Source organism: Mangrovibacter phragmitis, assembly GCF_001655675.1.
Classification (GTDB): Bacteria; Pseudomonadota; Gammaproteobacteria; order Enterobacterales; family Enterobacteriaceae; genus Mangrovibacter; species Mangrovibacter phragmitis.
The window spans coordinates 54,323-111,993 of the sequence record NZ_LYRP01000050.1 but is presented as its reverse complement, the minus strand read 5'-3'; the positions used below and the strand labels follow the sequence as shown (position 1 = coordinate 111,993).

Here is a 57,671-nt window from a genome sequence, read left to right as displayed (position 1 = left end):
CGTTGCTGCTTCAGGCTCGCTGGCGGAAACATCAGCCTGCTGCCCGGTAACCGGTGTTTCGACAGCGTTCACTGTTTCTGCTTCAGCCACCACAGGCGCGGCATCTTCTTTAACAGGTTCAACTTCTTCAACAGGTTCTGCTGCTTCAATTGGATGGGCTGGTTCAACAGCAGCCGCTGCTCCGGTTTCTTCACTATTCACCATTGAGTTATCAATAGCCTGAGTTGTTGCTTCCTGTTCGCCAGCCACCGGTGCTTCAGGCTTGATGTCGGCAGGTGCAACTGGCACTGTGTCCACTTGTGCACTGTCTGCAGCAACAGGCAGAGAAGCGTTATCGGTTACGTCTGGTGACGCTTCAACCAGTACTGGCGCTTCCTGGACAACGTCATCTGCCGGGCGGGTTACCGGGTAGCGGATCCACACTTTGCCGGATGCCATTTCAGGCGAGGCACAGGCAACGGCTAAAGGCATAGGCGACTGCGACGGGTAACGCTCATCGCGGTAACGGCGGCGGCGCTGCCCACTAACACGCAGGTGGCGTGGAGAACGGCGTGAACGACGCGGCATATTGTTCTCGCGTACATCACTATTCTCTTCACCAGATTCAGGTTGCTCAACCTGAACCTCAGGTAACTGGCCGGTAGTTTCCTGAGGTGCCGGTACGCGCTCAGCGGCCGGTGCGTTTTCAACCGCAGCAACAGGCAGGCTGTTGTGGTTTTCAGCATCGGCTACACTTTCGATACGCACTTTCTCAGTAAGCTGGCGCTGTTTACGGCGTGGCATTACCTGAACACGAGTCTCTTTCTCTGCAGTTGCTGTTGAATCAACGGTATTTTCCGTTTCTTCATGTTGCAGGTTTTTCACTTCCTGCTGGGCCTGACGTTTCTCTTCAGTGCGGCGACGGTTACGGTCACGGCGAGACTGAATTTGCTCTTCACGGGTAGCCGGTTTGTTACTGCCTTCAGGTGCGGTGCCGCGAGGCTCACGGACTTCAGCATTTTGATTCTGACGGCGGCCGCGGCGGTTTTCATCGCGAGGTTGAACTGTGTTGTCAGATTCGTTACGCGGATTACGTTCGTTGCGCTCAGCGCGTTCATTACGCTCATTGCGGTCACGGCGTGGGTTACGACGGTTATTGCGACGGTCCTGCTGACGTTGACCGCGGTCAGTTTTCTTCTCAGCTTCTGGCTCAGCAACAGGCGCTTCTTTTGCGGTGTTTTCACTGGTACCGAAAAGGGATTTCAGTGCGCCAGCAATTCTGCCAAACAAGCCTGGGCCTGCAGGTGCGGCAGCCGGTGCCGTTTTTTCTGCAGAAGTTGCACGATGAGGTACTTCTGGCGGTGCAGGCGGTACATCCGGCATGGCAAAGGTGGCCAGTGCGGGTTGCTCAGGGCGTTTACGTTCCGCTTGCTCTTCCTCTGACGGCATCGCCATCGCCTCTTCGTGCAATTTTGGCAGCAGATAGCTCAGTGTCGGTGTTTCTTCACCTTTGCGTACCCGCACAACAGAGTAGTGCGGTGTTTCCATATTATCGTTCGGTACGATAACGCAACGGATATCCGGCTGGCGTTGTTCAATAGCACTAACTGCTGAGCGTTTCTCGTTCAGCAGGTAAGACGCGATGGGCACAGGAACAATGGCGTGAACTTCTTTGGTATTCTCTTTCAGCGCTTCTTCTTCAATCAGGCGCAGGATAGAGAGCGATAACGATTCGTTATCGCGAATAGTACCGGTGCCGCTACAGCGTGGGCACACATGGTGGCTGGACTCACCCAGTGAAGGGCTGAGGCGCTGGCGAGACATTTCCAGTAGACCAAAGCGAGAAATATGGCTTATCTGGATGCGTGCGCGGTCCTGGCGTACAGCTTCCCGCAGGCGGTTTTCCACAGCCCGCTGGTGGCGTACTGGCGTCATGTCAATGAAGTCGATAACAATCAAACCACCCAGGTCACGCAGGCGCAATTGACGGGCAATTTCATCCGCAGCTTCCAGGTTGGTATTCAGTGCCGTTTCTTCGATATCGCCACCACGCGTTGCGCGCGCGGAGTTGATATCGATTGCAGTAAGCGCTTCCGTGGAATCAATAACAATTGACCCACCAGAAGGCAGACGCACTTCACGCTGGAAGGCAGATTCAATTTGCGACTCGATCTGGTAATGGCTGAATAACGGAATTTCCCCCGTATACAATTTTATTTTACTGGAGAAATCCGGGCGACCCAGTGCAGCGATGTGCTGGCGAGCCAACTCAACAATTTTCGGGTTATCAATCAGAATTTCACCGATGTCCTGGCGCAGATAGTCACGGAATGCGCGGACAATGACATTACTTTCCTGGTGAATAAGAAAAGGTGCCGGGCGGCTTTCAGCGGCTTTTTTGATAGCTTCCCAGTGACGCAGGCGGAAACTCAAATCCCACTGCAGAGATTCAGCAGATTTACCAACCCCCGCAGTGCGCACAATCAGCCCCATGCCGTCGGGCAATTCCAGGGAAGACAGTGCTTCTTTCAGCTCAGTTCTGTCCTCGCCTTCAATACGCCGTGAGATACCACCTGCACGGGGATTGTTAGGCATCAGAACCAGGTAACTGCCAGCCAGGCTGATAAAGGTGGTTAGTGCGGCACCTTTGTTACCACGCTCTTCCTTATCGATTTGAACGATGACTTCCTGCCCCTCACGCAAAACATCTTTAATGTTTGGGCGACCATGAGAGGAATAGTTGGACGGGAAATATTCGCGGGCAATCTCTTTTAAAGGAAGGAAACCGTGTCTTTCAGCGCCATAATCAACAAATGCAGCTTCCAGACTGGGTTCAATGCGGGTGATTTTACCTTTGTAAATATTGGCTTTTTTTTGTTCATGCCCGGGGCTTTCAATATCCAGGTCATACAGACGCTGGCCATCTACCAGGGCAACGCGCAACTCTTCCTGCTGAGTTGCGTTAATTAACATTCTTTTCATCGTAACTTACTCGTTATTCTTACATTGACGACAGAACTGCGGGCAAGGTAATCGCTGACCGGATGTGAACCGATGGCCTCGTGACTATTCGCTAAGTCGTCAACCTCACGGTTGTCGCTTGCTGAGAGGCGCAGCGTGTCGGTAGCCTGTATTTCAAACGGAAAAACAGCGCTGTTTATAGGGGAACTGCCTGGGAATGTTTTCGCCAGAGAAGCTTCCATTTACCGGCCAGACTGCAACCCGCAGCCCGCTAACTGCCTGAAAGTACAAAACGTCTTACGCCATTGCTGCGTTGATGAACATTCAGGCAAAATTGGTAATTCCGCAAAATTCCTTGTTCTTACAGGTCTCAACGCGGAAAACCGCAACATTATTCCACTGCTGGGCCAGTTATAGCAAGATGACATTTGCCATTTATCACCTGGTTACTCACAGTTTTTTAACGTCACATTTCTGATTGTTGCAAATAGCAGCAAAAAAACACCCAAAGGCATTTTTAAACCGCCTGCGCAATAATATAAGCACAGAAAAATAAGTGGCGCTATGAGTCCGGGGTAATTAGAATCGCGCACCATGAAAACCGAGACACCAACCGTAAAAATAGTTGCTATTTCCGACGAGGAATCCGGGCAACGAATTGATAACTTTTTGCGCACACAACTGAAAGGTGTGCCCAAAAGTATGATTTATCGCATCCTGCGTAAAGGCGAGGTACGGGTAAACAAAAAACGTATCAAACCAGAGTATAAGCTGGTTGAAGGCGATGAAGTGCGCATTCCTCCGGTGCGCGTGGCTGAGCGGGAAGAAGATGCTGTATCGCCTCATCTGCAAAAAGTGGCTGCACTGACTGACGCCATTTTGTATGAAGACGACCATATCCTTATTCTCAATAAACCCTCGGGTACAGCGGTACATGGCGGCAGTGGGCTCAGTTTTGGTGTGATTGAAGGGTTGCGGGCATTGCGTCCCGAAGCGCGTTTTCTTGAGCTGGTACATCGTCTTGACAGGGATACGTCTGGCGTATTACTGGTAGCGAAAAAGCGCTCTGCACTGCGTTCGCTCCATGAGCAACTGCGGGATAAAGGAATGCAAAAAGACTACCTCGCCCTGGTGCGTGGTCAGTGGCAATCTCACGTTAAAGTCGTCCAGGCGCCACTTTTAAAGAATATTCTGAAAAGTGGTGAGCGCATGGTAAAGGTCAGTAGTGAAGGTAAACCGTCGGAGACTCGCTTCAAAGTGGAAGAGCGGTTTGGTTTCGCCACACTGGTTCGTTGCAGCCCGGTAACCGGGCGAACTCACCAGATTCGTGTGCATACGCTTCATGCCGGCCACCCTATTGCGTTTGATGACCGCTATGGAGACCGGGAGTTCGACAACCAGCTAAACGGCAGTGGGTTGGGGCGCCTGTTTCTTCATGCCGCTGCTCTGCGATTCACTCACCCGGCAACGGGCGAGACCATTCGCATTGAAGCCCCACTGGATGGTGAACTCAGGCAGTGCCTTAGCTATTTGCGCAAAACCAGCCGTGGCTGATTCTTATTTTACGCCGGGGGATGCTTTACCCGGCTGTAATCCTCTATATAGCCAGTCAAACGCAACTGCCTGTTGTTGTTCACAGGTCATTGGGCAACGGTATTGCATTTTGAACTGTGATCAAGCAAAAACACGATGGCCGTATTGGGGCAGTTGCGGCCAGCGGAGCACGGATACGGCATTATTCGGCTAAAGGGTCTGCGCCAGCCGCGCGCAGCATTTCACATAAACGAATCAATGGCAGGCCAATGAGTGTATTGGGATCTCTGCTGTCAATACGCTCAAACAACGTTATTCCAAGTCCCTCACACTTAAAACTGCCAGCACAATGTAACGGTTGTTCTATAGTGACGTAACGGCGGATTTCAGGCTCTGAAAGGGAGCGAAACCAGACATCAACATGTTCAACATCAACCTGAATATGATTGGTTAGCGTATTAAGCAGGGCAATTCCGGTAGAAAAACGCACTTTTTTGCCTTGTGCAGCTAATAATTGTTTTACAGCGTTTTCAACTGTATGGGGTTTCCCGGTGATAATATTATTCAGTAAGCAAACCTGGTCACAACCAATAATTAAATGACCTGGATAAGCCCGTGCCAAAGAACGCGCTTTTTGCTCTGCGAGGCGCTTAACCAGTTGATCGGATGTTTCCCCCGCGAATGGTGTTTCATCTGTGTCCGGGCTTGCACAGGTAAATGGCAGAGTAAGCCGGTTAAGCAAGTCGCGGCGATACACGGAAGTGGAAGCCAGTATAATTGGAAGCATATTTTTTCTGTCATCTATAGCGAATTTGTTCGCCACATTTTAAACTGTGCAGCCGCAATGTGTGCGAATAAATGGCAAAAGGTGAGTCATAATGCCTTTTTCTTTGACTCTAAGACGTTACAAAGTTAATATGCGCGCCCTATGCAAAAGGTAAAATTACCCCTGACACTGGATCCGGTACGTACCGCTCAAAAACGCCTCGACTACAAGGGTATTTATACCCCTGAACAGGCGGCGCGCGTTGCTGAATCCGTCGTCAGTGTGGACAGTGATGTAGAATGCGAAATGTCGTTCGCAATTGATAACCAGCGTCTTGCCGTTATTACGGGTGAGGCGAAGGTGTCGGTTACTCTGACTTGTCAGCGCTGCGGCAACACATTTCCGCATCAGGTTCACACAACGTATTGTTTTAGCCCGGTCGTTTCTGACGAGCAGGCTGAAGCACTCCCGGAAGCGTATGAACCGATTGAGGTTAACGAGTTCGGTGAAATTGACCTGCTGGCTATGGTTGAAGATGAAATCATCATCGCTTTACCAGTAGTTCCGGTGCATGATTCTGAACACTGTGAAGTGTCCGAGGCGGACATGGTCTTTGGTGAACTGCCTGCAGAGGCGGAGAAGCCAAACCCATTTGCCGTATTAGCAAGTTTAAAGCGTAAGTAATTGAGGAGTAAGGTCCATGGCCGTACAACAGAATAAACCAACCCGTTCCAAACGTGGCATGCGTCGTTCCCATGACGCGCTGACCACTGCCAGCCTGTCTGTAGATAAAGTTTCTGGTGAAACGCACCTGCGTCACCACGTTACTGCTGACGGTTTCTACCGTGGCCGCAAGGTAATCGCTAAGTAATCTGGCGATACTTTGACACGTCTAACCCTTGCGTTAGATGCCATGGGGGGCGATTTTGGCCCTGCTGTGACAGTGCCTGCAGCTTTGCAGGCACTGGAATCTAATTCGCAACTGAACCTTCTTTTAGTCGGCAATCCCGACGCCATTACTCCATTACTTGCCAAAGCTGATTTTGACCAACGGTCACGTTTGCAGATTATCCCTGCTCAGTCAGTTATTGCCAGTGATGCCCGGCCATCGCATGCTGTGCGCAACAGCCGTGGCTCTTCCATGCGCGTTACGCTGGAACTGGTAAAAGAAGGGCGGGCTCAGGCCTGTGTCAGTGCCGGTAATACTGGCGCATTAATGGGTCTGTCGAAATTATTATTAAAGCCGCTGGATGGCATTGAGCGCCCGGCACTGGTAACGATGTTGCCACACCAGCAACGCGGGAAAACAGTGGTGCTGGACCTGGGGGCTAATGTGGACTGTGACAGTGCTATGCTGGTGCAGTTCGCTATTATGGGTTCTGTCCTTGCAGAAGAACTGTTAGGGCTGTCCCAGCCTCGTGTTGCGCTGCTGAATATTGGTGAGGAAGAAACCAAAGGTCCAGAGTCTATTCGCAATGCAGCGGCCGTTTTGGCTACACTGCCTGCTATTCATTACATCGGGTATCTGGAAGCAAATGAATTACTGACCGGAAAAACGGATGTGCTGGTCTGTGACGGTTTTGTTGGTAATGTGACACTAAAAACCATGGAAGGTGTGGTAAGAATGTTTCTTTCGCTGCTGAAATCGCAGTCGGAAGGGAAAAAAAGGGCGTGGTGGCTGATTTTATTAAAGCATTGGTTACAAAAAAGCCTGCAAAGGCGATTCAGTCACCTCAACCCCGACCAGTATAATGGCGCCTGTCTGTTAGGATTGCGCGGCACTGTAATTAAAAGCCATGGTGCGGCCAATCAGCGAGCGTTTGAAGTCGCGATTGAACAGGCAGTGCAGGCGGTGCGGCGGCAAATTCCTGAGCGAATTGCTTCTCGCCTGAAATCTGTATTACCCAAGAGTGACTGAGCGTACATGTATACAAAGATTATTGGTACGGGCAGCTATTTGCCTGAACTCGTGCGTACTAACGCCGACCTGGAAAAAATGGTAGAAACCACTGATGAGTGGATTGTTACTCGTACTGGGATCCGCGAGCGCCGCATTGCTGCGCCGGAAGAAACCGTTGCGACCATGGGTTATCAGGCTGCGTGTAATGCGCTGGATATGGCCGGTGTTGATAAAACACAGATTGGCTTAATTATTGTTGCCACAACATCTTCGACGCACGCGTTTCCAAGTGCTGCATGCCAAATTCAGGCGCAACTTGGTATCAAAGGTTGCCCCGCATTTGATGTGGGTGCAGCCTGCGCGGGTTTTACTTATGCGCTAAGTATCGCTGATCAATATGTGAAAAATGGCACGGTTGATTACGCGCTGGTAATTGGTTCTGATGTGCTGGCCCGCACGCTGGATCCTGAAGATCGTGGCACAATTATTTTATTTGGTGACGGCGCCGGTGCGGTGGTGCTGTCCAAATCTGAAGAGCCCGGTATCATTTCCACGCATCTGCACGCTGATGGCTCTTATGGAGATTTGTTAACGCTGCCAAACCAGGATCGCGTGAACCCGGAAAACCCTTCCTGGCTGACAATGGCAGGGAATGAAGTCTTTAAGGTGGCGGTTACCGAGCTTGCGCATATTGTTGATGAGACACTGGAAGCCAATAACCTCAATCGCGAAGATCTCGACTGGCTGGTGCCCCATCAGGCGAACCTGCGTATTATTAGTGCGACTGCCAAAAAATTGCGTATGCCAATGGAAAGTGTGGTGGTGACGCTGGACCGGCATGGTAATACCTCTGCGGCATCGGTTCCGTCAGCACTGGATGAAGCGGTACGAGATGGGCGTATTAAGCCGGGTCAATTAGTTCTGCTGGAAGCCTTTGGTGGTGGGTTCACCTGGGGTTCTGCACTGGTTCGCTTTTGATTAGCAGGGACAAAAAAATGACACAATTTGCTTTTGTTTTCCCCGGACAGGGTTCTCAGTCAGTGGGTATGCTGGCTGAACTTGCTGCACAGTATCCGGTGATTGAAGAAACATTTCGTGAAGCCTCTGATGTGCTGGGTTATGACTTGTGGGCGTTAGCGCAACAAGGTCCGGCAGAAGAACTGAATAAAACCTGGCAGACACAGCCAGCATTGCTGACTGCTTCTGTTGCTTTGTGGCGTGTCTGGCAGCAGGCAGGCGGCAAAGCACCTGCACTAATGGCCGGGCACAGCCTGGGCGAATATTCTGCTCTGGTTTGTGCCGGTGTTATCGCATTTGCTGATGCGGTTCGTCTGGTTGAATTGCGCGGTAAATTCATGCAGGAAGCCGTGCCGGAAGGTACGGGTGCGATGGCAGCCATTATTGGTTTGGACGATGCGGCTATTGCGAAAGCATGTGAAGAATCAGCCCAGGGTCAGGTGGTTTCCCCGGTTAACTTCAACTCGCCAGGTCAGGTGGTCATCGCTGGCAATAAAGAAGCAGTGGAAAGAGCAGGAGCAGCCTGTAAAGCAGCGGGTGCCAAGCGTGCACTGCCATTGCCGGTCAGCGTTCCCTCTCATTGTGCTTTAATGAAACCAGCGGCTGAAAAACTGGCAGTTGAACTGCAAAATATCGTATTTAATGCACCAGCCATTCCCGTTGTTAACAACGTTGATGTAAAATGCGAAACCTCTCCGGACGCTATCCGGGACGCATTAGTTCGTCAGTTGTACAGCCCGGTACTGTGGACTCAGACTGTAGAGTTCATGTCTGCTCAGGGTGTAAGTCACTTATTTGAAGCAGGTCCAGGTAAAGTTCTGACCGGGTTGACGAAACGTATTGTTGACACCCTGACTGCATCGGTCATCAATGAACCGGCTGCGCTGTCAGCGGCGCTTGAGCAATAATGAGGAACATTATGAGTTTTGAAGGTAAAGTCGCTCTGGTTACTGGTGCAAGCCGTGGTATTGGGCGTGCAATTGCAGAAACACTGGTTGCACAGGGTGCGAAAGTGATTGGTACGGCAACCAGCGAAAGTGGTGCCCAGGCAATCAGCGATTATTTAGGTGAACACGGGAAAGGTCTAGTATTGAATGTGACCGACCCGGCATCTATTGAGTCTGTTTTGGAAAACATCCGTTCTGCGTTTGGTGAAGTCGATATTTTGGTTAATAATGCCGGAATTACCCGAGATAATTTGCTTATGCGCATGAAAGATGATGAGTGGAACGATATTATCGAAACCAACTTATCATCAGTTTTCCGTCTGTCTAAAGCAGTAATGCGCGCTATGATGAAAAAGCGTCATGGTCGTATTATTACTATCGGTTCTGTGGTTGGTACCATGGGAAATGCTGGTCAGGCTAACTATGCTGCGGCAAAAGCCGGTCTGATTGGCTTTAGTAAATCACTGGCACGCGAAGTGGCGTCACGCGGCATTACAGTAAACGTAGTTGCTCCGGGCTTTATTGAAACGGACATGACGCGTGCGCTGTCTGATGATCAGCGTGCAGGTATTCTGGCGCAGGTTCCTGCGGGTCGCCTCGGTGACGCGAAGGAAATCGCCAATGCGGTTGTATTTTTGGCCTCTGACGACGCAGGTTACATCACTGGTGAAACTTTGCACGTCAATGGTGGAATGTACATGGTGTAACCACGCTATACTTTTTTGCCAGGAACGTCGTTGAATACAGATTGTCCACTTGTCTGAGTTATAATCAGGGAATGTGCGAAAATTCTGCGTTTATTGAGTCTGAGTGCTGAGAAGTAGAAAATTATTTGCGTTATTAGCGGTAATGCCCGCAAAATAGCGTAAAATCGTGGTAAGACCTGCCGGGATTTAGTTGCATCTTTTTCAACATTTTATACACTACGAAAACCATCGCGAAAGCGAGTTTTGATAGGAAATTTAAGAGTATGAGCACTATCGAAGAACGCGTTAAGAAAATTATCGGCGAACAGCTGGGCGTTAAGCAGGAAGAAGTTGTTAACAGCGCTTCCTTCGTTGAAGACCTGGGCGCCGATTCTCTTGACACCGTTGAGCTGGTAATGGCTCTGGAAGAAGAGTTTGATACTGAGATTCCGGACGAAGAAGCTGAGAAAATCACCACCGTTCAGGCTGCCATTGATTATATCAACGGACACCAGGCGTAAGTGACATCTCCAGGCGGTCATTCGACCGCCTGAGTTTTATCTTTTAGTCCCACGCGTATCAATAATTTCCCTCCCTGGAGGACAAACGTGTCTAAGCGTCGTGTAGTTGTGACCGGACTGGGCATGTTGTCTCCTGTCGGCAACACTGTAGAGACTTCGTGGAAAGCTCTGCTTGCCGGTCAGAGTGGCATCAGCCTGATCGACCATTTCGATACTAGCGCCTTTGCAACTAAATTTGCTGGCTTAGTAAAGGATTTTAACTGTGATGACTTCATCTCGCGTAAAGAACAACGCAAGATGGATGCTTTCATTCAATATGGAATTGTTGCTGGTATTCAGGCCTTTCAGGACGCCGGCATTGAAGTTACCGAAGCAAACGCCCATCGTATTGGTGCTGCTATTGGCTCTGGTATTGGTGGCTTAGGCCTGATTGAAGAAAACCATGGTTCACTGGTGAAAGGTGGTCCACGGAAAATTAGCCCGTTTTTTGTACCGTCCACCATTGTAAATATGGTCGCCGGGCACTTGTCTATTTTGTTTGGTTTACGTGGTCCAAGCATTTCAATCGCTACAGCCTGTACTTCTGGTGTTCATAATATTGGTCATGCTGCGCGTATTATCGCGTATGGCGATGCTGATGTTATGCTTGCTGGCGGGGCGGAAAAAGCCAGTACTCCTCTCGGTGTCGGTGGCTTTGGTGCTGCACGCGCTTTATCTACGCGTAATGATAACCCTCAGGGAGCAAGCCGTCCGTGGGATAAAGACCGTGATGGTTTTGTCCTGGGTGACGGTGCCGGTATTCTGGTACTCGAAGAGTATGAGCATGCTAAAAAACGTGGCGCTAAAATTTATGCTGAACTGACAGGTTTCGGCATGAGCAGCGATGCATACCATATGACCTCGCCACCAGAAGACGGCGCAGGCGCTGCGCTGGCTATGGTTAATGCACTGCGCGATGCGGGCATTACAGCTGAGCAGGTGGGGTATGTAAATGCCCACGGTACATCCACTTCTGCTGGCGATAAAGCAGAAGCCCAGGCTGTGAAAACAGTCTTTGGTGAAGCAGCACAACGTGTTCTGGTCAGTTCCACGAAGTCTATGACCGGGCATTTGCTGGGTGCTGCTGGTGCGGTTGAGTCAATTTTCTCGATTCTCGCACTGCGGGACCAGTCTGTTCCGCCAACCATCAACCTTGATAACCCTGATGAAGGCTGTGACCTCGATTTTGTGCCTCACGAAGCACGTCAGGTATCGGGGATGGAATATACGCTGTGCAACTCTTTTGGCTTTGGCGGTACTAATGGTTCGCTGATTTTCAAACGGGTATAACACCGTGAGTTAAGGCCCGTATATTACGGGCCTTAACTGTCTAAGATTCCTTCTATTGCCCTCAACTCCTCTGCCTGTCACACTAACGCATCCATGATGTGAGGATGAGTGATGTTCTTGATTAATGGTGCATACCAGACACACCTGCCTGCAAACGACCGGTCCATTCAGTTTGGCGATGGTTGCTTTACTACCGCGCGGATTGTTGCCGGTGAAATCCGTTTTTTATCTCTGCACATTGCTCGTTTGCAGCAAGCCTGCCAGCGTCTGTTTATCCCCTTTACCCAATGGCAAACTCTGGAAACAGAAATGACTGAGGTGGCCCGCTCTCAGGATTATGCTGTCCTGAAAGTGATTATCAGCCGTGGGAGTGGCGGTCGGGGTTACAACCCGACGCAATGTGACAATCCGGTAAGAATAATGTCTGTCTCACGTTTTCCTGACTTTTATGCAGAATGGAAAAATACGGGAGTCACACTGGGCCTCAGTTCTGTTCGCATGGGGATTAACCCCTCTCTGGCTGGTATAAAACACCTTAACCGGCTTGAACAGGTTCTTATTCGGGCGGAACTTGAACAGGCAAACCAGCATGAGACCATTGTCCTTGACAGTGATGGCATGATGGTGGAATGTTGTGCCGCTAATTTATTCTGGCGAGAAGGCGAGGCTGTATACACGCCATACGTTGACCGCTCTGGTGTGAACGGAACAATGCGCCAGCATATAATGGCTGAGTTAACGCGGCAGGGCAGAGTTGTTCGTCAAATACGGGCTACCCCTGATGCGTTGCTGCACGCCGATGAAGCCTTCATCTGCAATGCTTTGATGCCAATAATTCCGGTCCGGCAGGCCATCGCCACAAGGTACACATCACGAGAGTTGTATTCCTTCCTTGCCCCATTATGTGAGTAGAAATATTGTCATGAAAAAAATGCTGCGCCTCGTTCTTGTACTCGTACTTCTGCTGGCTGTTGCCGCTGGTGCGGGTTACTGGAAAGTCCGTAAGCTTGCAGTGAGTTCACTGCTGATTAAGCAAGAAACCTATTTTACCCTGAAACCCGGCACGGGCCGTTTGGCGCTTGGTAATCAACTTTATGCTGAAAAAATTATCAATCGTCCGCGCGTTTTCCAGTGGCTGTTGCGACTTGAACCTCAACTGGCTAACTTCAAAGCGGGGACTTATCGCCTGACACCTGATATGACAGTTCGTCAATTAATGTTGTTACTGGCAAGTGGTAAAGAAGCGCAGTTTCCCCTGCGTCTGGTGGAAGGGCAAACCGTACATCAGTGGCTGGCTCAGTTACGGGAAGCCCCTTATATCCGGCATACCCTGAAGGGCGACAGTTATAGTGCAGTGGCCAAAGCACTGGATATACCGGAAAACGAAGTGGAAGGGGGGTTCTACCCGGATACATGGTTATATACCGCTGGCACAACAGATGTGGCGATACTGGAACGCGCACATCAAAAAATGATGAATACAGTAGCAAGCATTTGGGCGTCAAAGGCTGATAATCTGCCGTACAAAAATAGCGAACAGATGGTTACCATGGCTTCCATCATTGAAAAAGAAACGGCCATTGCCAGTGAGCGGGAACTGGTTGCCTCGGTATTCATTAACCGATTGCGTATTGGCATGCGTTTGCAAACCGATCCAACAGTAATTTACGGTATGGGCGCAGACTGGAATGGCAAACTGACACGTAAAGATCTTGAAACAGCAACACCTTATAACACCTATGTAATTAGTGGGTTGCCACCAGGCCCGATTGCTATTCCGAGTATAGCTTCATTGAAGGCTGCGGCTCATCCGGCAAAAACCCCCTATCTTTATTTTGTCGCTGATGGCAAAGGTGGGCATACGTTCAGTACTAATCTGGCCAACCACAACAAAGCTGTACGGGCATGGATCAACACATTAAAGGAAAAAAATGCGCAGTAAATTTATAGTGATCGAAGGCCTTGAGGGCGCGGGTAAAACCAGCGCGCGTGATGTCATTGTTGAGACATTGCAGTCTCGGGGTATTTGCGATCTCGTGTTCACCCGTGAACCCGGTGGTACGATCCTGGCAGAAAAACTACGCAGCCTGGTGCTGGATATCAAAGCCGTCGGCGACGAAGTCATTACAGATAAAGCCGAAGTGCTGATGTTTTATGCCGCCCGGGTTCAGTTGGTAGAAACGGTCATTAAACCGGCACTGGCGCGCGGTGCCTGGGTCATTGGTGACCGCCACGATTTATCTACCCAGGCTTACCAGGGAGGAGGGCGCGCAATTGATACCCGGTTATTAGAAACCCTGCGTAATACTGTGCTGGGGGATTTCTCTCCAGACTTGACACTCTATTTGGATGTCGACCCTAAAATTGGGCTGGCCCGGGCCAGAGCCCGAGGGGAACTTGATCGCATTGAAACGGAGTCCCTGGCGTTTTTTGACCGGACACGGGCACGCTACCTGGCGCTTGCCGCACAGGATGAGCGTATTGCGACGGTTAATGCTAATGCATCTCAGGCAGAGGTTGCTGAGGCTATTCGTCGTACGTTACATGAAACGCTGGCTCACTGGGAAAAAGGTGACAGTGAATGAAATGGTACCCATGGCTGCGCCCGGCCTTTGAAAAATTGTCAGGGCAGTATCAGGCCGGGCATGGGCATCCAGCGTTACTCATTCATGCCATTCCTGGAATGGGGGAAGATGCCCTGTGTTATGCACTGGCACGTCTGAAAATGTGCCAGTCGCCGCAAGGTAACAAAAGTTGTGGGCAGTGCCGTGGGTGCAAGTTAATGCAGGCAGGAACGCACCCGGATTACACCGTAGTCGTGCCAGAGAAAGGGAAGCAGAATCTCGGTATCGATGTTATCCGCGATGTCACCGATAAACTGTATAACCGTGCAAGCCTCGGTGGTGCAAAAGTGGTGTGGATTAAGGATGTCACACTACTGACTGAAGCGGCGGCTAACGCATTATTAAAAACGCTGGAAGAGCCGCCGGAGCATACCTGGTTCCTTATGGCCTGCCACGAACCGGATAAGCTACTGCCAACACTGCGTAGCCGCTGTTTTCATTTCTTGTTAGGTGTGCCCGATGAGCCCTGGGCTCAGGCATGGTTACAACGCGAGTCAGGCTCTGATACAGTACAATGCCTTGCAGCTCTAAGGCTATCCTGTGGTGCACCTGCGGCGGCGTTATCGCTGTTACAACCTGACAACGCAGCACTGCGCAATAAATTTTTTGAGCAGTTAACCCAGGCGCTCAATAACCGCGAATTCTACAGTTTACTGGCGGTGATGAACCAGGAGCGAGCCACAGACATGTTGTGGTGGTTTTCGACATTATTAGTTGATGCACTTAAGCTGCAGCAGCACGCCGGGCAGTCTGTCATGAATGTCGACAGGCTGCCACTGGTGGAACAACTGGTTGAGTTTCCTGGAATGGTACTTCAGGCGATTTGCAATGCGGTGTTTCAATTACGAGCACAATTGCTGGCTGTTCCGGCGATTAACCGCGAACTGTTACTGGCGGAGCAGCTACTGGCCTGGGAACATTACCTGCAACCGGGAGCACCCCTCCCGTCAATACATCTGTAAGAGACGATTATGTTTTTAGTTGATTCCCATTGTCACCTTGATGGCCTTGATTACCAAACACTGCATAAAAATGTGGATGATGTGCTCAGCAAAGCGGCAGCACGCGATGTCGGTTTTTGTCTGGCGGTGGCAACAACGCTGGATGGTTATGTCGCGATGCGCGAGCAAATTGGTGAACGGGATAATGTGGCGTTTTCATGTGGTGTACACCCGTTAAATCAGGATGAAGAGCTGGATGTTGAGCGCCTGCACAGTCTGGCTGCACAACCGGGGGTGGTTGCAATGGGTGAAACCGGGCTGGACTATTACTACACGCCGGAAACCAAATTGCGCCAGCAATCCTCGTTTAGCCACCATATAGCCATTGGCCGGGCATTAAACAAACCTGTTATCGTTCATACCCGTGACGCACGCGCGGATACTCTGGCAATTCTTCGCCAGGAACAAGTGATGGACTGTGGTGGGGTACTGCACTGCTTCACAGAAGATACAGACACAGCGGGCAAATTGCTGGATATGGGGTTCTACATCTCTTTTTCGGGCATTGTAACTTTCCGTAATGCTGAGTCACTGCGTGAGGCTGCTCGCTATGTACCGCTCGACAGAATTCTGGTCGAAACGGATTCGCCGTATCTGGCACCGGTACCTCACCGGGGCAAGGAAAACCAGCCCGCACTGGTACGTGATGTTGCCGAGTATATGGCTGTGCTTAAAGGCGTGGATGTTGAAACCCTTGCGGAAATTACGACGAATAATTTCTCATCACTTTTTAATGTCGACCTTTCTGCTTTACGTCAGGACAACTAAATCCTTGTTATTTTAAGGCTCGTAATTAATCCCTAAAACGAGTAAAGTTCACCGCCACAAAATGGGCGGTGAACGTCTTTTTTGTAACATATGTATACGATTTGAGTGGTTAAATGCGATTTTTCTGCATGTCTGTCATGGAAACGTGACTGCCATCAAACAATAAAACCGCTATTTATTTTACTCTGCGTAATAAATAAAGGGCACTTAGATGTCCTGAAGAGAGTCTGTATCTCCCCCAGACTCAAAGCGCATATCGCGTACAAAAAGCACAAATACTCAGGAGCACTCTCAATTATGTTCAAGAACGCATTTGCTAACCTGCAGAAGGTGGGTAAATCGCTGATGCTGCCGGTATCCGTACTGCCGATTGCAGGTATCCTGCTTGGTGTGGGTTCCGCTAACTTCAGTTGGCTGCCAGCCATCGTTTCTCATGTTATGGCCGAAGCGGGTGGTTCCGTTTTCGCCAATATGCCACTCATCTTCGCAATCGGTGTAGCGCTGGGCTTCACCAATAACGATGGTGTTTCAGGCCTTGCCTCTGTGGTTGCCTACGGCATTATGGTTAAAACCATGGCAGTTGTTGCGCCAATGGTTCTTCATCTTCCGGCTGAAGAAATTGCAGCAAAACACCTGGCTGATACCGGGGTGTTAGGGGGGATCATTTCTGGTGCCATCGCTGCTTATATGTTCAACCGGTTCTACCGTATTAAACTGCCTGAGTATCTTGGCTTCTTCGCAGGTAAACGCTTTGTACCAATTATTTCTGGTCTGGCAGCGATTATCACTGGGGTTGTCTTGTCCTTCGTATGGCCGCCAATTGGTTCTGCTATTCAGGATTTCTCCCAATGGGCCGCTTACCAAAACCCGGTACTGGCTTTCGGCATCTATGGTTTTGTAGAGCGTTGCCTGGTACCGTTTGGTCTGCACCATATCTGGAACGTACCTTTCCAGATGCAAATTGGTGAATTCACCAATGCGGCAGGTCAGGTCTTCCATGGTGATATCCCACGTTACATGGCTGGTGACCCGACTGCGGGTAAACTGTCTGGTGGCTTCCTGTTCAAAATGTATGGTCTGCCAGCTGCTGCCATTGCTATCTGGCATTCTGCTAAGCCGGAAAATCGTGCCAAAGTTGGCGGTATCATGATCTCCGCTGCGCTGACATCATTCCTGACCGGGATTACTGAGCCAATCGAATTCTCTTTCATGTTCGTTGCGCCAATCCTGTATGTGATTCACGCAATCCTTGCTGGTCTGGCCTTCCCGATTTGTATCCTCCTGGGGATGCGTGATGGCACCAGCTTCTCACACGGTTTGATTGACTTTATCGTTCTGAGTGGTAACGGTAGCAAACTGTGGTTGTTCCCGGTTGTTGGTCTTTGCTATGCCGCGGTTTACTACACAATCTTCCGTGTGCTTATCAAAGTTCTGGATCTGAAAACGCCTGGCCGTGAAGATGCCACTACTGAGACGCAGTCTGCTGCGACCAGCGAAATGGCACCAGCATTAGTCAATGCGTTTGGCGGCAAAGAAAACATCACTAACCTGGATGCGTGTATCACTCGTCTGCGTGTCAGTGTGGCCGATGTGGCGAAAGTTGATCAGGCTGGCCTGAAAAAACTGGGTGCAGCAGGTGTTGTTGTCGCAGGTTCAGGTGTTCAGGCAATTTTCGGTACTAAATCCGATAACCTGAAAACTGAGATGGATGATTACATCCGCAACAACTAATTGTTGCCGGGGAGAGCGGAAAAGGGGCCATTGGCCCCTTTTTTGTTTTTGTCGTATGTATCTTTGTAATAAAGGAACAGCGAGCCAGAAGAATCTGGTTCATCAGCGCGGCTGTGCCGTCAGGATGAAAAGCGTTACAATAAAGTGTTTTTACAGCAAGGTGTTGCGGAGCTTGTTATACTCCCATCACTGCGATTGACTAAAGGACACTCACATGGCTGAAGAGACCATTTTCAGTAAGATTATTCGTCGTGAAATCCCTGCTGATATTGTGTGGCAGGATGATCTCGTTACTGCGTTTCGCGATATTTCCCCTCAGGCTCCTACACATATTCTGATTGTGCCAAATATACTGATCCCGACAGTCAATGATACGCTTCCCGAGCATGAGCAGGCGCTGGGCCACTTAATTACTGTGGCGGCAAAAATCGCTGAACAGGAAGGCATTGCCGGGGACGGCTTCCGTCTGGTTATTAACTGTAATCGTCATGGTGGGCAGGAAGTGTATCACCTGCATATGCATTTACTCGGTGGGCGTCCACTGGGCCCGTTACTATCTCATAAAGGTGCATAATGATTCGGCGCACGTTGTGCCTGGCCTGTGTTATTACTGCGTTAAGTGCATGCAGTTCCGGGCCAGTGATTCCGGTGAACAGCAGCCAGACGTTGGTGATCGAGTCATCGTTGCTGGTTGCCGGAGTGACGGCAGAACGCCCGGTGATTAGCCATGCAGGTGTGAATACCCAGGCGGTATCATCACTGTATAATGAAGGTCATCAACCAGTGACGGTCCATTACCGTTTTTTCTGGTATGACAAGAAAGGCCTGGAGATACACCCACTGGATGAGCCGCGTAGTGTTGTTGTTCCGTCGGCTACCACTGTGGATATTCATGCCATTACCCAAATGCCTGGCGCAGATCAGGTGCGGGTGTATCTCTATCTTTGAAGGGGGAGATTTTGAAACAACGTATTTTCCGTTATTTGTCTGTTCTCAGCGTCGCTCTGGTGCTGTCTGGTTGTGTACTGCGTAATGAGCAACAACAGCCCGCACCGGTAGAGCCTGCCAGGCCAGCACCCACACAGCCGGAGCCCACGGTACCTTCCGTTCCTGAAATACCTGTTCAACCTGAGCCTGTTACGCCAACATTACCCGTTACGCCGCAACCTAAAGAGCGTCATTACGACTGGAATAGTGCGTTTCAACCGATGGTCGCTCAGATGCTCAAAGCCGACGGTGTAAAGGCGGGCAGTGTATTATTAGTGGATTCCGTGAATAATCGTACCAATGGCAGTTTACCTGCCAGCGAAGGTACGCAGGCTTTGCGCAATGCTCTGGCAAATAACCACACTTTTGTTTTAGTTAACGACCAACAGCTTGCCCTGGCTAAGCAGCAACTGGGGTTGTCTGCGCAAGACAGCCTCGGCTCACGCAGCAAAGCCATTGGTATTGCGCGTAATGTCGGCGCACAGTATGTGCTTTATACCAGCGCGAAAGGTAATGTGAGTAACCCTGCTGTGCAAATGCAACTGATGCTGGTGCAAACAGGTGAAATTATCTGGTCAGGTAAAGGTGCCGTACAGCAAACGCAGTGATGCAGGTGTGCATCACCATAACCATACGTCACTCCCGGCGGCATTTGCCGCCGGCTCTGTTTCTGCCATACGGGGGCTGAGCGGCAACAGCGTTTTGGTCGAGAATACCTGCGGAAAGTGGGTGCGGCGTGAGGCTGCCAAGTATGCTGAATTGCGTCGGCAATACCGGGTATTGCAGCGGTTACCGCGTTCACTGGCACCTGCACCTGTCTTTCTGAATCGCCACTGGTTGTATGTTGAATGGGTAGAAGGTCAGGTGGCTGAATCCTGGCCGCCTGCAGATGTGCTGGCTCGTACGCTGAGCCAGCTACATCACCAGCCTTTGTTTGGCTGGCGTATTGTCTTGCTGCCTTTATTGCAACACTACTGGCAGAATGCTTCGCCTTCACGGCGAACAGCGCGGTGGCTTGCGCAGTTGAAAAAATGTCAACACCACAGAGAGCCTGCGCCCATTCGTCTGGCACCTCTGCATATGGATATTCACCCTGGTAATATTGTCCATTGTGGTGACAGGATACGTCTGATTGACTGGGAGTATGCCGGGGATGGTGATGTAGGGCTTGAACTCACCACACTGGCCATTGACGAATCTCCACAGTTTTCGGCATGTGTTGCGTTTTACGCCAGGCATATGCACCTTAACGAAGTTACATTGAGACAGCAGATTCGCCGTTGGCTGCCGTGGGTGAATTTATTAATGGCTTCCTGGTATGAGTACCGGTGGCAAGAAACACAATCCAGTGAATTTATCCAGCTTGCAGACCAGGCCTGGTGCAGGTTGAAAAACACATAACAAGAAACAAGAGAGGTTGCAGTGGGTCCGGTAATGTTAGATGTCGTGGGTTATGAACTGGACGCGGAAGAACGGGAAATTCTGGCCCATCCTTTAACGGGGGGGCTGATACTGTTCACGCGCAATTACCATGATCCTGCCCAGTTATGTGAATTGGTGCGCCAGATCCGTGCTGCTTCCCGGCATCGTCTGGTTGTTGCGGTGGATCAGGAAGGTGGACGGGTACAGCGCTTTCGCGAAGGGTTTACCCGCATTCCGGCAGCACAGTCTTATGCGCAATTACTGGGCGTGGAAACAGGCGGGCAGATGGCGGAAGATGCTGGCTGGTTGATGGCGAGCGAAATGATCGCCATGGATATTGATATCAGTTTCGCGCCGGTTCTGGATATCGGGCATGGCAGTGCGGCGATTGGCGAACGTTCTTTCCATGCAGACGGGCAGATAGCACTGGCAATGGCACGGCGTTTTATGCAGGGTATGCACCGGGCTGGTATGAAAACCACTGGAAAACATTTTCCCGGTCATGGAGCCGTGAGTGCTGATTCTCATAAAGAAACACCCGTGGATAATCGCCCGGCAGATGTCATTCGTGAACATGATATGGCGATTTTCCGTTCGCTGATAAATGAGCAGGCACTGGACGCCATTATGCCCGCTCACGTGATTTACCCCGAACTCGACAATCGCCCGGCAAGCGGCTCCCCCTGGTGGTTACAGAAAGTATTGCGCCAGGAGTTAGGGTTTAATGGCGTGATATTCTCTGACGACCTGTCAATGGAAGGTGCTGCAATTATGGGCACTTATGCTGAACGAGCCCGGGCCTCTCTTGATGCAGGTTGCGATATGATTCTGGTTTGTAATAACCGCGATGGAGCTGTTAGTGTTTTGGATAACCTGTCACCGATCAATGCAGAGCGTGTTACGGGTTTGTATCATAAAGGTTCGTTTTCCCGTCAGGAACTCCTGTCATCGGCAACCTGGAAGTCAGTCAGTCATAAACTGACTGAGCTGGATGCTCAATGGCAGGCAAGGAAGGCGGGGCAGTGATAGTGCCTGAGCGGCAAAAACTGGTACGGTGAGGATGCGATGATTATCTATTTACACGGTTTCGACTCAAACAGTCCAGGTAACCATGAGAAGGTATTGCAACTTCAGTTTATTGATTCAGATGTTCGTTTGATCAGTTACAGCACGCTGCACCCGAAACACGACATGCAGCACTTGCTTAAAGAAGTAGATAAAATGCTGCAACTTAATATTGATGAGCGGCCATTGATTTGTGGTGTTGGTCTGGGGGGATTCTGGGCGGAGCGCATTGGTTTTCTCTGCGATGTTCGCCAGGTTATTTTTAACCCTAACTTGTATCCTTATGAAAATATGGAAGGGAAAATAGACCGGCCAGAAGAATATCTTGATATTGCCACAAAATGCGTGGAGAACTTCCGCGAGAAGAACCGGGATCGTTGCCTGGCAATCCTGTCGCGCCACGACGAAGCGCTGGACAACCAGAGATCAGCTGCGTTACTGCATCCCTATTACGAAATTGTATGGGATGATAACGAAACTCATAAGTTCAAGAATATTTCTCCGCATCTGCAACGTATTAAAGCATTTAAAACTCTCGGCTAACGTCCCCATTACTTTCCTGTAACTACCCCGGCTGGCCTTTGGTCAGCCTTGTTGTGTTAAATCTAGCCAGAAAAATTTGATTCATATCAATTTTGGTATGACCAATGCACCGTTCGTGATATTCTCAGGCTGTTTTGAATGATTCGATTCAGCAACTCATTGTTAATTAAAAGTTATTTTTATAACCGTTAATTAACAATTGGTTAATAATTTGAGGGGGTCACGTTGACTACACCATTGAAAAAAATTGTGATTGTTGGCGGTGGAGCTGGCGGACTGGAGCTGGCAACTCAGTTAGGGAAAAAACTGGGCCGTAGTAAAAAAGCGAAAGTGACACTGGTTGACAGGAACCACAGTCATTTATGGAAACCATTACTGCATGAAGTGGCAACTGGTTCGCTGGATGAAGGCGTGGATGCCCTGAGTTACCTTGCTCACGCACGTAATCACCATTTCCAGTTCCAACTGGGTTCGGTCGTGGATATTAACCGCGAAGCGAAGGTGATCACTCTGGCTGAGTTGCGTGATGACAAAGGTGAACTGCTGGTTCCTGAACGTAATCTGCCGTATGACACCCTGGTCATGGCCCTGGGCAGCACATCTAATGATTTCAATACGCAAGGTGTGAAAGAACATTGTATCTTCCTGGATAACCCACACCAGGCACGTCGTTTCCACCACGAAATGTTGAACCTGTTCCTGAAACACTCCGCCAATCTCGGTGCAAATGGCAAAGTGAACATTGCCATTGTAGGTGGTGGGGCTACCGGCGTTGAACTGTCCGCTGAACTGCATAACGCAGTAAAACAGTTACACAGCTATGGTTATAAAGGCCTGACAAATGAAGCGCTGAATGTGACGCTGGTGGAGGCGGGTGAACGCATTCTTCCGGCATTGCCACCACGGATATCGGGCGCGGCACACAGTGAACTAACCAAAATGGGCGTGCGTGTTCTGACCAACACTATGGTAACCAGCGCACAAGACAATGGCCTGAATACGAAAGATGGCGAATTTATTGAAGCGGATCTTATGGTCTGGGCTGCGGGCATTAAAGCACCTGATTTCATGAAAGAAATTGGTGGACTGGAAACAAACCGAATTAACCAGTTGGTTGTTGAACCTACGCTGCAGACGACCCGCGACCCGGATATTTTTGCGATTGGTGACTGTGCCTCCTGTGCCCGCGCTGAAGGGGGCTTTGTCCCGCCACGCGCACAGGCCGCACACCAAATGGCTACTTGTGCGATGCATAACATTCTGGCGCAAATGAACGGGAAAACCCTGAAGCATTACACCTATAAAGATCACGGTTCGCTGGTTTCGCTGTCGAACTACTCCACCGTAGGTAGCCTGATGGGCAACCTGATGCGTGGGTCAATGATGGTCGAAGGGCGTATCGCCAGGTTTGTGTATATTTCCCTTTACCGTATGCACCAGATAGCACTGCACGGGTATTTTAAAACCGGTCTGATGATGCTGGTTGGGCGTATCAACCGTATTATTCGCCCGCGTCTTAAGTTGCACTAATCTAAAAGGCAATTTTATCCGGTAAAAGGTCCCTCGAAAGGGGCCTTTTTTGTCGCCGGGAATAACATTTACTGGCGCAGTTGCCTGTGGCGGCAATCTATAATTCCGGGCAAAACCTTACTATCAAAAGGGGAAATGATGGCCCTCCGCAAGGCATAATATTTTGCCAGGATAAATCTCAATTATAATCTGGCTACCTCATTTTCTCTTTTCGTCTGATCCCTGTTTCCTGGATTTTTGCTCACAATAACAACCTGTCTTATCAGGAGGTGTCCTGTGAATAAATCAATGTTAGCGGGAATTGGTATTGGCGTAGCTGCGGCTATGGGGGTTGCGGCAGTTGCAGGTCTGGATGTCTTTCATAGTGGGCCGGAATACGCCCAGGTGATTTCAGCGAAAGCCATTACTTCTACTGTAAAATCTCCCCGTAAAGAATGCCGTAATGTCACTGTTACCCACCGCCGCCCGGTACAGGATGAGAACCGTATTGCAGGCTCGGTGCTGGGAGCAGTCGCTGGTGGAGTAATTGGTCATCAGTTTGGTGGCGGTCACGGGCGTGATGTTGCCACAGTACTTGGCGCACTGGGTGGTGGATATGCGGGAAATCAGGTGCAGGGTACCATGCAGGATAAAGATACCTACAGCACCATTGAACAGCGTTGTAAGACGGTTTATGACACCAGTGAAAAAAACCTTGGCTATGATGTCACTTACCAGATAGGCAACCAGCAAGGTAAAATCCGCATGGATCACAATCCTGGCAGCCAGATACCACTGGATAAAAATGGCCAGCTGGTGCTAAGCGATTCAGCAAATAAATCCTGAATGGCAGCATCGCCCGGATAACGCTAAAAGACCTGTGCGATAACAGGTCTTTTTTACCATATGGTCAAAGCAAATCTTGCCTTTTAAACCAAAGGCCGCCAGTGATAATAATGGCAAGAATAGCAAACAGCGAAGAGCTACCACATATCAACCAAAGCCCGAACAGCAACGAAATAACGACCAGTACTTTGAGCATGGGTAATAGCAAAATCATTCTGTCTTCCTTCTGCTGTGTGTCCAATAAATTGCTTTGTTATAAAGCAAAGGAATGAAATGCCTGTTCAGTGTAGGGTGCGGAGTTAGATATTTAAGATAATAATTAGTGTGTAAATAGTCCGCAGTGTACTTATTAAATTTAGGTTAACAAGGTGGATATATTTAATCGTTTTTGCCTATTTATTGAGGTAAAGGATAGTAATTCTCTTTTACAATAGAAGGTCCGGCGGATAAGAGTGACTGAGACAAAACAAGCGGTCTCAGCCACGTTATCATCTTATTGCGCAATACCCGGTAGCGAACTCAGCGCTGTATTGATGATAGCCTCGAGAGTTTCAAACGATGCGCCTTCTCGGGCACTGACTGACATTCCCTGAACAATACAGGAAAGATAATTGCCCAAAACTGCGCACTGGCAACTGGCCGAAAGCTCACCACGCGCCTGGCGCTGTACCAGAAAAGTTATCAGGGCTTGCGCCTGTTTTACATGACGCTGCCTGATCATCTCTGCTACTTTCTCGCTTGATGCCGCCAGTGCGGAAGAAGTGGTGATAATAAAGCAACCCTGAGGTGTCTCTTTGCTGGTGTAACACAGAGCAACTGCTACCATGTAATCCTTCAATGCCTCGGCCAGTGGCTTGCTACTGGCAAACAGTTGCGCCTCATATTGAGAAACAAAACGTGCAATATACCGGTCAAGCACTGCACGGAATAACCCTTCTTTATTGGTAAACTCTGCATAGAGAGTGGGGGCTTTCGCGCCTGTCGCCTCAACCAGATGCGACAGTGATGTGGCCTCATAGCCATGCCGCCAGAATAGTGCCATGGCTTTATCCAGTGCGTCTTCCCTGTCGAACACTTTTGGACGGCCACGGCTTTTTTTTACACAACCTGAAACATCAGTTGTCATGATGCCGTTTTACCTTTGTGTCGTTAAGTGAAGCATCATTATAGAGATCACTATGCTCGCGAACCAGAAGAAAAACGAAAAATATAAAATACCTATTGCATTGAATATAAGGCGGTTATTAATTTATTATCGATAATTAATAAATTTATTAACACAAGCCGATATGACGTAAAATACGTTAATCAATGGCTGGCAATTAACGTCCTGAAGTGGCCTGTGGAGGATGAAAAATCAGGAAAAATACACCAGCCGTACTGGTAACGGTGAACGACTTTGTGGCTGCTAACCCAGAGAGATTACAATGCCTGATCGTCTGTTTTATGTATCTGGTTTGTGATGTTGACTGGCATACCCGCCCGCAAGTGCATAGCCTGCTCTGTTACGTCCGCATTTACATCCGGAGAACCCAACAGTAACTGGTCCTGGCGGGACACCGTTAATGGCAGTGTCTGTGGGTTGTCATCCAGTGACTGGGAAAGGGGCTGATGTACTTCCACCCAATACTGCCCATCAGGCTCCCGGCTGGCTTTCACGGGTTCATTGATAATGCGCACTGGTGTGCCCTGGTTTACCTGGCTGAACAGTGTTTCGATATCGCCATCACGCAGGCGAATGCAGCCTGAACTCACCCGCATACCAATCCCAAAATCAGCATTTGTGCCGTGAATCAGGTAAACGCCGCCATACGCCGCGAGGCGAATAGCATGGTGGCCCATTGGGTTATCCGGCCCGGCGGGCACCACTGCCGGTAATTCAATACCTTGCGCAAGATAACGCGCGCGAATATTTTTGGTCGGCGTCCAGGTCGGATTGGCACGTTTCTCCGAGACATGGGTAACCATTGTCGGGGTGAATGTATCGCCACCTAACTGACCAATGCCAATAGGGTAGACAGCCACCTGATTACTGCCGGGGAGGTAGTAGTACAGGCGTAATTCCGCCAGGTTTATCACTATGCCTTCATGAGGGGTTTCGGGGAGTATAACCTGATGCGGAATGGTCAGTACGCTGCCAGCTAAAGGCAACCAGGGGTCTACGCCCGGGTTTGCCTGGCGCAAAGCCAGAAACCCCACGCCATACTGGCTGGCAATATTTTCCAGTGAACCACCGTCATCCTGTACTACATGGAATTGATTTACCCCAATCAGGCGGCTGCCTGGAGCGGGTAATGGCCAGGTTTGGGCATCACTGAAACCACTCCACAGGCTGGCTAACAGCAGCATGGCGCAACCTACGGACCACTTGCGGGTGGAGGAGAAAAGAGGAGATGTTTTAGATGATTGCTGCTTATTTGCTGACATAGCCCAGGGATGTCCTTCACCAGTTAAAGCAAAAGAACAAATTATGGTGCAGGCGGATGTGAGGATTTCCTGGTGTATTGCAATATTTTGTAAAACTTGCTCCATCTCCCTTAACTGAGAGCGTTACGGGAGATGGGTGTTACGTCAGGCTGCGGCGTTTTCTGTAAGTTGTTGCATAAACTGCCGAATCCAGTCGATACGGGTTTTGCGTTCAGCTAAATCAACGAAAAATTTCAGGCGGGTTGGCCCGTCCAGCCGCCAGGTTTGAGGCTGTTTTTGCAGCAACCCAATTAACCAGCCCGGGTCAACACTGTTTTGCGGTGCGAATTCCAGCATGCCACCTTTTTCATTGGCTTCAATTTTACGTATACCCATTTTTTGTGCCTGTTGGCGCAGAGCTGCAATCTCCAGCAGGTTCCGTGCCGGGTCTGGTAATAACCCAAAACGGTCAATCAGCTCCACTTTGATATCATCCAGTTCTCCAGGCTGTTTCGCACTGGCAATCCGTTTATAGAATGAAAGCCGGGTATTGACGTCAGGAATAAACTCTTCAGGCAGCAAGGCAGGCATGCGCAATTCAACTTCCGTCTGCTGGCTGGTCAGATCTTCAAGGGAGGGCTCCCGGCCTGCCTTCAACGCATCTACTGCATTTTCCAACAGTTCCATATACAAAGAGAAGCCAACCGTTTCCATTTGCCCGCTTTGGTCTTCACCCAATAATTCCCCGGCACCGCGGATCTCCAGATCGTGGGTCGCCAGCGCAAAACCCGCACCTAAATCTTCCAGAGAGGCAATGGCTTCAAGCCGCTTTTGTGCATCGGGTGTCATGGCTTTCGGATGGGGCGTAAGCAGCCAGGCATAAGCCTGGTGGTGGGAGCGCCCAACCCGGCCACGTAACTGGTGTAACTGCGCCAGGCCGAAGTGATCCGCACGTTCAATAATAATGGTATTTGCCGTTGGAATATCAATACCGGTTTCGATAATCGTTGTGCACACCAGCACATTGAAACGCTGATGGTGAAAATCGTTCATTACCCGTTCCAGTTCCCGTTCACGCATCTGACCGTGACCAATGGCGATACGCGCCTCTGGTACCAGTGTGGCCAGGCGTTCGGCGGCCTTCTGGATATTCTCGACATCGTTGTATAAGTAATACACCTGACCGCCACGCAAAATTTCACGCAGGATGGCTTCGCGCACCACCAGACTGTCGTATTCGCGCACGAAGGTTTTCACCGCCAGGCGGCGGGCCGGAGGCGTGGCAATGATGGAAAGATCGCGCATGCCACTCATTGCCATATTGAGTGTTCGGGGGATCGGTGTTGCGGTCAGTGTCAAAATGTCAACATCGGCACGCATGGCCTTGATGCGTTCTTTATGGCGGACACCAAAACGGTGTTCTTCATCGACAATTAACAACCCCAGGTCGTTCCATTTCACGTCACTTTGCAATAATTTGTGTGTGCCAATCAGAATATCAATTTTGCCAACGCTTGCCTGCTCGAGGATCTGGGCTTGCTCTTTGGCACTGCGGAAACGGGAGAGCATTTCAATACGTACCGGCCAGTTGGCAAAACGGTCGCGGAAGTTGTCAAAGTGCTGTTGCGCCAGCAATGTAGTGGGCACCAGTACGGCGACTTGCTTGTTATTTTCGACGGCCAGGAAAGCAGCTCGCATGGCGACTTCAGTTTTACCAAAACCCACATCACCGCACACCAAACGGTCCATAGCCAGTGGCTGGCACATATCACTCAGCACGGCGTTTATTGCCTGAGACTGGTCTGGTGTGGTTTCAAAAGGAAAACTCTCACAAAACAGCTGGTACTGCTGGCGGTCGTGCTTAAAAGCAAAACCGGCTTTGGCCGCGCGTTGAGCGTAAATATCCAGCAACTCCGCCGCCACATCGCGCACTTTTTCTGCTGCTTTTTGCCGTGCCCGAACCCAGGCGTCACCGCCCAGCTTGTGGAGTGGGGCAGTTTCTTCTGCGCCGCCAGCATAGCGGCTAATCAAATGTAATGATGACACCGGTACATATAATTTGGCGTCATTTGCATAGGTGAGCATCAGGTATTCGCCAGTGATGCCGCCTGCCTCAAGGGTTGTCATGCCGGCATAACGGCCCACGCCATGTTCCAGGTGAACCACTGGCTGGCCAGGGTGCAACTCGGCAAGGTTGCGAATCAGCGTGTCCGGGTTCAGTGTCCGACGGTTATCCTGGCGACGGCGGGCTACACGCTCGCCCAGCAGGTCACTTTCACAAATAAACGCCCGCTGACGTAAAGTATCAATGTACCCTTTTTCACTGGCACCCAGCATCAGGTAGCGGCCATTACCCGTTGCTTCGCTGAGGGTGTTAATGGTGGTCAACCTGAGCTTGATACGCCCCAGTAATTCAGCCAGTGTTTCGCGGCGGCCTTCACTCTCTACTGAGAACACGACCGGCCCGGTGAATTGTTCTAAAAATTTGCGCAAATTATCAAGAGGCGCTTTTTGTTGAGCCTGAACAGCGAGATCTGGCAGAGCCTGGTAGCCCAGGTTTGTGTTAGCTGATTTCTCCGCTAACGGGGCAGTTTTTAGTTGGACGCGGGGCCACTCTTTCAGCGCAGCAAACAGACCGTCAGTTTTCAGCCACAGTGAATCCGGCGGTAATAACGGGCGCATGGGGTCAACACCCCGGCTGTCAAAACGTGCAGTTACATCCTGCCAGAAACGTTCCGCACTGCTTTCGGTATCGCCCGTTGTCACAATCAGGCTGTTTGCCGGGAAATAATGGAACAGGTCGCTGAGTGGCTCACTAAAAAACAGCGGTTGCCAGTATTCAATCCCGGTCGGCAGAGTACCTTTACTGATTTGCTGGTAAATATGCTCCGGGTCGCGTTTTACTTCGAACTTATCGCGCCACTGGCTGCGGAATATTTCAATAGCAGCCTGGCTGGTAGGAAATTCATGGGCAGGTAGTAAGTGGATATTCTCCACTTCTTCCTGGGTTCGCTGGCTGTCGACATCAAAGATGCGCAGGCTGTCTATCTCGTCATCAAAAAAATCAATGCGATATGGGTGTTCGCTGCCCATAGGGTAGAGATCCAGCAGTGCACCGCGGGTAGCGTATTCACCGTGTTCCATAACCTGATCAACATGGCGGTAACCAGCCTGTTCCAGTTGGTCGCGCAGAATATCCCGGGACAGGCGCTGGCCTTTTTTCATCAGTAACGCATGTCCGTGCAGAAAACTGTGTGGGCAAACGCGCTGCATCAGCGTGCTGACGGGCAGAATGAGTACACCTTTTTCCATCGACGGAAGCTGGTACAGCGTGGCAAGCCGTGCAGAAATAATATCCTGATGAGGCGAAAAACTGTCGTAAGGCAGGGTTTCCCAGTCTGCGAGACTGGTTACCGGGCCACTATAAAACTGGCGAATTTCATCCTGAAGGCGAAGTGCATTTTGCATATCCTGCGCGACCAGAATGACCGGGCCCTTGTGGCGTTCAGCCATTTCAGCAACTTCGGTGGCGCAGGCTGCGCCAGTTAATTCACCAAGCTGGCGGACATCGCCTGCACGAACGGGCAGAGTATAACGGTAGTTTTCCGACATAGCAGATATAAGGCGTCTCATTGCTGGCCCGGGAACAGCAACGGCTGCATCCTCGCTGGGCATGTTCCATAAATCGTGTCGTTATTATCCTTGTTCGTTGGCGAGAAGCAACCCGGTACAGAGGGATTCATTACAGACGGGTAAATGTGTTAACTCAAGAGTCACCACCCAACGCAAGGGGAAGCTTACGCTGGGTGGTATTTTTGTGATTAACGAGTACCTTGCTTATCCTTTAATAAAAGCAAGAATATCGTTATTGATTGTTTCTGCATGCGTTGTCAGCATGCCATGAGGGAACCCGGGGTAGACTTTCAGCGTACTGTTTTTCAGTAGTTTATCCTGCAGCAGGGCCGCATCTTTATAAGGCACTACCTGGTCATCATCACCCTGCATTACCAGTGTTGGTACGGTAATCGTTTTCAGGTCTTCCGTCTGGTCAGTTTCTGAAAAGGCTTTAATACCCAGGTATTGTGCCAACGCAGACCCCATCATGCCCTGCCGCCACCAGTTATAAATCATGCCTTCCACAACTTTGGCATCTGGCCGGTTAAAGCCATAGAACGGGCCTGAGGCGACATCGAGGTAAAACTGTGAGCGGTTTTCAGCAAGAGCTTTACGGAAACTATCAAATACGCTCAGCGGGGTGCCTTCCGGGTTGCTGTCCGTTTTGACCATTAAAGGTGGTACTGCACTCATCAGCACTGCTTTAGCAACACGCCCGTCAGGCTGACCATACAGCGCAACATAGCGCGCCACTTCACCACCACCTGTGGAGTGGCCCACATGGACGACATTGTGTAAATCCAGATGAGCAACGACTGCAGCAGCATCAGCGGCATAGTGGTCCATATCGTGGCCGCTACTGATTTGTGAAGAACGTCCATGTCCCCGGCGGTCATGGGCGATAACGCGAAACCCCTGGGACAGGAAAAACAGCATCTGTGCATCCCAGTCATCGGCACTTAACGGCCAGCCATGGTGGAACATAATCGGCTGGGCATCACGCGGGCCCCAGTCTTTATAGAAAATTTCTGCGCCATCTTGAGTTGTCAGTGTAGCCATGTTCTTTACTCCTGTTGTGGACTGAAACGGTTGGGCTGCAGATGTAAAGAGTAGTACAGCCAGTGCTGCTGTGGCTGCTCCCAGCTTGATAACATCCCGCCTGCTCATTCGCAAAGGGTGTACCGGTGGTTTCATTCACTCCGGCCTCTCCGGCCCCCTGCTCAGGGACCAGTAACGTTTTGACAAGGGATAAGATAGACTGCGGCGCAGGGTTTGAACCGAGGCAAAAATGACATCATAAGAGGTAAAACAGACAAATGGTAAAAACCGCGAACGTTGTGGCTGAAATTGGCCTGTTAATTTACCCGGAATGCCAGTTAGCCGCGATTTATGGGCTGACAGACCTGTTTCGCATTTCTGGCGAATGGGTGCAGGAAGCCTCTGACCATGGGGCTATTCCGGTTATTCGTGTATCTCACTGGAAAGTAGGAGATGAGGGGGAATGCGTAAGCCGTTTTACTAAATGCGAATTTAACCAGTAACACGCAGTGAGTTCGCAGAGCGGATATATGAAGGTATCCGCTCTGACACCGGGTTAACGCGCCGGGCTTTGTGTCGCGCCAGGAAGTGGTGGAGTAAAGAGAATATCGCTAAACAGGTGCTGGGACACTTTGCGTGCTGCCATCCCCACGGCGGTACAAATTGCCAGGCTGAAAAACGGATAAACCAGCAGAATACCCAAAATCACCGGTGTGGAAAGCACATCACCTTTGATTAACGACAACGACCATAAACTCAATGCTTCAATAATGATGCGGTGCGTAGTGTAAATCGAGATGGTGTTGGTACCCAATTGGTTCATTATGCTGCTCTCTGTTGGTTGCAGCTTACCTTCAAGTAACCAGAATACACGCATGATAAGCACAATCGACAGCAAAGAAAGGAACAGGTTAATTTTCAGGTTGTACATAGCAAAAGAAAAAATAATCGCAGCAGTAAACCACAGCAGATTATCTCTTAATGCGTGAGTTTTAATCCAGAGCACCAGTTGGGCTCCAAACCATGCACCAGTGGCGTAATAGACCAGGTTACGAATCACGCTGTTCATCCCCCAAAATGGTGTCGGGAAGAAATTTATAGCAATGCTTGTCAGCATAAGTACTGGCAATAATACGGCTTTATAGCGGGAGAGTAATTTGCACAGTGGGAAGTAAACAATCATTGCATACAAATACCATAAGCTGGTACTGGCAGTGCCCATCCGGGCCACAAAATCGGCCATTGTTTCGGAATACGCCGCATTACTGGTGCTTAATATTTTTTCCGGTGCCAGCCACTGATTAATACTGACCAGGGATAACCACTGAATGACACCCCATAAAGCGAGGACATAAAGTATTGGCCATACACGTTTGCGCATACTGTTTCCCCAGGGGACGTCATTGATATAGCGTGTGATTAAAAAACCGGAAATAAAGAAAAATACTGGCATACGAAAAGGTGCCATATACAGGTTCAGGTAAACCCAGCATTTGGCTAAAAATACGCTGTGAGTATCTTCCATTTCGAGCAGATACGGATAAAAAGTAATCACAGAGTGGTAAATAACGACCAGACAGATACACAAACCTTTTATCTGGTTTATCCAGAGAGCTTTGGCTTTCATAATTAATCCTGAGATGCAACGAAAACCACAGCATAAGAAAAGTTCCGGAAATACACCCATAGCATAAGTCTGTATTTCCGGCAGTCCAAAAGACTTTGAGAAAATCCTCACAAGCCGGGAGGAAATGCCGAACATCCTTATTCGGCTCAGAGGGCAGTTATCGGTCGGAAAGTTGTTGGTACTGGGCAAAGCGCTGTCTGGCATCCTGGTGCGTTTTTTCAAACAGTTCGCTTGCCATTTCCGGGTACTGGCGGGCGAGTGCGGCATAGCGAACTTCACCCATAAGAAATTCCTGGAAATCTTCTTCCGGCTCTTCGGAATCCAGAGTGAACGGGTTTTTTCCCATCGCTTCCCGTGCAGGGTCATAGCGCCAAAGGTGCCAGTATCCTGCATCGACTGCTTTTTTCGCTTCACGCATACTGCACCCCATACCGGCTTTAAGACCGTGGTTGATACAGGCTGCATAAGCGATAACCAGTGAAGGTCCCGGCCAGGCTTCTGCTTCCATAATCGCCTTAAGCGTTTGCGCTTTATCTGCACCCATGGCGACTTGCGCGACATAAACATTGCCGTAACTCATTGCCATCATCCCCAGGTCTTTTTTGCGCGTGCGTTTCCCGTCGCTGGCGAATTTGGCAATGGCTGCCACAGGTGTTGATTTGGAGGACTGCCCACCGGTATTGGAGTAAACCTCGGTATCGAACACCAGAATATTGATGTCTTCACCACTTGCCAGCACATGGTCGAGGCCACCAAAACCAATATCGTAAGCCCAGCCATCTCCTCCCAGGATCCATTGAGAGCGACGAGTCAGATAATCTTTATTCTGATAAATCCGTGCCAGTGTTGGGTGACTTTCCTGTTCACCCGCCAGTTGAGACAGCAGTTCATCACTCCACTGGCGGCTGCCTTCGCCTTGTTTCTGGTTTTCAAGCCAGGCAGTCATCGCATTACGCAACGGTTCACTGAGCGGTAACGAAAGAGCGGCTTCCACATCGCTGACCAGTTGAGCCCGAATTGCCTGCCCGCCTAATGCCATACCCAGACCAAATTCGGCGTTGTCTTCGAACAGTGAGTTAGACCAGGCCGGGCCATGTCCTGCCTGGTTCGTGGTATAGGGGGTGGACGGTGCGCTGGCGCCCCAAATAGATGAGCAACCGGTCGCATTGGCAATCATCATCCGGTCGCCAAACAATTGGGTTATCAGGCGGGCATAAGGTGTTTCGCCACACCCCGCGCAGGCGCCAGAAAACTCCAGCAACGGGGTTTCAAACTGGCTGCCTTTAACTGTGCTTTTACGGAAGGGATGCGGTTTGAGAGGCAGTTCCATTAAGCGCGCCCAGACCTCGGTTTGAGCATTAGGCACACTGAGTGGTTCCATCGCCAGTGCTTTTCCTCGCGACGGGCAAACATCCACGCAGTTACCACAACCGGAACAATCCAGCGGTGATACAGCCAGGTGATAGTGCCACTCTTTAGCACCTGTCGCCGGGCGGGCAAGCAGCGTTTCGGGCAACGTTGCGCGTTCATCGTCTGTCATCAATACCGGGCGAATCGCAGCATGGGGGCAGATAAAGGCACACTGGTTACACTGGGTGCAGCCCTCCGCCTGCCAGACAGGTACCGATAGCGCAATACCGCGCTTTTCCCACGCACTGGTACCGGAAGGGAAACTGCCATCTTCACGCCCCTGGAAGGCACTAACCGGCAGTCTGTCACCCTGCTGGCGATTCATGGGCTGAACAATATTGCGAATGAAATCAGGCACCAGCATCGCATCAGCCGGTGTATGGTCGTGGGCGGTAGCCCAGCTTTCCGGGATGGCAATGGCGGTAATTGCGCCCATGCCTTTATCAATCGCTGCATTGTTCATCGCAACTATCTGCGGGCCTTTTTTCCCATAACTTTTTTCTACAGCGGCTTTGAGGTAACCGGCTGCTTCCTCTTGCGGCATAATCCCGCTGAGTTTGAAGAACGCTGCCTGCATAATCATATTAAACCGCCCACCAAGGCCAAGCTCTCGGGCAATATCCACTGCATTGATGGTGTAAAGGTGAATATCCCGTTCAACCAGAGCACGTTTCAGTGATGCAGGCAGGTGTGCATCCAGTTCGTCCGGTTGCCAGGTGCAGTTAAGCAGCAGTGTCCCGCCGGGTTTAATCCCTTCCAGTAAATCGTACTGGCTGACATAAGACTGCTGCGAACAGGAAACAAAATCCGCTTCCTGAATCAGGTAAGGCGAAGTGATTGGGTGTTTACCAAAGCGCAGGTGAGACACAGTGATCCCACCCGATTTTTTCGAATCGTAGGAGAAATATGCCTGGGCATACAGTGGTGTATGGTCACCGATAATTTTGATGGCGCTTTTATTAGCGCCAACAGTACCGTCAGAACCCATTCCCCAGAATTTACAGGCAGTAAGGTCGGCAGACGCCAGGCGGGGTATGACAGAAGGCACTGGCAGCGACATGCCTGTCACATCGTCGTCGATACCCACCGAGAAGTTGTCCTGTGGGATACGGCGCTGCAGATTTAGAAAAACGGAGACCAGGTGGGCAGGAATAATATCTTTGCCACCCAGGCCGTAGCGCCCTCCGATTATCAGTGGGCGTTTTTCCTGGGCGTAAAATGCATTGCGCACATCCAGGCACAGCGGTTCGCAGGGCGCGCCCGGCTCTTTGGTGCGGTCGAGCACGGCAATTCGTTTAACGCTTGTCGGTAATTCTGCCAGAAAATGGCCGACTGAGAATGGCCGGTAAAGGTGTACATTCAGGAAGCCGGTTTTGTGACCTTGCTGATTAAGATAATCTACCGTTTCTTTGAGCGTCTCACACACCGACCCCATCGCAATCACGACATCTTCCGCGTCTGGCGCACCGTAATAATTAAATAACCGGTAGTCCCGGCCGGTAATGGCGCTGATTTGCCGCATGTAGTCCTCAACCAACTGCGGCAAAGCGAAATAGAAAGGGTTAGCCGCTTCCCGGCCCTGAAAATAGATATCCGGGTTTTGTGCGGTTCCGCGTACCACCGGGTGGTCAGGGTGCAGTGCATTGCGCCGGAACTGGTTCACCGCGTCGCGGTCCAGTAACGGTTCCAGTTGGCTGTGCTCCAGCACTTCAATTTTTTGGATTTCGTGGGAAGTCCGAAAACCATCAAAGAAGTTAATAAAGGGTACCCGGCCTTTAATTGCGGCCAGGTGTGCGACAGCAGACAAGTCCATAACTTCCTGGACACTGCTTTCAGCCAGCATGGCGCATCCGGTCTGGCGCACAGCCATTACATCCTGATGGTCGCCGAAAATGTTCAGTGCGTGGGTAGCCAGGGCGCGGGCGCTGACATGAAATACACCGGGCAACAGTTCACCGGCAATTTTGTACAAATTGGGGATCATTAATAACAACCCCTGGGAAGCGGTGTAGGTGCTGGTTAAGGCACCGGCCTGCAATGCGCCATGTACGGCACCTGCGGCACCACTTTCCGATTGCATTTCCACCAGGCGAACAGGCTGGCCAAACAGGTTTTTTTGCCCTTTGGCTGCCCATTCATCCACGTTTTCCGCCATCGGGGTGGACGGCGTGATGGGGTAAATTGCTGCGACATCGCTAAATGCATAAGAAATCCAGGCGGCGGCGGCGTTACCATCCATCGTCTTCATTTTCTGCGCCATATCATCATCCTCTTGCGAGACAGGAACCAGACCGCTGAGGTCTGATGTCAAAGGCGGGTAAATTCCGCTATCAGGCAAGAAAGCATGGTCTGTGCCATTCTGCAGTTCTGTTTTTAATCTTTTATTTTTCAGATAGATAAGTTCAACTCCCACGAAGTTGGTAACCAAACTTTCATGGTGCTTTTGGGCGAAACAAGACACAACAGGCGACAACCTGTCGTGCTGTGAACAATCTGTGGGGTTTATCTTTGGGGGGACGGGTAGTGCTGCCTGGATTAATCCGCTTTCGTCACTGTGGGAGCAGGGTAAACCTTGCTGGCTCAAAAGCTCGCTTTCTCTTCTTTATTGCCGGGTATTTTTCCAACCGGGATCACATTGTGCCAGTGCGTGTTTACTGGTCGTCCACTTTGTCTTATTTATCACAACAGACCTGACAATTGGTCTGGAGTTTGTCTTGTCTGCTGCGCAGATGTGACAAGGCTGTACATTAAAAAATTTTAAAAATCATGAATATATAAGTTTTTTTCACGCTGGTACATTCTCTGCACTTACTGGAGTGGTAACACATCACTCACAGGAGAAATGATTATGGCAATGCGGCAATGTGCAATTTACGGCAAAGGTGGGATTGGTAAATCCACCACAACTCAGAACCTGGTAGCAGCCCTGGCTGAGCTGGGCAAAAAGGTAATGATCGTGGGCTGTGATCCGAAAGCAGACTCCACTCGCCTTATCCTGCATGCAAAAGCACAGAACACCATTATGGAAATGGCGGCTGAAGTGGGCTCTGTAGAAGACCTTGAGCTGGAAGATGTTCTGCAAATTGGTTACGGCAACGTCCGTTGTGCTGAATCAGGTGGCCCGGAGCCGGGTGTGGGTTGTGCTGGTCGTGGCGTTATTACAGCTATCAACTTCCTGGAAGAGGAAGGCGCTTATGAAGACGACCTGGACTTTGTGTTTTATGACGTACTGGGCGACGTGGTATGCGGCGGGTTCGCCATGCCAATTCGCGAAAACAAAGCACAGGAAATCTACATTGTTTGTTCTGGCGAAATGATGGCGATGTATGCCGCCAACAACATTTCCCGCGGCATTGTGAAATACGCAAAATCCGGGAAAGTGCGCCTGGGTGGGCTGATCTGTAATTCCCGCCAGACAGACCGTGAAGACGAACTGATCATGGCGCTGGCTGAAAAACTGGGTACCCAGATGATTCACTTCGTACCACGCGACAATATCGTTCAGCGTGCAGAAATCCGCCGTATGACTGTCATTGAATACGACCCAACCTGCAAGCAAGCCAATGAGTACCGCGCACTGGCAAGCAAAATCATTAATAACACCATGAAAGTGGTTCCAACCCCGGTAACGATGGATGAACTGGAAGAGCTGCTGATGGAATTTGGCGTGCTGGAAGAAGAAGACACCAGCATTATCGGGAAAACGGCAGCTGAGGAAAACGCAGCCTGAGTCCATTTCACCCGCGGCGCAGGCTGTGTAGGGTCTGTAGCCGCGGAGATAAGGAGTAGAACATGTCAAGCACACTGACAGAACAGCATCAGGCGATTGTCGAGGAAGTCCTGGAAGTCTTCCCCGAGAAAGCGCGTAAAGAACGCAGAAAACACATTATGTCCAGCGACCAGGAAATGGAGTCGGTTGGCAAATGTATTATTTCTAACCGTAAATCCCAGCCTGGGGTAATGACGGTGCGTGGTTGCGCTTACGCAGGCTCCAAGGGCGTGGTCTTTGGGCCAATCAAAGATATGGCGCACATTTCCCATGGGCCTGTAGGGTGTGGGCAGTACTCTCGTGCCGGGCGCCGGAATTACTACACCGGAATGAGTGGTATCGACAGCTTTGGGACAGTGAACTTCACCACCGATTTTCAGGAGCGCGACATCGTGTTCGGTGGGGATAAAAAACTCGATAAAGTCATCGACGAAATCGAAATGCTGTTCCCGCTGACCAAAGGTATCAGTATCCAGTCTGAATGCCCGGTCGGGTTAATTGGCGACAACATTGAAGCTGTCGCCAATGCCAGCCGTAAAAAAATTGGCAAACCGGTCATTCCGGTGCGTTGCGAAGGATTCCGTGGGGTGTCTCAGTCTTTAGGGCACCATATTGCGAACGACGTCATTCGTGACTGGATCCTGGATAATCGCAAAGATCAGCCGTTTGAAACCACACCTTACGACATCGCGATTATTGGTGATTACAACATCGGCGGGGATGCCTGGTCGTCACGTATTTTGCTTGAAGAAATTGGCCTGCGGGTTGTTGCCCAGTGGTCAGGTGATGGCACGCTGACTGAAATGGAAAACACGCCACGGGTGAAACTGAACCTGGTGCACTGCTACCGTTCCATGAACTATATCGCACGCCATATGGAAGAGCAGAACAATATTCCGTGGATGGAATACAACTTCTTTGGCCCGACCAAAATTGCTGAATCATTGCGCAAAATTGCTGCGCAGTTCGATGAAACTATCCAGCAAAAAGCCGAAGAGGTGATAGCCCGTCACCAGGCAGAAGCGGACGCCATTATTGCCAAATACCGACCTCGAATGGAGGGGCGCAAGGTGTTGTTGTACATCGGTGGGTTACGTTCTCGCCATGTGATTGGGGCTTATGAAGACCTGGGAATGGAAATTATTGGCGCTGGATTTGAATTTGCCCACAACGATGATTATGACCGCACATTGCCGGATCTGAAAACAGGCACATTGCTGTTTGATGATGCGAGCAGCTACGAACTGGAAGAGTTCGTTAAAGCGCTCAAACCGGACTTAGTCGGTTCTGGTATCAAAGAAAAATACATTTTCCAGAAAATGGGAGTGCCTTTCCGCCAAATGCACTCATGGGATTACTCCGGCCCGTATCACGGCTATGACGGCTTTGCCATTTTTGCCCGCGATATGGACATGACCCTGAATAATCCGAGCTGGAGCGCCCTGACGGCACCCTGGTTAAAAACCGCCTGAAATTATCCTGATGACCCGAAAGTTCACAGATTTGTGGCGCGGGAGGAGCGAAAAAAATGAGTCAATCTGCTGATAACATTCAGCCCTGCTACCCCTTATTTGAGCAGGATGAATACCAAGATTTGTTCCGGAGCAAACGGGCCCTCGAAGAAGGCCATGACCAAAAACGTGTCCAGGAAGTCTTCGAGTGGACCACCACTCAGGAGTACCAGGATCTTAATTTCAAACGCGAAGCCCTGACCATTGACCCGGCCAAAGCCTGCCAGCCTTTAGGGGCAGTGCTGTGTTCCCTGGGTTTTAGCAATACTTTGCCGTATGTCCATGGTTCCCAGGGCTGCGTGGCATATTTCCGGACCTACTTTAGCCGTCATTTTAAAGAGCCCATTGCCTGCGTATCGGATTCGATGACCGAAGATGCAGCGGTGTTTGGCGGCAATAACAACATGAACAGCGGATTGGAAAATGCGGCTGCATTGTACAAACCGGATATGATAGCCGTGTCAACGACCTGTATGGCGGAAGTTATTGGTGATGACCTCCAGGCATTTATCGGTAATGCGAAAAAAGACGGTCATGTGCCTGAAGAGATGCCTGTGCCATTTGCCCATACACCGAGCTTTATCGGCAGCCATGTGACGGGCTGGGACAACATGTTTGAAGGTGTTGCAAAAACGCTGAGTGACCCGAATAAACCTGCAGCGCCAGGCACTCGCCAAAAACTGAATGTGGTAACCGGTTTTGAAACTTATCTGGGTAACTACCGGGTTATCAAACGCATGATGGCGCAAATGGGCGTCGCCTGCAGCATTTTGTCAGACCCGTCTGAAGTGCTTGATACTCCGGCAGATGGTCACTACCGCATGTACGCGGGCGGCACCAGTCAACAGGAAATGCGTGAAGCAGGCGATGCTATAGACACTCTGCTGTTGCAACCCTGGCACCTGACTAAAACCAAAAAAGTGGTTCAGGAGTTGTGGAACCAGCCTGCTACGGATGTCGCAGTTCCGATTGGCCTTGATGCGACAGACAAACTGCTGATGACCATCAGTTCGCTGACCGGGAAGCCCATTGCCGACAGCCTGACACAAGAACGTGGCCGGTTAGTCGATATGATGATTGACTCTCACACCTGGCTGCATGGTAAACGTTTCGCACTGTATGGCGACCCGGATTTCCTGATGGGTATGACCCAGTTCTTACTGGAGCTGGGTTGTGAACCAACCACCGTGTTGTGTCACAACGGTAATAAACGCTGGATGAAAGCCATGAAAAAAATGCTGGCAGATTCCCCGTACGGCCAGGAAGCAGAAGTGTATATCAACTGTGACCTGTGGCATTTCCGTTCGCTGATGTTCACCAACAAGCCTGACTTTATGATTGGTAACTCCTACGGTAAGTTCATTCAGCGCGACACGCTGGCAAAAGGTGAGCAATTTGAAGTGCCACTGATTCGCCTGGGCTTCCCGTTGTTTGACCGTCATCATTTACACCGCCAGGCCACCTGGGGCTATGAAGGCGCCATGACCATTCTGACAACTCTGGTCAACGCCGTCCTCGAAAAACTGGACAGGGAAACCATGAAACTCGGCAAAACTGACTACAACTTTGACCTGGTTCGTTAACGGTTTATGTCGCTGATCAAAGACCCGACACTTTGTCGGGTCTAATAATGAGGAGGATGCCCTGTGCCAATGGTGATTTTTCGTCAGCGCGATCAGGCGCTGTATTGCTACATTGCAAAACTTGATCTGGAAGCCAAAGTGACTGCGGTCGAGTTTGATCAGCACGACAACTGGGGTGGCCGGATTGAGCTGGAAGGCGGCCGGGCATATCACGTCCATCCGCAGATACCCAGACCCGTTTTCCCTGTTTCACTTCGGGCCACACGAGCTGCGTTATAACAGGAGCAAGACAATGTCCAGTGATGATGAACTGTTCTGGCGTCTGTTTGCACTGATTCAGGTGCTGCCAGAGCTTCCCCCTAAGCAGGTGATTAGCTGGTTGGGCGGCGATAAAGCCCCATCGGCCTCGTTAGGCTGGCTGGAAGGGCTGTCCATTTCGCAACTGGAAGCCACCTATCCTGGTGATGCTGACTGCATGACATTTGCCCGCTGGCAACAGGTTTCGGCCTGCCTGCACGGTGAATTGCCTGAGCATTTAAGTGTTGTGCCACCCACTCACCGGCCAGCGCAAATTCAGGCGGCATTTGCCTCTCAGGATGGTCTCAACATTGATGGTCACTTTGGTCAGTGCCGGTTGTTCTTTATTTATGGTTTCGATGAAAACGGTTACTGGTTGACCGGGTTGCGTCGTTTCGCGGCAGTTGCCGGCCAGGAAGATAACGAGACCCGGGCGCGGCTGGTGCACGATTGCCAGTTGTTGTTTTGTGAAGCAATAGGCGGCCCGGCTGCAGCAAGGCTGATTCGCTATAATATTCACCCCATGAAGGTGACGGCCGGAACCACTATAGAGAGTCAATGCCAGAGTGTGCTGCAAATGCTGACCAGCAGCCTTCCTCCCTGGCTGGCACGTCGCCTCGGCCGGGATAACCCGCTGGAGCAACGTGTTTTTTGATATCGGCAACAATTCAGTAAGTTCGGCAGAAAACATTGCGAGCAGCAATGGATAAGCGGCTAAAAACCGCAGGGTGTCACCGCCAGGTGCACCAAAAGTAGTACGTGATTCACACACTTTGGCGACAGACACTGTCGCCTTTTTTTTGTGATATCCCTTGCTTTTGTTATAAATCCTACAAAATAAAAGTAATTAAAATCAATGAGTTGATTGTGGAATAACTCTTGCACCTCACTTGTTACTGGGCCAACAACAAGGTGAGACTGCGATGAAAGGTAATGAAATACTGGCATTACTGGATGAACCTGCTTGTGAGCACAATCACAAGCAGAAGATGGGATGCAGCGCACCCAAGCCCGGTGCGACTGTTGGCGGTTGCGCTTTTGATGGCGCCCAAATCACACTCTTACCTCTTGCGGATGTTGCGCATCTTGTTCATGGGCCAATCGGTTGTGCTGGCAGTTCATGGGATAACCGTGGTAGCCAGAGCTCCGGGCCGGATATTAACCGCCTGGGGTTCACCACCGACCTGAGCGAGCAGGATGTCATCATGGGGCGTGGCGAACGCCGCCTGTTCCATGCCGTTCGGCACATTGTGCAGCATTACCACCCTGCGGCAGTGTTTATTTACAACACCTGCGTACCGGCAATGGAAGGTGATGACATAGAAGCGGTATGCCGGGCGGCAGAGCAGGATACCGGAACCCCCGTGGTGTGCGTTGATGCGGCCGGTTTCTACGGTAACAAAAACCTGGGTAACCGTATCGCTGGCGAAGTGCTGGTGAAAAAAGTGATAGGCCAGCGTGAACCCGCTCCCTGGCCGGAGGACAGCCCGGTTGCACCGGAACACCGCCATGATATTGGCCTGATTGGCGAGTTCAATATCGCCGGGGAGTTTTGGCAGGTACAACCCTTGCTGGATGAACTGGGTATTCGTGTGCTTGCCAGCCTTTCCGGCGATGGTCGTTTCCAGGAAATCCAGACTATGCATCGCGCGCAGGCAAACATGCTGGTCTGTTCCCGGGCACTGATTAACGTAGCCCGTCAGTTGCAGGAGCGCTACCAGACACCCTGGTTTGAAGGCAGTTTTTATGGTATTCGCGCGATGCGCGATTCCTTACTCAAACTCGCGGCCCTGCTTAATGATGATGACTTGCTGACGAGAACCGAAGCAGTTATTGCCCGTGAAGAAGCCTGGGTTGACCAGGCATTACAACCTTATCGTGCCCGCCTGGCTGGCCGCAAGGTGCTGCTTTACACCGGCGGTGTGAAGTCCTGGTCAATTGTTTCGGCACTCCAGGATTTGGGAATGCAGGTAGTGGCAACCGGCACCCGGAAATCAACCGAAGAAGATAAGCAACGGATCCGCGAGTTGATGGGGGAAGACGCCATCATGCTCGAAGAAGGGAATGCGCGCACCTTGCTGGATGTGGTGTACCGCTACAACGCCGACATGATGATTGCGGGTGGGCGCAACATGTATACCGCATGGAAAGCCCGCCTGCCGTTTCTGGATATCAACCAGGAGCGTGAACATGCCTATGCCGGTTATACCGGCCTGGTGGCAATGGCACAGTCGTTGTGCCTGACGCTGGAAAGCCCTGTCTGGGCGCAATCCCATCAACGTGCGCCCTGGCTGGGCTAAGGCTGTGTTATGGCAACTGTAATTCGTAATCAAAAACCACTGGCAACCAGCCCAATAAAAAGTGGGCAACCTCTTGGTGCTATCCTGGCAAGCCTTGGGCTGGAACATGCGATGCCGCTGGTTCACGGCGCGCAGGGGTGCAGCTCTTTTGCCAAAGTCTTTTTTATACAGCACTTTCGCGAGCCGGTTCCTATTCAGTCAACCGCCATGGATCCAACGACTACTGTGATGGGCTCTGACGACAATATCGTAACGGCACTGACGACATTATGCGGCAAACACTCTCCAGGCATGATTGTGCTGATAAGTACCGGGTTGTCTGAAGCGCAAGGGGCTGATTTATCGCGGGCAATTGGGCAATTTCGGGCAACGGAAACGCGCTTTAAGTCTGTCGCATTGTTAACAGTCAATACCCCGGATTTCTATGGCTCGCTGGAAAATGGGTTTAGTGCGCTGGTTGAGCAGGTTATCACTCAGTGGGTGCCTGCTGAGCCGCAACCCCGCCAACGTAATAAGCGAGTGAATATTTTACTGAGCCACAGCACAACCCCCGGTGATATCGAACTGATTCGCGCCTGTGTGGAGGCTTTTGGCCTGCAGCCCGTGATCCTGCCGGATTTGTCGATGTCGATGGACGGCCATCTGGCGCCTGGAGATTTCACACCGGTCAGCCAGGGAGGAACGCCACTGCGGTCGATAGAACAAATGGGTCAGAGCATGGGCACTATTGTCATTGGGGGCTCATTAAGCCGGGCTGCCAGCCTGATACAACAACGCAGCCGCGGTGATGTGCTGGCTCTGCCCCACTTAATGACGCTGGCACAAGTCGATAAGTTTATCAGCTATCTACACCAGCTTGCCGGGCGTGATGTCCCTGACTGGATAACCCGCCAGCGCGGGCAGTTGCAGGATGCCATGATTGACTGCCACTTATGGCTTCAGGGCAGGCATATTGCGCTGGCAGGTGAAAGCGATGTGCTGTCTGCGTGGTGTGATTTTGCTGTCAGCCAGGGCATGGTCCCCGGCCCGGTGATTGCGGCCACTAACCAGCCGGGTTTGGCAACGCTGCCAGTAGACCAGGTCAAAATTGGTGACCTGGAAGATATGGCACTCATGCTGGAGGCATCACCCGTTGATTTACTGGTGTGTAACTCTCACGGGGCCGGTCTGGCAAATCACATGAAGATCCCGCTGATTCGTGCCGGCTTTCCCATCTATGACCAGACAGGCACTTTCCGGCGTATGCGCCAGGGCTATGCTGGTATCCGTGACACGCTGTTTGAACTGGCGAATCTGATGCAGGAACGCCATCACCACACGCCAGTATGGCGCTCTCCTCTGAAACAACAATTTGCCGGCCCAGCCGATAAGGAGCAGGTCCATGCATCCTGTTAACCGTAATTTCCGCACTGTGTGCACCAGCGACTGGTCGATGCGTGTGGCATTTGCCAGTTCAGATTATCACCATGTTGACCAACATTTTGGTGCCACGCCCAGGCTGGTGGTGTACGGCGTGCGCGAAGACCAGGTGACGTTGCTGAAAGTGGTCGATTTTACGGTGGTATGCGGCCATCAGGAACAAAAGCTCACCAGTCGCATTGAAGCTCTCGAAGACTGCGTATCGCTCTACTGCGTGGCAATTGGTGATGTGGTGTTTCGCCAGTTATTACAGGTGGGAGTGAGAGCGGTGCGTGTCAGTCAGGGAACTCCGATTGCACAATTGCTGGAACAGATCCAGGCGTGCTGGGCGGAAAATGAACAACGTAGCCAACGCCGCCAGCGTGAGCCTGACCGTTTTGACAGACTGCTCCAGGAAACGCACTGGGAAGAAGACGCCAGCCAGTAAGCAGTAAATTGATGTCATTTCTGTGACAAACCCGACATAAATGCCCACATTGCGAATTTGCAAACCTGATGGTTTTGGTATTTCGCATTGTTTTGAAAAGAGTTTTTAGGTGGCACCGCATTTGCTGATACCTAAAGCGCAGGCTGACAAAGCACAGCAGGCGACACGACAACAACGGGGGTTACGCCCCCTAATTGGGAGCCAGGCTATGTGGAATTACTCAGAAAAAGTAAAAGACCATTTTTTTAACCCGCGCAACGCCAAAGTGGTGGCGGATGCCAATGCAGTGGGAGATGTAGGCTCATTGAGTTGCGGTGACGCATTGCGGCTGATGTTGAAGGTTGATCCCGAAACCCGGGTGATTCTTGATGCCGGGTTTCAGACCTTTGGTTGCGGGAGTGCCATTGCGTCATCTTCCGCACTGACGGAACTGATTATCGGCCATACGTTGGAAGAGGCCGGGCAACTGACCAACCAACAAATTGCCGATTATCTCGATGGCCTGCCACCGGAAAAAATGCACTGCTCGGTTATGGGCCAGGAAGCATTGCGAGCCGCTATTGCCCAGTATGATGGTGAAACCCTTGAAGATGACCACGAAGAAGGTGCGCTTATCTGCAAATGTTTCGCGGTTGATGAAGGCCAGATCCGCCGGGCGGTGCTTGCCAACGGGCTGACCACTTTACAGGAAGTTATCAACTACACCAAAGCGGGTGGGGGATGCACAGCGTGCCATGAAAAAATTGAACTGGCGCTCGAACAAATACTTAAAGAAGCCCCGGCGGTTGCAACCCGGATTGCTGCGCCTGTTGCCGCAGACAATGACCCGGCCTGGCAGACAGTCGCCGATACCGTTGCGGAATTACGGCCTTATATCCAGGCGGACGGTGGCGATATGTCACTGGTCAGTGTGGAAGGCAGCCAGGTGCGTGTCTGCCTGAGTGGCAGTTGCAGCGGCTGCATGATGACCGATATGACACTGAGCTGGCTTCAGCAGAAGTTGGTTGAACGGATGGGTTGTTACATGGAAGTGATTGCTGCCTGAATGTTTATTGACTAAAGAGGAAGCCGGCATGAAACCTGTTTATCTTGATAATAATGCAACTACGCGCCTTGACCCAATGGTGCTCGAAGCAATGATGCCTTATCTCACTGAGCATTATGGTAACCCGTCCTCTATTCATGATTTTGGCGGGCCAGGACGAGTGGCGCTGGCCCGGGCAAGGGCGCAACTGGCCGCGTTATTAGGCGCAAGCTATGAAAGTGAAATTGTGTTTACTTCTTGTGCCACGGAAGCGACATCTACCGCTATCCATTCGGCGGTGGCCCTGGCACCTGAGAAAAAAGAGATAATCACGACGGCGGTGGAACACCCTGCGACGCTTGCGGTTTGCGAAAACCTTGAGCGCATGGGGTATACCATTCATCGCCTGGCTGTAAATGAGCAAGGCGCATTGGATCTGGATCAGTACCGTGCCCAGCTGAACCCCAATGTCGCGCTGGTCACTGTGATGTGGGCCAACAATGAAACTGGCGTGATTTTCCCTGTCCCTGAAATGGCTGAGATGGCTCATGAGCAGGGCATCCTCTTTCACTGTGATGCGGTGCAGTATGTGGGCAAGTGTCCGGTTTCACTGGCGAATACCGCCATTGATATGCTTTCCTGCTCCGGCCACAAATTCCACGGGCCAAAAGGCATTGGTGCGCTGTATATCCGCCGCAATACACGTTTTCGCCCCTTCCTGCGTGGTGGGCACCAGGAGCGTGGTCGCCGGGCTGGCACCGAGAATATCGCGGGTATTGTGGGAATGGGGGCGGCCAGTGAACTGGCGGATATCCATATGCCCATGATGCAAAGTGGCATTGAAACACTGCGCTCGCGCCTGGAGCAAGGCCTGGTGGCACAAATTCCTCATGCACTGGTAATGGGCAAGGGCCAGCCAAGAACCCCCAATACACTGAATATTGCGTTTGAGTTTATCGAGGGGGAAGCCATTTTACTGTTGATGAACCAGGTGGGGATTGCGGCATCAAGTGGCAGCGCCTGTACCTCCGGGTCACTGGAACCTTCCCATGTGATGCGGGCAATGTCGATTCCCTACACTGCGGCTCACGGCAGTATTCGTTTTTCTCTGTCACGCTACACCCGCGAGAAAGAGATTGATTACGTCATTGAGCAACTCCCGGCGATTGTTTCCCGGTTGCGTACACTGTCGCCTTACTGGCAGGAAGGTAAGCCAGAGGCGGTGATTACACAGGACTTTTTGCCGACTTACGGTTAAGGCAGGTCTGCGATGGATGTGGTGATTAACGATACAACATTGCGGGATGGCGAGCAGAGCCCCGGCGTTGCATTTTTGGCTAACGAAAAGTTAGCCATCGCCCGGGCACTGGTGATGGCCGGAGTCAGGGAACTGGAAGTCGGCACACCAGCGATGGGCGAAGAAGAGTGCCGGCGCATTCGCGAACTGCGCGAGCACTTACCCGACACGGTGATGATGACCTGGTGCCGAATGAATGCCCCGGAAATTCTGGCGAGCGCTGAACTGGGGATGAACTGGGTGGACATCTCCATTCCCTCTTCCGGTTTTTTGATGTCATACAAGCTGCACCAGCCCTGGCCCGATGTTGCCGAGCGCCTGAAGAAGTTGATTATGCTGGCCCGTGAGCAGGGTATGCAGGTGTGTGTCGGGTGTGAAGACGCATCAAGGGCCACAGATGATGAACTGCAACGTATTGCTGAACTGGCCGGTGAGGCCGGGGCGCAGCGCCTGAGGTTTGCTGACACGCTGGGAATTATGGACCCCTTCAGTACCTGGAATCGCATTTCCACTCTGCGGTCGCACTGGCCTGGTCAACTGGAAATGCATGCCCATAATGACCTGGGCCTGGCGACTGCCAATACGCTTGCCGCGGTGCGCGCCGGAGCAACCCATGTCAATACCACCGTGCTTGGGTTAGGTGAGCGGGCAGGAAACGCCGCCTTAGAAAGTGTGGTGGTGTCACTGATGACTTGCCTTGGTGCCAGCAGTGGTGTTGACCTGACACACCTGTACGACTTGTGCCAACTGGTGGCGATTGCTGCGGGCAGGTCGATTGATGCCCAGCAACCACTGGTGGGGGGCCAGGTCTTTACCCATGAATCGGGCCTGCATGTGGCGGCGTTACTGCGCCATAAACAAAGCTACCAGGGAATAGACCCGGCAATACTGGGGCGGGAATATAACCTGGTGCTGGGCAAACATTCCGGGCATCAGGCGGTGAGCGGTGTCTTCGCCCGCATGGGATACATATTGAGTGAACAACAATGTGACTCATTACTGCGTGCAGTACAGGGGTTTGCTGAGCGCCTGAAACGCAACCCGGGTGATTTTGAGTTGTTGCAGATGTACCAACAAACCTGCCCGGGTGACCTGGCCTGCTCTGGTTAAGGGGACAATGATGGAGTGGTTTTATCAATTACCTGGCGTTAATACGCTGGACTCGCTGGAAAGCTTTTTCTCCTTCTTCGGGGTGCCCTGCGAACCTGAACGGTTACAGCGTGCATCAGTACTGATTCTGCGTGAGTTTCGCCAGCGCCTGCAGGACGCGGTTCCATTGCGTAACAGCCTGGAAAGTGACACTGACACTGGCTGGCAACTGGCCCGCCGTTTACTCAATGAAAGCTATCTTGCGGTCTGTGAGCATCAAGAGGCATCTTATGAATAAACCACGTTTTTCCTTTGGTGATGAAGTTCGTGTGGTGCGCACAGTACGCAATGACGGCACTTATCCTGGCCTGCAAAAAGGTGATCAGCTGGTGCGCCGGGGCAGTATTGGTTATGTGAGGGAATGGGGGCTGTACCTGCAAGAACACGTTGTCTACCAGGTTCATTTCCCCGCTGAAGGCCGGGTGGTAGGGTGCCGCGAAAGTGAACTTATTGCCGCAGAAGTTTTCTGGGACGCCGGGTTATTCCAGTATGGCGACCAGGTTGAAGTCAACGCGACACTAACCCTGAAAGGGCAGGTTGTTGCCGCTCCTGGCGCGGTTGGCAAGATAACTGCCACCGGTCAGGGTTTGCAGGGCGAAAGCTTTACTGTCCAGTTTGGCGACCGTTTTTTGCAAGTGCCCGCTCGTTTACTGCGCCAGGTGGAGGCCGGATGAGTACAGATCAACTCCCCTGGCAACGCTTTGCTGCACTGCAACTGGCGCAACGCCACTGGCAATGCCTGCCAGAAGACATTCCTGTTGCTGAACAGAGCACTTTCCAGGCGCAGCTTACCCGGCAAATGGCTCTGGAACTGGCAATTTGCCGCCACTACCCGGCTGACAATACAGTGAGTCAACTGGCGGCGCTGGTGCGCAAAGAGCAGGCCGGTTTTATGGATACACACGGGTTTACCCGTGGCGAACAGCAGGATATTGCTGTCCATCAGGCACATGTAACTTCGGTGATGAACCGGGTTGCCCGCAAGGCTCCGCCGCCCGATGACCAGGAAGTGACTGCCTGGTACCAGGCAAATGCAGCGCGTTTTTGCCGCCCGGCCCAGAGAAAAGCCCGGCATATTCTCCTGACGTGTGACAACGATGAGGACAGGGCTCCGGAACGCGCGCAAATTGCTGCGATTGTTCTGGCGGTTACTGAATCCCCTGGCTGCTTTGCCGACCAGGCGTTGCGCTTTTCCCATTGCCCCAGCGCAATGGAAGGTGGCTTACTGGGCTGGATAAGCCCGGGATTGTTATATCCGGAGCTCGACAGTTGCCTGTTTTCCCTTGAAAAAGGCCAGTTGAGTGCGGTGGTGGAAACAGTGCTGGGGTTGCATCTTTTGCTGTGTGAGGACATTCGCCCTGCTGAAGCGCTGGATGAAGCGGTGGCGCTGGAAAAATCACGCGCCTGGTTAACTGAGCAGGCAAGAAAACGTTACCAACAGCAGTGGCTGTCCAGCCTGTTAACGTTACCGGCAACACACTGAGTACTCTCTGCCAGCAGGCAGAGAGTCGCGCATTTCAGGCAAATAATGGGGTAATTTGTTCAAGCCAGCTGTCCAGTCGCTCTTCACTCAGGTCATACTGGTTATCCTGGTCGAGAACCAGGCCTACGAATTTCTCACCAATTAATGCCGCAGAATGGTTAAAACTGTAGCCTTCGTTAGGCCAGTCACCAATCAGTTTCGCGCCACATGCGCAGAGCACGTCATACAAAGGTTTCAGTGCACTGACAAAGTTATCCGGGTAAGCCACCTGGTCGCCCAGGCCAAATAAGGCAATGTGTTTACCACTTAAGTCCACACCCTGCAATGAGTCCAGAAACTCCAGCCAGGACTCGGACTCACAACCAGACTCAATACCCGGTAACTGCCCGTCGCCTAATGTGGGGGTTCCCAGCATCAACACCGGGTAAGACAAAAACGCCTCCAGCGATGTCCGGTTGATGTTGACGGGGGCATCTGCCGCGTCTCCCAGCTTTTTATGAATCAACTTCGCAATCTTGCGGGTTTTCCCCGTATCAGAACCAAAAAAAATGCCGACATTTGCCATAACAGACTCCTCAGGTGGGCCTGGCGCCAGGAATCTGACGCCATGATTTTCACCTGATAGTGCGAACAACGTGCCAGAGTTTCAGGTGCACAAAACTGGCGCAAAAATGCACTAAAAGTGATCGGAATGGCAGGAGTTGCAGGCAAAACAGTGAACAAACAATTCAGTGGATCACAGCCTGGTGATGAAAAAACGGCCAAAATTTGCGCTACGTCAATACCCATGCAGAAATCAGGCTTATCGCCTGCCAGATTGCACGTTTTTCGCATGTGTTATCCGTAACCAATTTTGTTGGCTTTACGCACCAAATATTGTCGCAAACGTGACACCAGGCAGTGAATAAAGGGGGAAAGGATGAGTGATACGTTATCGTTCGTATCGGATGTTTATCCACAGGGTGAAATTGCCGATACGCTGCTACACCAGCACAACGCACTGTTCACCGCACTGGTGGCACAATCTGCTGTGGCAATCTCTCTTACTGATGCCGACGCGCGTATTGTCTATTGCAACAATGCCTTTTGCCAGTTAACAGGTTACACCGCCTCGCAACTCATCGGGCAAAACCACCGTATCCTGGCAAGCAGGCAGACACCACGCACCGTGTATGACGAGATGTGGCGCCACCTTACTCAGGGCATTCCCTGGCGCGGGCAACTGATTAACCAGCGGTGTGATGGCAGCCTTTACTTGGGTGAAGTCGATATCACGCCTATCTTCGGTAGCGGCGGGAAAGTTGACTATTTTCTGGCGATGCAGAAAGACATCAGCGACAACTACGCGCTGCAGCAACGCCTGCGCAACCATATGACCTTAATTACCGCCGTACTGAATAATATTCCGGCAGCTGTCGTCGTGACCGATGGTGAAGGCAAGGTGGTAATGGACAACCTTGCCTATAAAACACTGTGTGCAGATTGCGGTGGTATGGAAGCCCTGTCTTTGCTTGGCTACCAGCATAATGAAGCTCGCCAGCAGGAAGGCAAAATTTTGCCGTTGATCGTGCGCGGGAAACGGCGCTGGTTCAACCTGAGTTACTGGCCTTTACCCGGGGTAAGTGAAGAAGCAAGCCGCTATTTTACCGATAACGCACAGCCCCGCACACTGGTGCTGGTGAGCGACTGTACTGAACTGCATCAACAGCAGCAACAGGGGCGGCTCGACCGCCTGAAACAGCAGTTAACTTATGGGAAATTACTGGCGGCGATTCGCGAATCAGTCGATGCAGCCCTGGTGCAACTTAACTGCCCAATCAATATGCTGGCCGCCGCCCGCCGGTTAAATGGCGATGAGCATGGCAATATGGCGCTGGAGTCAGCCTGGCGTGAGGGTGAAGCTGCTGTCAGCCGCCTGCAGGCATGCCGCCCGGAATTAGATAATGAACCCCCAGAATGGTGGCTTCTTAAGCCGCTACTGGCTGATCTTGTTGCGCTTTACCATACCCGATTTCAACCTTGCCATACGCTGAATGTCTCACTCGAAGACAGCGCGATACAGGCCTTCGGGCACCGAATTCAGGTGCTGGCTGTCCTTAGCCTGTGGCTGGACCGTGCTCTGGTTCTGGTACAGGAATTACAACCGTTTCAACTGGAAATGCAAATAATTGGCAGCCGTGATGAGCGCTGGCTGACTCTCTACCTTACTGACAATATTCCCGTTCATCGGGCGCGATATAGCCACAACCAGACGACAGCAACCGGCCCCGGGCAGGGCATGGAACTGCGTCTGATGCAAACCCTGGTTGCCAATCACCAGGGAGCTATTGACCTGACATCCGACCCCGAAGGCGGAAGTTGCTTAACTATCAGGCTGCCATTGCCGGCAGCTACGACAGGAGGTACAAAATGACCCAGTCCCCGGATACGGGCAATGTCGTTTGGCGTTTTGATCTGTCGCAACAGTTCACCGCAGTTCAGCGTATCAGTCTTGAACTCGGCCGCTGCAACAGTGTCAGCGATACGCTGCAGGCAGTTTTACGTATCCTGCACGACGATGCGTTTATGCAACACGGTATGATATGCCTGTTCAATCATGAGCGGGGCGCACTGACCGTAGAGGCTCTGCATTGCGACAGGCAACATGTTGTCGGCAGCAGTAGCCAGGTTCGTTACCGTCCTGGCGAGGGGCTGGTCGGCACCATTCTGAGCTCCTCTCAGCCGGTTGTGCTGCCGCGCGTGGCAGATGATCAGCGCTTTCTTGACCGGTTAAGCCTGTATGATTACGACTTACCTTTTATTGGGGTGCCTGTCCCCGGAGAAGACAAACCTATTGGTGTACTGGCGGCACAACCCATGGCGCTGTTTGAATCACGCCTGCCAGCCAGCACGCGCTTTTTAGAAACCATTGCCAGCCTGATTGCACAAACAGTCCGGCTCACGCACTACAGCCAGCCGAAAACTACAACCGCCGCGCCACAACCCGCTCAGCCCGCGAATTGCCAGACACCACGCGGCTTCAGTTTCGAGAACATGGTGGGCAGTAGCCCCACCATGCGCCAGATTCGTGAGGTTATTCAGCAGGTTGCACGCTGGGATACGATGGTGCTGGTACGTGGAGAGAGCGGCACGGGTAAAGAACTGGTTGCCAATGCAATTCATTACTCATCGCCACGAGCGGCTGCGCCCTTTGTAAAATTCAACTGCGCGGCGTTGCCGGATAACTTGCTGGAAAGCGAATTGTTTGGCCACGAGAAAGGGGCATTTACCGGAGCCGTACGTCAGCGGAAAGGGCGTTTTGAACTGGCAGACGGCGGAACACTGTTTCTTGATGAAATCGGTGAAAGCAGCCCGTCGTTCCAGGCCAAATTGTTGCGTATCCTCCAGGAAGGGGAAATGGAACGTGTAGGGGGTGACGAAACCCTCAAAGTGAATGTACGTATTGTCGCCGCGACTAATCGGAACCTGGAAGAAGAAGTGCGGGCCGGGAACTTCCGCGAGGATCTCTATTATCGCCTGAATGTTATGCCGGTTTCCCTTCCACCCTTGCGGGAACGCCAGGACGATATCGACCTGCTGGCACGGCATTTGGTGAATAAAATTGCCGCGCATCAGGGGCGTTCATTACGCATCACTGATGGCGCCATTCGCCTGTTACTGAACTATGCATGGCCGGGCAATGTACGGGAACTGGAAAACTGCCTTGAACGTGCGGCAGTGATGAGTGACAACGGTGTAATAGACCGTGACGTGATTTTGTTCAACCACAATGAGGCACTGCCGCTGGTCAGCAAAATGACCGCCAGCCCGGTGCCTGATGAAGACTGGCTGGATCAAAGCCTGGATGAGCGGCAGCGTATTATTGCGGCGCTGGAAAAGACAGGCTGGGTTCAGGCGAAAGCCGCCCGTTTGCTGGGTATGACGCCGCGTCAGGTGGCCTACCGTATCCAGATTATGGATATCAACATGCACCGTTTCTGAAAAATATTGTGATCTTTGGCACATTGTCAGGTCTGTGCGACAATACTGACAATTTTTTATGGCAAGGATGCCATTTAACTATATGTTTTTAATGGTTTTAATTTCTTTCTGAAACTGGTTCAGCCTTTGCAATAGTGGGATATCATTCACGAACCGGAAGAGATTATGGCGCCTTGTCCTTCATCACAAACCGCGCGTAGCTGCCGCACTGACAACAGTGCTCAGTTCACCGCGCTACAGGCCAGCAAAGTTGCGCATCACCCGTGTTATTCATCCAGTGCACATCACCAGTATGCCCGCATGCATCTGGCCGTGGCGCCAGCCTGTAATCTGCAATGCAATTACTGTAACCGTAAATATGATTGCAGCAACGAATCCCGTCCGGGTGTGGTGTCACAAGTACTGACACCGGAACAGGCTGTGGCAAGAGCGGTGGCAGTGGCCAGCGTAATGCCACAACTGTCAGTGGTGGGAATCGCCGGTCCTGGCGACCCACTGGCAAATATTGGCCGGACGTTTTCCACACTTGCGCTACTGCGCGAACAGTTACCTGATGTGAAACAGTGCCTTTCTACCAATGGTCTGATGCTACCGTCCGTGACCGACCGCATTATTGCCAGTGGCGTGGATCATGTCACTGTCACTGTTAACGCCATTGACCCGGATATTTCTGCACAGATCTACGCCTGGCTGTGGGTGGACGGTGAGCGCTATAGCGGCCGCGAGGCCGGGGAAATCCTGCTGGCACGCCAGGAAGAAGGCGTCAGGAAGCTGACAGAAAAAGGCATACTGGTGAAAATCAATTCTGTGTTGATTCCAGGTATTAATGACCGGCATTTAGCCCGGGTAAGTGAGGCAGTTCGTGGCTGGGGGGCGCTGTTACACAATGTGATGCCACTGATTGCAAGGCCTGAACATGGCACGGTGTTTGGCCTTAACGGGCAACCGGAACCGGACAGTGCGATGGTGGATGCAGTACGTGCCGAATGTAGCCCAATGATGCCGCAAATGGCGCACTGCAAGCAGTGCCGCGCAGATGCCATTGGCATGTTGGGCGAAGACCGCAGCCAGAGCCTGCCGTTGGCAGAAATGGAAAAACAGGCGCGCCCCGGCCCGGACCAGGTACATAAACGTGCGGCCATCCAGGCGCGTATTGCAACCCGGGGTGCTTCCGATGACCCGTCAGCCTGCCTGGTTGCGGTGACCAGTTCCCGTGGCGATGTGATTGACTGCCATTTCGGGCATGCGCAACGGGTACAGATCTACAGCCTGTCTGAAGCCGGTGTGGTACTGGTCAATGAGCGCTTTATGCCGCAATACTGCAAAGGGCCGGATTCCTGTGAAGCTGAAGGTGAAAGTACTCAGGCACCGGAAGCACGTATGGCCGCGATACTGGCGCTGCTTGGCGACGTAAAAGCCGTATTCAGTGCCCGTATTGGTTATGGCCCCTGGGTGAAACTGGAACAGCAGGGGATTCAGCCTTGTATTGAAGGTGCCTGGCAGAATGTAACAGACGTGCTGAGCCGGTGGTGGGAGGCACGCTGCCAGGCAGGGAATTTGCTGGATGAACAAGGGGCAGCCTGATGCCGGAAACCATTTACTGGTTACAACGCCTGTATAGTAACTATGCCAGCGGGCGCGGGAATTTTCCTGAATTAATGGGCCTCAATAGCGGGGCCTGGTCTCTTTTGTCGCGCACCCTGCAATGTGATGAAACACTGCCTGCGGCTGCGGAGATAGCGGCCAGGCGCGCTCTGGCTACCACCTTGTTACAGCCACGCCTGGCGGAACGCGACCAGCTGGCATTGTGGCTGAAAGGTTATGCACAAAGTCCGTTGCCTGTGCACTGGTTACTTGCCAGCGCAGCAATGGGTTTCAACCATTTGTGGGAAGACCTGGGGCTGGACTCCAGAGCGGAACTGGGAGAATTGATGCAGGAATGTTTTCCTCAACTGGTTGTAATGAATAATAAAAAAATGCGCTGGAAAAAATTCTTCTACCGCCAGCGCTGCCTGCAACAGGAAGGTGACCTGGTTTGCCGTTCACCAAGTTGTGACGACTGTTGTGAGTGGGTGCATTGCTTTGCGCCTGAAGGTGAGCACTGACAGGGTGTAATGCGCGGTTACGGTTTCTTTAACTAGCTGATTCTAAAATAATAAAATGACGAATATCAGGAGCGCTTCGGCTATATCTCATTTACTTGACTGGCGTTCACTTATATACTCCTCAAAATTTTGGAAAACCGCAACCAGACGGACTTCATGTACCAACCTGTCGCGTTATTTATCGGGCTACGTTATATGCGTGGCCGTGCAGCAGACCGCTTCGGTCGTTTTGTTTCCTGGCTTTCTACCATCGGTATTACGTTGGGTGTGATGGCGCTTGTCACTGTGCTTTCTGTGATGAATGGATTCGAAAAAGAACTGCAAAACAACATACTTGGCCTGATGCCTCAGGTTGTCATTTCTTCATCTTCCGGGTCAGTTAACCCTGCAAAACAGCCTGCCAGCGCATTGCACCTTACCGGGGTGAAACGGGTTGCGCCGTTAACCACCGGTGATGTCGTCCTGCAAAGTGCGCGGAATGTTGCGGTTGGCGTGATGCTGGGCATTGACCCCGCTCAGTCTGACCCGCTGACACCTTACCTGGTGGGGGTAAAACAGAACCAGTTAGCGCCAGAGAAATACAATATTATCCTGGGCGAGCAGCTCGCCGGGCAGTTAGGCGTGCGCGCAGGCGATGAAGTTCGCCTGATGGTACCTTCTGCCAGCCAGTTCACCCCAATGGGGCGGATCCCCAGCCAGCGTCTGTTCACCGTCATTGGGACGTTTGCGGCGAACAGCGAAGTCGATGGCTACCAGATGCTGGTGAATATTCAGGATGCTTCCCGTGTTATGCGCTACCCCCCAGGTAACATTACCGGGTGGCGGTTATGGCTGGATCATCCGCTGGCGGTGGATACTCTGAGCCAACAGGCCTTGCCAGCAGGAATGGTCTGGCATGACTGGCGTGAGCGCAAGGGCGAGCTTTTCCAGGCGGTGCGCATGGAGAAAAACATGATGGGGCTGCTGTTGAGCCTGATTGTGGCGGTCGCTGCGTTCAACATTATTACTTCTCTTGGCTTACTGGTCATGGAGAAGCAAAGCGAAGTGGCGATTTTGCAAACCCAGGGGCTGACCCGCGGCCAGATTATGGCGGTA

53 protein-coding genes (2 of these 53 running past the window's edge) are annotated in these 57,671 nt (G+C 51.4%); 43 read left to right on the top strand and 10 right to left on the bottom strand.

Going from position 1 to position 57,671, the window contains the following annotated elements:
- On the bottom strand, positions 1–2,961 hold the 5' portion of the coding sequence (rne, locus tag A9B99_RS22685) for a ribonuclease E (protein ID WP_064601367.1). It extends 264 nt beyond the left edge of the window; only the first 2,961 of its 3,225 coding nucleotides appear in the window; the start codon lies at positions 2,959–2,961; its stop codon lies beyond the left edge, outside the window.
- Positions 2,962–3,534: 573 nt separating this feature from the next.
- On the opposite strand from rne, the gene rluC reads away from it, so the two are divergent.
- On the top strand, positions 3,535–4,494 hold the full coding sequence (gene rluC / locus A9B99_RS22675) for a 23S rRNA pseudouridine(955/2504/2580) synthase RluC (protein ID WP_064601366.1): 960 nt from the start codon (positions 3,535–3,537) through the stop codon (positions 4,492–4,494).
- A 181-nt stretch (positions 4,495–4,675) separates the two neighbouring features.
- Here rluC and A9B99_RS22670 read toward each other — a convergent pair whose 3' ends face one another.
- A complete protein-coding gene (locus A9B99_RS22670) occupies positions 4,676–5,260 on the bottom strand; it encodes a Maf family protein (protein ID WP_064601365.1) in 585 nt (194 codons plus the stop codon).
- 141 nt (positions 5,261–5,401) lie between these two features.
- Between A9B99_RS22670 and yceD the strand changes: the two genes are divergently transcribed.
- The 22 genes from yceD (at position 5,402) to A9B99_RS22560 (ending at position 24,135) form a co-directional block, all read left to right on the top strand.
- Entirely contained in the window at positions 5,402–5,923 is a 522-nt protein-coding gene (gene yceD / locus A9B99_RS22665; protein WP_064601364.1) for a 23S rRNA accumulation protein YceD, read from the top strand.
- A 16-nt stretch (positions 5,924–5,939) separates the two neighbouring features.
- Complete coding sequence (rpmF, locus tag A9B99_RS22660; RefSeq protein WP_036108199.1) at positions 5,940–6,110, top strand: 50S ribosomal protein L32; 171 nt, start codon at positions 5,940–5,942, stop codon at positions 6,108–6,110.
- 12 nt (positions 6,111–6,122) lie between these two features.
- Complete coding sequence (gene plsX / locus A9B99_RS22655; protein ID WP_064601363.1) at positions 6,123–7,157, top strand: phosphate acyltransferase PlsX; 1,035 nt, start codon at positions 6,123–6,125, stop codon at positions 7,155–7,157.
- A gap of 6 nt (positions 7,158–7,163) precedes the next feature.
- Positions 7,164–8,117: a beta-ketoacyl-ACP synthase III gene (locus A9B99_RS22650; protein WP_064601362.1), complete on the top strand. Its 954-nt coding sequence runs from the start codon at positions 7,164–7,166 to the stop codon at positions 8,115–8,117.
- A gap of 17 nt (positions 8,118–8,134) precedes the next feature.
- Positions 8,135–9,064 (top strand): ACP S-malonyltransferase, encoded by a 930-nt coding sequence (gene fabD / locus A9B99_RS22645; RefSeq protein ID WP_064601361.1) that lies wholly within the window; start codon positions 8,135–8,137, stop codon positions 9,062–9,064.
- Between the two features lie 11 nt (positions 9,065–9,075).
- The gene (gene fabG / locus A9B99_RS22640; protein WP_064601360.1) at positions 9,076–9,810 is read left to right on the top strand and encodes a 3-oxoacyl-ACP reductase FabG; all 735 of its coding nucleotides are present in this window, start codon (positions 9,076–9,078) and stop codon (positions 9,808–9,810) included.
- A 263-nt stretch (positions 9,811–10,073) separates the two neighbouring features.
- Positions 10,074–10,310, top strand: a complete 237-nt coding sequence (gene acpP, locus A9B99_RS22635; RefSeq protein ID WP_003857954.1) for an acyl carrier protein — start codon at positions 10,074–10,076, stop codon at positions 10,308–10,310.
- 87 nt (positions 10,311–10,397) lie between these two features.
- Positions 10,398–11,639, top strand: a complete 1,242-nt coding sequence (fabF, locus tag A9B99_RS22630; RefSeq protein WP_074388861.1) for a beta-ketoacyl-ACP synthase II — start codon at positions 10,398–10,400, stop codon at positions 11,637–11,639.
- A 111-nt stretch (positions 11,640–11,750) separates the two neighbouring features.
- On the top strand, positions 11,751–12,551 hold the full coding sequence (gene pabC / locus A9B99_RS22625; protein ID WP_064601358.1) for an aminodeoxychorismate lyase: 801 nt from the start codon (positions 11,751–11,753) through the stop codon (positions 12,549–12,551).
- Between the two features lie 10 nt (positions 12,552–12,561).
- A complete protein-coding gene (gene yceG, locus A9B99_RS22620; RefSeq protein ID WP_064601357.1) occupies positions 12,562–13,581 on the top strand; it encodes a cell division protein YceG in 1,020 nt (339 codons plus the stop codon).
- On the top strand, positions 13,571–14,224 hold the full coding sequence (tmk, locus tag A9B99_RS22615; protein WP_064601356.1) for a dTMP kinase: 654 nt from the start codon (positions 13,571–13,573) through the stop codon (positions 14,222–14,224). The genes yceG and tmk overlap by 11 nt, the downstream gene beginning before the upstream one ends.
- On the top strand, positions 14,221–15,225 hold the full coding sequence (gene holB / locus A9B99_RS22610; RefSeq protein WP_064601355.1) for a DNA polymerase III subunit delta': 1,005 nt from the start codon (positions 14,221–14,223) through the stop codon (positions 15,223–15,225). The genes tmk and holB overlap by 4 nt, the downstream gene beginning before the upstream one ends.
- A gap of 9 nt (positions 15,226–15,234) precedes the next feature.
- A complete protein-coding gene (locus A9B99_RS22605) occupies positions 15,235–16,032 on the top strand; it encodes a metal-dependent hydrolase (protein ID WP_064601354.1) in 798 nt (265 codons plus the stop codon).
- A gap of 297 nt (positions 16,033–16,329) precedes the next feature.
- Positions 16,330–17,763, top strand: a complete 1,434-nt coding sequence (gene ptsG / locus A9B99_RS22600) for a PTS glucose transporter subunit IIBC (protein ID WP_064601353.1) — start codon at positions 16,330–16,332, stop codon at positions 17,761–17,763.
- A 214-nt stretch (positions 17,764–17,977) separates the two neighbouring features.
- On the top strand, positions 17,978–18,337 hold the full coding sequence (hinT, locus tag A9B99_RS22595) for a purine nucleoside phosphoramidase (protein ID WP_064601352.1): 360 nt from the start codon (positions 17,978–17,980) through the stop codon (positions 18,335–18,337).
- 2 nt (positions 18,338–18,339) lie between these two features.
- Positions 18,340–18,711: a YcfL family protein gene (locus A9B99_RS22590; RefSeq protein WP_082917941.1), complete on the top strand. Its 372-nt coding sequence runs from the start codon at positions 18,340–18,342 to the stop codon at positions 18,709–18,711.
- Positions 18,712–18,722: 11 nt separating this feature from the next.
- Positions 18,723–19,358, top strand: coding sequence for a penicillin-binding protein activator LpoB (lpoB, locus tag A9B99_RS22585; RefSeq protein WP_064601350.1), 636 nt, complete (start codon positions 18,723–18,725; stop codon positions 19,356–19,358).
- The gene (gene thiK, locus A9B99_RS22580; protein WP_231889239.1) at positions 19,312–20,151 is read left to right on the top strand and encodes a thiamine kinase; all 840 of its coding nucleotides are present in this window, start codon (positions 19,312–19,314) and stop codon (positions 20,149–20,151) included. The genes lpoB and thiK overlap by 47 nt, the downstream gene beginning before the upstream one ends.
- 21 nt (positions 20,152–20,172) lie before the next feature.
- Positions 20,173–21,198 carry a beta-N-acetylhexosaminidase gene (gene nagZ, locus A9B99_RS22575; RefSeq protein ID WP_074388860.1) on the top strand — a complete coding sequence of 342 codons (1,026 nt, stop codon included), beginning with the start codon at positions 20,173–20,175 and terminating at the stop codon, positions 21,196–21,198.
- Positions 21,199–21,237: 39 nt separating this feature from the next.
- Positions 21,238–21,780: an alpha/beta hydrolase YcfP gene (gene ycfP / locus A9B99_RS22570; protein WP_064601347.1), complete on the top strand. Its 543-nt coding sequence runs from the start codon at positions 21,238–21,240 to the stop codon at positions 21,778–21,780.
- A 225-nt stretch (positions 21,781–22,005) separates the two neighbouring features.
- Entirely contained in the window at positions 22,006–23,310 is a 1,305-nt protein-coding gene (locus tag A9B99_RS22565; protein WP_064601346.1) for an NAD(P)/FAD-dependent oxidoreductase, read from the top strand.
- A gap of 276 nt (positions 23,311–23,586) precedes the next feature.
- The gene (locus A9B99_RS22560; RefSeq protein ID WP_064601345.1) at positions 23,587–24,135 is read left to right on the top strand and encodes a glycine zipper 2TM domain-containing protein; all 549 of its coding nucleotides are present in this window, start codon (positions 23,587–23,589) and stop codon (positions 24,133–24,135) included.
- Positions 24,136–24,199: 64 nt separating this feature from the next.
- Here the strand turns inward: A9B99_RS22560 and A9B99_RS24095 are convergent, their stop codons facing one another.
- From A9B99_RS24095 to A9B99_RS22540, 5 genes are all read right to left on the bottom strand, one after another.
- Positions 24,200–24,349 carry a hypothetical protein gene (locus tag A9B99_RS24095; RefSeq protein WP_170123740.1) on the bottom strand — a complete coding sequence of 50 codons (150 nt, stop codon included), beginning with the start codon at positions 24,347–24,349 and terminating at the stop codon, positions 24,200–24,202.
- A 279-nt stretch (positions 24,350–24,628) separates the two neighbouring features.
- Positions 24,629–25,261, bottom strand: a complete 633-nt coding sequence (locus A9B99_RS22555; RefSeq protein WP_064601344.1) for a TetR/AcrR family transcriptional regulator — start codon at positions 25,259–25,261, stop codon at positions 24,629–24,631.
- Positions 25,262–25,557: 296 nt separating this feature from the next.
- Positions 25,558–26,484 (bottom strand): L,D-transpeptidase LdtC, encoded by a 927-nt coding sequence (ldtC, locus tag A9B99_RS22550; protein WP_064601422.1) that lies wholly within the window; start codon positions 26,482–26,484, stop codon positions 25,558–25,560.
- A gap of 222 nt (positions 26,485–26,706) precedes the next feature.
- Positions 26,707–30,153, bottom strand: a complete 3,447-nt coding sequence (gene mfd / locus A9B99_RS22545) for a transcription-repair coupling factor (RefSeq protein WP_064601421.1) — start codon at positions 30,151–30,153, stop codon at positions 26,707–26,709.
- A gap of 225 nt (positions 30,154–30,378) precedes the next feature.
- On the bottom strand, positions 30,379–31,215 hold the full coding sequence (locus A9B99_RS22540; protein ID WP_064601343.1) for an alpha/beta fold hydrolase: 837 nt from the start codon (positions 31,213–31,215) through the stop codon (positions 30,379–30,381).
- Between the two features lie 257 nt (positions 31,216–31,472).
- Between A9B99_RS22540 and A9B99_RS22535 the strand changes: the two genes are divergently transcribed.
- Positions 31,473–31,697 (top strand): type 1 glutamine amidotransferase family protein, encoded by a 225-nt coding sequence (locus tag A9B99_RS22535; protein ID WP_064601342.1) that lies wholly within the window; start codon positions 31,473–31,475, stop codon positions 31,695–31,697.
- A 53-nt stretch (positions 31,698–31,750) separates the two neighbouring features.
- Here the strand turns inward: A9B99_RS22535 and A9B99_RS22530 are convergent, their stop codons facing one another.
- The gene (locus A9B99_RS22530; protein WP_064601341.1) at positions 31,751–32,821 is read right to left on the bottom strand and encodes an acyltransferase family protein; all 1,071 of its coding nucleotides are present in this window, start codon (positions 32,819–32,821) and stop codon (positions 31,751–31,753) included.
- 157 nt (positions 32,822–32,978) lie between these two features.
- Entirely contained in the window at positions 32,979–36,491 is a 3,513-nt protein-coding gene (nifJ, locus tag A9B99_RS22525; RefSeq protein ID WP_064601420.1) for a pyruvate:ferredoxin (flavodoxin) oxidoreductase, read from the bottom strand.
- A gap of 588 nt (positions 36,492–37,079) precedes the next feature.
- On the opposite strand from nifJ, the gene nifH reads away from it, so the two are divergent.
- The 14 genes from nifH (at position 37,080) to nifM (ending at position 50,490) form a co-directional block, all read left to right on the top strand.
- Positions 37,080–37,961 carry a nitrogenase iron protein gene (gene nifH / locus A9B99_RS22520; RefSeq protein WP_064601340.1) on the top strand — a complete coding sequence of 294 codons (882 nt, stop codon included), beginning with the start codon at positions 37,080–37,082 and terminating at the stop codon, positions 37,959–37,961.
- 62 nt (positions 37,962–38,023) lie between these two features.
- On the top strand, positions 38,024–39,472 hold the full coding sequence (gene nifD, locus A9B99_RS22515; RefSeq protein WP_064601339.1) for a nitrogenase molybdenum-iron protein alpha chain: 1,449 nt from the start codon (positions 38,024–38,026) through the stop codon (positions 39,470–39,472).
- A 56-nt stretch (positions 39,473–39,528) separates the two neighbouring features.
- Positions 39,529–41,094 (top strand): nitrogenase molybdenum-iron protein subunit beta, encoded by a 1,566-nt coding sequence (gene nifK, locus A9B99_RS22510; RefSeq protein WP_064601338.1) that lies wholly within the window; start codon positions 39,529–39,531, stop codon positions 41,092–41,094.
- A 63-nt stretch (positions 41,095–41,157) separates the two neighbouring features.
- Positions 41,158–41,373, top strand: a complete 216-nt coding sequence (locus A9B99_RS22505; protein WP_064601337.1) for a NifT/FixU family protein — start codon at positions 41,158–41,160, stop codon at positions 41,371–41,373.
- A gap of 13 nt (positions 41,374–41,386) precedes the next feature.
- Entirely contained in the window at positions 41,387–42,046 is a 660-nt protein-coding gene (locus A9B99_RS22500; protein WP_064601336.1) for a NifB/NifX family molybdenum-iron cluster-binding protein, read from the top strand.
- Positions 42,047–42,314: 268 nt separating this feature from the next.
- The gene (nifE, locus tag A9B99_RS22495; protein WP_064601335.1) at positions 42,315–43,691 is read left to right on the top strand and encodes a nitrogenase iron-molybdenum cofactor biosynthesis protein NifE; all 1,377 of its coding nucleotides are present in this window, start codon (positions 42,315–42,317) and stop codon (positions 43,689–43,691) included.
- A 9-nt stretch (positions 43,692–43,700) separates the two neighbouring features.
- Complete coding sequence (gene nifN / locus A9B99_RS22490; RefSeq protein WP_064601334.1) at positions 43,701–45,086, top strand: nitrogenase iron-molybdenum cofactor biosynthesis protein NifN; 1,386 nt, start codon at positions 43,701–43,703, stop codon at positions 45,084–45,086.
- Positions 45,073–45,537 (top strand): NifB/NifX family molybdenum-iron cluster-binding protein, encoded by a 465-nt coding sequence (locus tag A9B99_RS22485; protein WP_064601333.1) that lies wholly within the window; start codon positions 45,073–45,075, stop codon positions 45,535–45,537. The genes nifN and A9B99_RS22485 overlap by 14 nt, the downstream gene beginning before the upstream one ends.
- Positions 45,538–45,745: 208 nt before the next feature.
- Positions 45,746–46,582, top strand: a complete 837-nt coding sequence (gene nifU, locus A9B99_RS22480; protein ID WP_064601419.1) for a Fe-S cluster assembly protein NifU — start codon at positions 45,746–45,748, stop codon at positions 46,580–46,582.
- 28 nt (positions 46,583–46,610) lie between these two features.
- On the top strand, positions 46,611–47,819 hold the full coding sequence (gene nifS / locus A9B99_RS22475; RefSeq protein WP_064601332.1) for a cysteine desulfurase NifS: 1,209 nt from the start codon (positions 46,611–46,613) through the stop codon (positions 47,817–47,819).
- A gap of 12 nt (positions 47,820–47,831) precedes the next feature.
- On the top strand, positions 47,832–48,968 hold the full coding sequence (nifV, locus tag A9B99_RS22470) for a homocitrate synthase (protein WP_064601331.1): 1,137 nt from the start codon (positions 47,832–47,834) through the stop codon (positions 48,966–48,968).
- Positions 48,969–48,975: 7 nt separating this feature from the next.
- Positions 48,976–49,245 (top strand): nitrogenase-stabilizing/protective protein NifW, encoded by a 270-nt coding sequence (locus A9B99_RS22465; RefSeq protein ID WP_064601330.1) that lies wholly within the window; start codon positions 48,976–48,978, stop codon positions 49,243–49,245.
- On the top strand, positions 49,238–49,681 hold the full coding sequence (locus A9B99_RS22460; protein WP_064601329.1) for a nitrogen fixation protein NifZ: 444 nt from the start codon (positions 49,238–49,240) through the stop codon (positions 49,679–49,681). Before A9B99_RS22465 ends, A9B99_RS22460 begins: the two co-directional genes overlap by 8 nt.
- Positions 49,678–50,490 carry a nitrogen fixation protein NifM gene (nifM, locus tag A9B99_RS22455; RefSeq protein WP_064601328.1) on the top strand — a complete coding sequence of 271 codons (813 nt, stop codon included), beginning with the start codon at positions 49,678–49,680 and terminating at the stop codon, positions 50,488–50,490. The genes A9B99_RS22460 and nifM overlap by 4 nt, the downstream gene beginning before the upstream one ends.
- Positions 50,491–50,524: 34 nt before the next feature.
- Here nifM and A9B99_RS22450 read toward each other — a convergent pair whose 3' ends face one another.
- On the bottom strand, positions 50,525–51,055 hold the full coding sequence (locus A9B99_RS22450) for a flavodoxin (RefSeq protein ID WP_064601327.1): 531 nt from the start codon (positions 51,053–51,055) through the stop codon (positions 50,525–50,527).
- Positions 51,056–51,409: 354 nt separating this feature from the next.
- Here A9B99_RS22450 and nifL point away from each other — a divergent pair, with 354 nt between their 5' ends.
- The 5 genes from nifL to lolC form a co-directional block, all read left to right on the top strand.
- Positions 51,410–52,903, top strand: a complete 1,494-nt coding sequence (nifL, locus tag A9B99_RS22445) for a nitrogen fixation negative regulator NifL (protein WP_064601326.1) — start codon at positions 51,410–51,412, stop codon at positions 52,901–52,903.
- Positions 52,900–54,471, top strand: coding sequence for a nif-specific transcriptional activator NifA (nifA, locus tag A9B99_RS22440; protein WP_064601325.1), 1,572 nt, complete (start codon positions 52,900–52,902; stop codon positions 54,469–54,471). Before nifL ends, nifA begins: the two co-directional genes overlap by 4 nt.
- Positions 54,472–54,636: 165 nt before the next feature.
- Complete coding sequence (nifB, locus tag A9B99_RS22435; RefSeq protein ID WP_064601324.1) at positions 54,637–56,055, top strand: nitrogenase cofactor biosynthesis protein NifB; 1,419 nt, start codon at positions 54,637–54,639, stop codon at positions 56,053–56,055.
- Positions 56,055–56,576, top strand: coding sequence for a nitrogen fixation protein NifQ (locus A9B99_RS22430; protein ID WP_064601323.1), 522 nt, complete (start codon positions 56,055–56,057; stop codon positions 56,574–56,576). Before nifB ends, A9B99_RS22430 begins: the two co-directional genes overlap by 1 nt.
- 156 nt (positions 56,577–56,732) lie before the next feature.
- Positions 56,733–57,671 carry the 5' portion of a lipoprotein-releasing ABC transporter permease subunit LolC gene (gene lolC / locus A9B99_RS22425; protein WP_074388858.1) on the top strand. 261 nt of this gene lie beyond the right edge of the window, so only the first 939 of its 1,200 coding nucleotides appear in the window; it begins with the start codon at positions 56,733–56,735; its stop codon lies beyond the right edge, outside the window.

Bases quoted from the DNA above. Each gene is read 5' to 3' on its own strand.
- rluC (WP_064601366.1), top strand. From the start codon at position 3,535: ATGAAAACCGAGACACCAACCGTAAAAATAGTTGCTATTTCCGACGAG.
- A9B99_RS22670 (WP_064601365.1), bottom strand. From the start codon at position 5,260: ATGCTTCCAATTATACTGGCTTCCACTTCCGTGTATCGCCGCGACTTG.
- yceD (WP_064601364.1), top strand. From the start codon at position 5,402: ATGCAAAAGGTAAAATTACCCCTGACACTGGATCCGGTACGTACCGCT.
- rpmF (WP_036108199.1), top strand. From the start codon at position 5,940: ATGGCCGTACAACAGAATAAACCAACCCGTTCCAAACGTGGCATGCGT.
- A9B99_RS22650 (WP_064601362.1), top strand. From the start codon at position 7,164: ATGTATACAAAGATTATTGGTACGGGCAGCTATTTGCCTGAACTCGTG.
- fabD (WP_064601361.1), top strand. From the start codon at position 8,135: ATGACACAATTTGCTTTTGTTTTCCCCGGACAGGGTTCTCAGTCAGTG.
- fabG (WP_064601360.1), top strand. From the start codon at position 9,076: ATGAGTTTTGAAGGTAAAGTCGCTCTGGTTACTGGTGCAAGCCGTGGT.
- acpP (WP_003857954.1), top strand. From the start codon at position 10,074: ATGAGCACTATCGAAGAACGCGTTAAGAAAATTATCGGCGAACAGCTG.
- pabC (WP_064601358.1), top strand. From the start codon at position 11,751: ATGTTCTTGATTAATGGTGCATACCAGACACACCTGCCTGCAAACGAC.
- yceG (WP_064601357.1), top strand. From the start codon at position 12,562: ATGAAAAAAATGCTGCGCCTCGTTCTTGTACTCGTACTTCTGCTGGCT.
- tmk (WP_064601356.1), top strand. From the start codon at position 13,571: ATGCGCAGTAAATTTATAGTGATCGAAGGCCTTGAGGGCGCGGGTAAA.
- holB (WP_064601355.1), top strand. From the start codon at position 14,221: ATGAAATGGTACCCATGGCTGCGCCCGGCCTTTGAAAAATTGTCAGGG.
- A9B99_RS22605 (WP_064601354.1), top strand. From the start codon at position 15,235: ATGTTTTTAGTTGATTCCCATTGTCACCTTGATGGCCTTGATTACCAA.
- ptsG (WP_064601353.1), top strand. From the start codon at position 16,330: ATGTTCAAGAACGCATTTGCTAACCTGCAGAAGGTGGGTAAATCGCTG.
- hinT (WP_064601352.1), top strand. From the start codon at position 17,978: ATGGCTGAAGAGACCATTTTCAGTAAGATTATTCGTCGTGAAATCCCT.
- ycfP (WP_064601347.1), top strand. From the start codon at position 21,238: ATGATTATCTATTTACACGGTTTCGACTCAAACAGTCCAGGTAACCAT.
- A9B99_RS24095 (WP_170123740.1), bottom strand. From the start codon at position 24,349: ATGATTTTGCTATTACCCATGCTCAAAGTACTGGTCGTTATTTCGTTG.
- A9B99_RS22555 (WP_064601344.1), bottom strand. From the start codon at position 25,261: ATGACAACTGATGTTTCAGGTTGTGTAAAAAAAAGCCGTGGCCGTCCA.
- ldtC (WP_064601422.1), bottom strand. From the start codon at position 26,484: ATGCTGCTGTTAGCCAGCCTGTGGAGTGGTTTCAGTGATGCCCAAACC.
- mfd (WP_064601421.1), bottom strand. From the start codon at position 30,153: ATGTCGGAAAACTACCGTTATACTCTGCCCGTTCGTGCAGGCGATGTC.
- A9B99_RS22540 (WP_064601343.1), bottom strand. From the start codon at position 31,215: ATGGCTACACTGACAACTCAAGATGGCGCAGAAATTTTCTATAAAGAC.
- A9B99_RS22535 (WP_064601342.1), top strand. From the start codon at position 31,473: ATGGTAAAAACCGCGAACGTTGTGGCTGAAATTGGCCTGTTAATTTAC.
- A9B99_RS22530 (WP_064601341.1), bottom strand. From the start codon at position 32,821: ATGAAAGCCAAAGCTCTCTGGATAAACCAGATAAAAGGTTTGTGTATC.
- nifJ (WP_064601420.1), bottom strand. From the start codon at position 36,491: ATGGCGCAGAAAATGAAGACGATGGATGGTAACGCCGCCGCCGCCTGG.
- nifH (WP_064601340.1), top strand. From the start codon at position 37,080: ATGGCAATGCGGCAATGTGCAATTTACGGCAAAGGTGGGATTGGTAAA.
- nifD (WP_064601339.1), top strand. From the start codon at position 38,024: ATGTCAAGCACACTGACAGAACAGCATCAGGCGATTGTCGAGGAAGTC.
- nifK (WP_064601338.1), top strand. From the start codon at position 39,529: ATGAGTCAATCTGCTGATAACATTCAGCCCTGCTACCCCTTATTTGAG.
- A9B99_RS22500 (WP_064601336.1), top strand. From the start codon at position 41,387: ATGTCCAGTGATGATGAACTGTTCTGGCGTCTGTTTGCACTGATTCAG.
- nifE (WP_064601335.1), top strand. From the start codon at position 42,315: ATGAAAGGTAATGAAATACTGGCATTACTGGATGAACCTGCTTGTGAG.
- nifN (WP_064601334.1), top strand. From the start codon at position 43,701: ATGGCAACTGTAATTCGTAATCAAAAACCACTGGCAACCAGCCCAATA.
- A9B99_RS22485 (WP_064601333.1), top strand. From the start codon at position 45,073: ATGCATCCTGTTAACCGTAATTTCCGCACTGTGTGCACCAGCGACTGG.
- nifU (WP_064601419.1), top strand. From the start codon at position 45,746: ATGTGGAATTACTCAGAAAAAGTAAAAGACCATTTTTTTAACCCGCGC.
- nifS (WP_064601332.1), top strand. From the start codon at position 46,611: ATGAAACCTGTTTATCTTGATAATAATGCAACTACGCGCCTTGACCCA.
- nifV (WP_064601331.1), top strand. From the start codon at position 47,832: ATGGATGTGGTGATTAACGATACAACATTGCGGGATGGCGAGCAGAGC.
- A9B99_RS22465 (WP_064601330.1), top strand. From the start codon at position 48,976: ATGATGGAGTGGTTTTATCAATTACCTGGCGTTAATACGCTGGACTCG.
- A9B99_RS22460 (WP_064601329.1), top strand. From the start codon at position 49,238: ATGAATAAACCACGTTTTTCCTTTGGTGATGAAGTTCGTGTGGTGCGC.
- nifM (WP_064601328.1), top strand. From the start codon at position 49,678: ATGAGTACAGATCAACTCCCCTGGCAACGCTTTGCTGCACTGCAACTG.
- A9B99_RS22450 (WP_064601327.1), bottom strand. From the start codon at position 51,055: ATGGCAAATGTCGGCATTTTTTTTGGTTCTGATACGGGGAAAACCCGC.
- nifL (WP_064601326.1), top strand. From the start codon at position 51,410: ATGAGTGATACGTTATCGTTCGTATCGGATGTTTATCCACAGGGTGAA.
- nifA (WP_064601325.1), top strand. From the start codon at position 52,900: ATGACCCAGTCCCCGGATACGGGCAATGTCGTTTGGCGTTTTGATCTG.
- nifB (WP_064601324.1), top strand. From the start codon at position 54,637: ATGGCGCCTTGTCCTTCATCACAAACCGCGCGTAGCTGCCGCACTGAC.
- A9B99_RS22430 (WP_064601323.1), top strand. From the start codon at position 56,055: ATGCCGGAAACCATTTACTGGTTACAACGCCTGTATAGTAACTATGCC.